Below are 57,208 nucleotides of genomic sequence, written 5' to 3' on the forward strand. Positions count from 1 at the left end.
TCCGGAAACGAATCCGGCTCGCCGGACGGGTCGGCATAGAGCCGCTCATGCACACCGTCGTCGGTGGTGATGGAGACGCGCGCGCCGAACGGATGGGTGCGGCCGATCTCGAGGCGATCGTCCTGCACCACGTCGAACTAGTCGGCCAGCGCATTGACGGCGGCGTCGCCGAGCCGCTCGTAATCGTCCCAGCCGAAGCGGCCCAGGTCGAGCGCCACCGCGCCGGTGAAGAACATCGAGAACAGGCCGCCGACGATCGAGGTCGGATGCCGCTTGGTGGCGGCGTCGCCGGTCAGCGTGATGCCGTTGCGGTGCAGGCCGATCTCGACGCGCTTGACCTGGTCCGGCGTCAAATTGTGCTCCCTGCGCATCGCGATGATGGCGTCGATCGCGGCGTGCGTATAGCGGCAGCTCGGATACGGCTTCACGCCGATTTTCATGGTCTCGTAGACCGAGCCGAGCCCGGCCACGGCCTTCTCGGGATGCGCGTCGTCGCTGTAGCCGACCAGCAGGCCGTGCTTGCCTTCGACCGATTCCGAGGCGCCGAGAAAATCGTTCTTCGCCAGTGTGGCGGCGACGACGCCGTTCATCGCGGCCGCGCCGACCTGGTAGCGCTTGTTCCACGCGCCGTTGACGAGGAACTGCAGCGAGCCGGCGGCCTGGCTGCCGGATACGCCGAACGCGGAGATCAACTGCTGCTGCGACAGGCCGAACAGCTTGCCGGCGGCGGCGGCGGCGCCATAGGTGCCGGCGGTGGCGGTTGGATGGAAGCCGCGGGCGTAATGCGAGGTCGGGTCGAGCGCGTTGCCTAGCCGGCAGCACACTTCATAGCCGGCGACGATCGCCGTCAGCACCTGTTTGCCGGACGCCCCCACCATCTCGCCGACGGCGAAGGCCGCGGGCACCACCGGGGCGCTCGGATGCAATGAGGAATCGGCGTGGGTATCGTCGAAATCGAGCGAATGGCCGAGCGCGCCGTTGAGCAGCGCCGCGATCGCCGGTGTCCAGGTCTTGCTGTCGCCGAATACGGTGGCGTCGCCACGGCCGTCGAGCGACAGCGCTTCCAGCATTTTCAGCAACGCCGGCGTCGATTCCGCCTCCTGGCGCGCCCGGATAGTGCTGCCGAGGTAATCCAGCGTCAAAACCTTGGCGCGCTCCAGTACCTCCTGCGGGATGTCGTCGAATTTGAGATTCGCGACATAGGTGGCGAGCGTTGCGGTTTCGTCGGCCATTGTGTTTCCTCACTTTTGTTGAAACAGCGTAAGCGGGCTGAATCGGCGTTTCAAGCCGGCAGCGTGTGCCGGCAGCCATGCCGGCGCGACGAAACTCGGACCGGGGCTGATGACCGCATTGCTGAAACGATTTTGGGGCGTTCTTGTCGCGCGCAAGGTCGAATTGGGGCTCGGCATCCGCGTCACCGTGGCGGCGATCAGCTCGCTGGTGATCGCGCTGGCCTGCGGCCTCAAGCTGCCGCTATGGGCAGTCCTGACCTCGATCATCGTCACCCAGGCCAGCGTCGGCCGCTCGCTGAAGACGACGCGGGATTATCTGGTCGGCACCATCGGCGGCGCGATCTATGGCGGCGCGGTGGCGATCCTGATCCCGCATACCGGCGAGGGCGCGCTGCTCGGCGTGCTGGTTCTGGCGGTGCTGCCGCTGGCCTTCATCGCGGCGATCAATCCCAGCCTCAATGTCGCAACGGTAACGGCGATCATCGTGCTGCTGCTGCCGACCATGAACCACGGCACGCCGCTGGAATCCGCCATCGACCGCGTGCTCGAAGTCGTGGTCGGCGCCATCACCGGCCTGCTGGTCTCATTTCTGGTGCTGCCGTCGCGGGCGCACAGCCACATCCGCGCCAGCGCGGCACGAACGCTCGAACTGATAGCCGCGGCGCTCGGCGAGTTGCTGGCGGCGCTGACGCGCGGCCGCGACAATGATGCGCTGCATCGCTTGCAGGACGGCATCGGCGCGGCAATGGTCGGGCTCGATGCCACCGGCGCCGAGGCCGAGCGCGAGCGCGCCGCGCATCTGTCCACGGGGCCGGATACCGGGCCGTTGCTGCGCACCATCCTGCGGTTGCGCCATGATCTGGTGATGATCGGTCGCGCCACCGTGGTGCCGCTGCCATCGGAATTGCAGAAGCGTCTCGCGGGTCCGCTGGCGCGCGTCAGCGATGCGATCGTCACCTATCTGCGCGCCATGGCGTCCGCCTTGCGGACCGGCGGCGGCGCCCCGGCGATCTGGCCGGTGCAGGTCGCCCTGCAGGCCTATAGCGGCGAAGTCGCCGCGTTGCGCAGCGAGGGTCTCATTCGCGGCATGCCCGGCGACGCCGCCGAACGCTTCTTTGCGATCGGCTTCTCGCTCGAACAGATGCGGCAGAATTTGAAGGATCTGGAGCGCTGCATCGTGGAATGGACCGAGGCGGTACCGGAATTGCCCAAGAAAGCGGAGCAGGACGGGACTAACGCGTCTTGAGGGCTTCCAGCGCGTGCAGTTGCAGGCGCTCGGGATCGCGTTCGCCGCGCGACGCCTGATCGAGAATGCTGCTGGAGAGCAGCTGCAGCGCGTCCGAGGGAATCCGCAGCGGCAGCACGTCGAGGCAGCGCTGCAGCGCCGCCGACATCGCCTTCACTGTTTCCGGCGTGAACGAATGGCCGCCTTCATCGTGCCAGGACGGCGCAAGGTCAGAGGACGGCTGCCTGCTTGGCTGTTCGCTCAGCCGCGCGGCGGCGCGGAGCACGCGCAGATAGATCAGCCCGTCTTCGCCCAGCGCATTCTCATCGGTCTGGCCGGATTTCGCCAACGTGACGATGCGCGACGCCAGACGGCGGCGGTTCTCGGCCGTGTCCGCGGCCTCGCCTTCGGCGGCGATAAAGGGCTGCCATGCCGCGTCGAAGGCGCGTGCCAGTGCAGCCTTGGATTCATCGCTGTTCGGATTGATTTCGGAAAATGTCACCTCCGGTAACAAGAACCGGCGGCGAAAGTTCCACGGGCGCCGCCGTGAAATCAGCCGGCGACCTGCCGTAGCATCGTCCGCACGATCAACCGGTGAAACGGCGTGATGATGGTGAGGTAGGCACGTCCGAGCAGGTTATGCGTCAGCACGACGGTTGTGGCGGTCACGCGCTGGCCGCGGCCGGCGGCAGCGACATCGACCACGACGCGGAAATCCAGATGGCTGTCGTTGAAGCCGGCGACGATGCGGTGTGGCGTGTCGCTGATCACCGGAAACATCCCGATCCGGTCGGCGGAGGATTGCTTCGCGGCCTTCGTGGTCGTCAGCCCGAACGGCTTCACCAGAAAGTCGCGTGCCGCCAGCAGCGCCTGCACCCATCCGGGCGAGCGGCCGAGCATACGGTCCGCAGCGGTGCGGGCGTCCAGCGCTGCCCCCTCGACGGTGACGCTGAAGGCGTCGATGAACTGCGCGCCGGCGAGCAGCGAGTCGGGATCGATCTCGGGTCGGACCATCGCGATATTCATGAGAAGTCTCCGCACGGCGTCAGACGCCAGCCGCAGTCTACCGCTTTGCAGCACAGATGTCCTTTGCGCGTTACGAGCAATGCTCCCTAAGATGGCAAAAAAAGCAGGGAGGTGCGCATGGCGGGTTTTCGGCTGAAAATGTTCTATGGGGCGGTGGTTGCGGCGCTGGCCTGGGTCATACCGGCTTCGGCGCAGGAGTATCCGACCCGCCCGATCACGCTGATCGTGCCGTTCGCCGCCGGCGGTAGTTCGGATGTCAATGCGCGGCTGATAGCCGAGCAGATGAGCCGTCATCTCGGCCAGCCGATCGTGATCGAGAACATCGGCGGCGCCGGTGGCGCGGTGGCGCTGGCCCGGGTCGCACAGGCGGCGCCCGACGGCTACACCATCGTGCAGGGCAACAGCGGCACCAACACCGCGGTCTACCTGTTCACCCCTGACGTGAAATTCTCGCCGTCCGACTTCGCGCCGATCGGCATGTTCAACAAGAGCTCGGCGGTGGTGGCGATCCGCAAGAATTTTCCGGCGGAGAATCTGTCGCAGTTCATTGCCCACGCCAAACAGAATCCCGGCACGCTGAACATCGGCCATTCCGGCGTTGGCTCGCAGAATTACCTGTTCTGCAAGGCCTTCATGCAGGCCGCCGGTATCGATGTGACGCTGGTCGGCTATCGCGGCGGCGGACCGGCACTGAACGACCTGATCGGCGGCCAGATCGACGGGCTGTGCGATTCATCGGCGTCGGTTACGCCGGCGATCCAGAGCGGGCTGGTGCGCGGCATCGCGCTGGGCTCGAAGACGCGACTGCCGCATCTGCCGGACATGCCGACCGCCGCCGAGGCCGGGCTGCCGCAATTCGAGATCGCTGGTTGGTACGCTCTGTTCGCGCCGAAGAACACGCCGCCCGGCATCATCATCCGGCTCAACGATGCGATGCGAGCGGCGGTCGCCAGCCCGGACTATCTGAAGCGGCTCGACGATCTCGGCTCGCAGCCTGCCGTCGATGCCGAAATGGCGCCGGCCTATCTGGCCCGCTTCGTGCCGCAGGAGATCGAGAAATTTCGCAAGATGCTCGGCGACGTCAAATGATGCGCGCTGCGTTTTTTGTGGCATAACGACGCTACATCCATGGGGAGATTGAATTTGTCCTTTGACCGTTCCACCGTCGAGGCGGTGATCCAGCATTATTTCGACGGCCTCTATGAGAGCGATGCCGACAAGCTTGCGGCGATCTTCCACCCCACGGCGGATCTGCGTTGGGTCAGCAAAGGCCAGTTGCAGGTGCTGACCGTGCCGGACTGGATGGCGCTGGTGCAAAAGCGCGCTTCGGCGAAGTCCGAAGGCAAGCCGCGCGAGGATTTCATCGTCACACTCGATCGTTCCGACGAGTCGACCGCCCTCGTCAAGGTGCGCTGCCAACTGCCGCCGCGCTACTTCACGGACTATCTGGTGGTGATGAAACTGAGCGACGGCTGGCAGATCGTCTCCAAGGCGTATCGCTGCGACGTCAGGGAATAGTCACGCGACGCTGCTGCGGCGGAAGCCGTTCCATACCGCAGTTGCGGCGCCGGAAGTGAGCACCGGAAGATATCGGGTGTCCTGATAATGCCCGTTCAGCGAAACGCGCGGCAGAGCGGTGAGGTTCTCGACATTGTCGGCGAAGATCACGCCGGGCCGCGTCGTCACCGCGGTGGTGAAGCCGGCCTGCCGCGCCAGCGCGAATTCGCGCGGGCCGGCGGCGTAGCGGTCGCCATAGGGATAGGCCAGATGCACGGCCGGGCGTTGCAGCGCGGCTTCGATCTGCGTTCTGCTACGGGTCAATTCCTGCAGCGCGTCGGCCTCGCTCTGCCGGGCAAGGTCGGGGTGGCTGACGGTGTGGGCGCCGATCGTCACCAGTGGATCGGCGGCGAATGATTTCAGCTCGTCCCATGACAGACAAAGTTCGCCGCTGATGGCGTCCTCGTCGATGGCGTGCGCGGCGCACAGAGCGGTCATTTCGCGGCGCAGTTCCGGATTGGACAGACCGCGCAGCCAGTCGTGCAGCCGGTCGAACGCGGCCTCCTTGCCGATCAAGGTGGAGGTGTCGAGCCGGACCATCGCGCCGTCGATCGGCGCGTTGATGGTGTCGGCGCGAGCGATCACCCGTTCCAGTGCGATCCACCACAGCCGGCCGGTGCCTGCGGCGAAGTCGCTGGTGACGTAGACCGCCAGCGGCGCGTCATATTCCTGCATCGCCGGCAGCGCGAAGTCGCGGTTGTCGCGATATCCGTCGTCGCAGGTGAAGCAGACGAAGCGCCGTGAGAAATCCTGTTCGGTCAGCCGCCGCTGTAATTCATCGGGTGTGACGATGTCGATGCCGGAGGCCCGGATATAGGCCAGGGTTGCGCGCAGGAAGTCAGGTGTAATCTCAAGGTGTCGATTGGGCTGGAACGGGCCTGAATGGGCGGGCCGGACGTGGTGCAGCATGAAAATGGTGCCGACGCCGCCAAATATCGGCCGCAACACCCGGTGTGCGCCGCTGAAATACAGCGCATCGAGGCCGGCGCGGATGATGGTGCTGCGTATCTGCTTCATCGTATGACCGAGCAATTGGTGTTACCCACAGAAACAATCAGAAACGGTTGAACAAAGCGTATACTCCAGCCCACCATACTACCGGCAACGCGCCCGTGAATACAGTTTGACAGCCTCGCAAGGGTTTGTTTTCACTCCATTTCCAGACCCCCCACAGGACTTCGAATGCACGGACTTTTCAGGTGGAGCAACAAATGGTGGCCTGGCCTCGTTCCCCTTGCCGTGCTGTGGGCCGCGGCAGCTTGGGTTAGCACAATTCCGCTGGAAGCCGACATCGCCGCGCGTAGTGCCGCGGCGCTGAAAAGCACCGTGCTCGACAAGACCCGGATCGCGGTAGCCGGCCGCGACGTTACTTTGGCCGCCGAGGCGTTTTCCGAAGACGGTCGACGCAGCGCGCTGGCTTCGGTTGAGGCGGCTCCCGGGGTACGGCTGGTCAATGACGACACCCGTCTTGTCCGGGAGGTCAAGCCGTTCGTCTGGGTTGCCGAGCGCGACAATGTTCGGGTGACGCTATGGGGTACCACGCCGCTGCCGGGCAGCAAGGCGCGCATTGCGGACGCCGCGCGCGCCGCGCTGAACGGTACTGAAGTGTCCGATCGCATGGGGCTGGCGCGCGGCGCGCCACCGCGCTTCGACGCCGCGGTGCTGCTGCTGGTCGACCAGATCGCCAAGCTCAGGGATGGCAAGATCGTGGTGTCCGACAGTGCGGTCAGCCTGTCCGGCATGGCGCGCGAACTCGGCGGCCGGGAGGCCATCGCCGCGGCGCTGAAGAACCTGCCGGAGGGTTTCACGATCGCGGCCAACGAGGTCAAGGCGCCGCCTTACATCTTCCAGGCCAACAAGGACCCGGTCGCGGTGACGCTGACGCTGAGCGGCTATGTGCCTGACAACAACGTCCATGCCACGCTGGCCGCGACTGCCGGCCGCAAGTTCGCCAACGAGAAGATCATCGACAACCTGAAGGCCAGCATCGGCGCGCCTTCCGGCTTCTCTGCCGCGGTGACCTCGGCTCTGGCCGCGTTGTCACGGCTTTCTACCGGCACGCTGGTCGTGTCCGACCGCGAGGTCCGGCTGTCCGGTGACGCGCTGTTCGAGGTCGCGGCCAGCCAGATTCGCTCTGGTCTCGCCAAGGAACTGCCGACGGGCTGGACCGCCAAGCCCGAAGTCTCGGTCAAGCCGGCCGCGTCGCCGGTCGATGCGACGGTGTGTCAGCAATTGTTTACGCAGAACCTGACCAAGGGCCGGATCCGGTTTGAAACCGCCAGCGCCAGCATCAATGCCGACTCTGCCGGCCTGCTCGATCGCCTGATCGAGGTTGCGATGCGCTGCCCCAATACAAATATCGACATCATCGGCCACACCGATGGCGACGGCGATCCCGCCTTCAACCAGACGCTGTCGGAAAAGCGCGCCGCGGCGGTCGAAAATTATCTCGTCCGCTCCGGCCTGCCGGCGGAGCGTTTCACCACGCAGGGCTACGGCTCAAGCCAGCCGATCGCGGCCAACAACACCGACGAGGGCAAATTGCAGAACCGCCGCATCGAATTCATGGTGAAGCAATAATGGCCGATCTGGCATTTTTTCTCTGGGGCTGGTTGCTCGGCGCCGCGGTGCTCGGCTTCTGCATGGGCTGGATCGCCGTCATCACGCGCAGCCGGCCGGTGCCGAAACGCTGGGTGCAGCGACTGGCGGTGCTGGCGGCGGTGATCGTCGGCGTCGCGCTGGCGAGGCTGGTTCCCGGTCGGTTCGGCTACTGGCTCGATCTCGGCCTGGCGCTGTTCACCTGCTACCTCGTCGGTTGCGCGATCGGCTCGTGGCTGCGCGACTGGGTGGTGTCACGGCAAAGTCCGGCGGCGTGACCTTATGTCCCGCCGCCAAACGGTCGGGATCAGGTCACGAAAGCCTCACGGTCACATGCGACGCCTCGCGGATGTCCGCTGGGCCGTCAATATGCCGCAGCGGCCTGCGCAAAGTCTGCTTCTGGTTTGTAAGGTCGGAGCTAATATATTGATGCTGCGCGTTTTTTGTTCACGTTCGACGAATTCCACTTTCCTGCAAAACAGGCTAGGACGGGTCGTCTGACAGCGACGGTGGCGACGCCGTGGTTGCCTGACGGCCAAGTCGCGTAACGTCCAAGTCGCCTGACGCCCCGGTCGTGGGATCGTATTCGAGGTTGAGATGCTGGAAGCAATACGCAGGGCGATCTCGTTTCTGCGCGACAAGCAGATCCTGCAGAAGCTCGGTGTCCTGTTCAGTGTCGCGATAATCGCGCTCGCCTGTTATATGCTCTACCACAAGCTGCGTAACATCAACGGCCACGCCGTCTATGAGGCGATGAAGGCGACGGAGCCGCGCCTGATCGGGCTGGCGGCGCTATCGGTGGCGGCCGGCTATTTCACCCTGACCTTCTACGACTGGTTCGCGGTGCGTGCGATCGGCCACCGCCATATTCCGTACCGCATCAATGCGCTTGCCGCCTTCACCAGCTATTCGATCGGCCACAATGTCGGCGCCAGCGTTTTTACCGGCGGTGCGGTGCGCTACCGCATCTATTCGGCCTGGCGGCTGAATGCTGCCGACGTCGCCAAGATCTGCTTTCTCGCAGGTTTGACGTTCTGGCTCGGCAATGCCGCCGTGCTCGGCATGGGCATCGCCTATCACCCGGAAGCGGCCTCGGCGATCGACCAGTTGCCGCCGTGGCTCAACCGGATTCTGGCCTTCGTGCTGCTTGGCGGTCTCGCCAGCTACGTGGCCTGGGTCTGGGTCAAGCCGCGCAGCGTTGGCCATGGGACGTGGTCCGTGGTGCTGCCGGGCGGGCCGCTGACGCTGCTGCAAATCGTGATCGGCATCGTCGATCTCGGCTTCTGTGCGCTGGCGATGTACATGCTGGTGCCGGACGAGCCCAATCTCGGTTTTGTCGTGGTGGCGGTGATCTTCGTTTCCGCGACCCTGCTCGGCTTCGCCAGCCATTCTCCGGGCGGATTGGGCGTGTTTGATGCCGCCATGCTGGTTGGGTTGTGGCAGATGGACAAGGAAGAGCTGCTCGCTGGCATGCTGCTGTTCCGCGTATTGTATTATCTCGCACCATTCTTCATTTCCGTCATCCTGCTGACGTCTCGGGAACTTATCCTTGGCGCGCGTTCGAAGCGGCTTGCGGCGATGGTCGCTGCCGTTGAACCCGAGAAGCAGGTGGCCGTCGGCCGCCCGCTCAAGGAACATGGCGGCTCCGGCGCCTGATTTTCAATCCGGAGCAGGAAGAGAACCCGCCAGATGGCTGTAGAAGCTTCCTCATCGACGCTGTTTTCGCCGTGGCCTGACCGGTTGCGGCGTGCTGCGATCATCCTGCTGGTGGCGGGGCTGGCGCTGGCTGCGCTGGTGCTGTTTGGCGAATTGTCGCTGCAGCGCGCCTTGATTGCGTTCATCTGCATCACCGGTGCGGCTTTGGTGCCGTGGCGGTTGCACCACGCGGTGACGTCGCGCGAGGAAGTGATTGGCGTCAATCCGGTCGAAGCGCCCGCGGTGCGTGCCATCATCGGCGGCATGCCCGACCCCGCCGTGCTGCTCGACCGCGCCGGGCGCGTGCTGCATTTCAATCCGGCGGCGGCACAACTGGCGCCGGCGCTGCGCAAGAACGAACTGGCGCAATTCGCGCTGCGTTCACCGGAGATCGTCACCGCTCTGCGCGAGGCGATAGCAACCACCGAACCGCGCCGCGCCACCTATCTCGACCACGTTCCGGTCGATCGCTGGATGGAGCTGATGATCACGCCGTTGCAGGTGCCGACGCATTTCGGTGGCACCGATACCTGCATGCTGATGACGTTCCATGACCAGACCCCGTTGCGCCGGGTCGAGGAAATGCGTGCCGACTTCGTCGCCAATGCCAGCCATGAATTGCGTACGCCGCTGGCCGCTTTGTCCGGCTTCATCGAGACGCTGCAAGGTCCGGCCCGCGACGACGCCAAGGCGCGCGAGCGCTTCCTCGGCATCATGCATACGCAGGCGAAGCGGATGGCGCGGTTGATCGACGACCTGTTGTCGCTGTCGCGGGTCGAGCTCACCGCGCACGTACGGCCCGATCTGCAGGTCGATATTCTGCCGATCATCCGTCAGGTTGGCGACGGGCTGGAGCCGCTGGCGGCCGAGCGCCAGGTCAAGATCGAGATGGAGTTGCCGGATGCGCCGGTGATGATCGCGGGCGACCGCGAGGAATTGCTGCGACTGTTCGAGAACCTGATCGAAAACGCCTTGAAATACGGGGCGTCGGGCGGCCGGGTGCTGGTCTCGCTGACCACGGAGGTCACCACCGAAGGCGTGCCGGAAGTGCGCGTCGCGGTGCGCGATTTCGGCCCCGGCATCGCGCCGGAGCATCTGCCGCGCCTGACCGAGCGTTTTTACCGCGTCGATGTTGGCGACAGCCGCGCACAGGGCGGCACCGGGCTCGGGCTTTCGCTCGTGAAACACATCCTCAACCGGCATCGTGGCCGGTTGCTGATCGAAAGCGTGCCGAAGAACGGCGCGACTTTCACGGCGGCATTTCCGCAGATCAAGCCGGCGCCTGTCGTTCAGGCGTAATCTGCTATTCGGGATAAAAAGCTGGCGCTGCGGATCACCGCAACGCCGTTGTCACCTCAGCGGATCGGCTTCGGCGCCTGGCGGCGGCGATCCGAGGCGGGCTGGTAGGCGATGCGCGAATGGTGGGCGCAATAGGGCAGGCTCTGCAGGGCCTTGCCGCCGCAGAAGTAGAATTCCGAGCTCGACGGATCGCCGATCGGCCAGTGGCAGGTCGCCTCGTTGAGTTCGACCAGCGTCAGCCGCTGGCTCATCGGCACCACGTTGTCATAGGTGACCGGATCCGGCTCCATCTCGACTTCGTAGTTATGCGCCAGAGCGGTATTTCCGCGCGCTACCGGGCGCGACATCCGCACCATCTGCTGGGCGACGGGACGTGTCTTGCGCGGGCGCGGGGCGGCCGAGGACGGGCTCTTGGCGCGGCCGGACAGGCCGAGACGGTGCACTTTGCCGATAACGGCGTTGCGCGTCACGTTGCCCAGTTCAGCCGCGATCTGGCTGGCGGAGAGGCCGCCTTCCCAGAGTTTCTTCAATTGCTCGACGCGATCGTCGGTCCATGTCATTACCGTCATCGCAAGTTCCCTTCGTGTCGCGCCGGCCGATGCTGCTCGGCGCTGCGACTCCAGATTCAAAAATCCCTGCTGCCAGAATCCCTTAGCGCTCGCCGGGCGCAATAAATGCGACCGGGCGTTTACGCCGCGCACAAGACTAAAGGATCAAACCGCCGCACGAGATGTCGTATCCGACAGTGCAAAAACTACAATATGCCGTGACTCACGCGCAAGAGTCAGGCACCGGGCGTCCACATGCTTCTGCTGACAAAGCAGCAAAATCGGCTTTTTCTGCGGCTTCTGACTGCCTCTGGGCACCACTGCCAGGTTGACAGTCATCATGGCACACATAGAATAATGCCTACGTGCCGCCTGCGAAAGGCGGCACGTTTCGTTTTTGGGGTCTGTTGTCCGTACCGGCGCCTCTGCCACCGGCCGCCCCTGAGTTTTTCGATCGGATTGGTTATGACCAACAGCGCGCCGTCTCATCTGCTTCCCGTCTTCGCCAGGGCGGACCTCGCCTTCGAGCGTGGCGAAGGCGCCTGGCTGATCTCGACCTCCGGCGAGCGCTATCTCGACTTCACCAGCGGCGTCGCGGTCAACGCGCTCGGCCATTGCCATCCGCATATGGTCGCCGCCCTGCAGGAGCAGGCGACGAAGCTGTGGCACATGTCGAACCTGTTCAAGAGCCCGGACGGCGAACGCCTCGCAGCTAGGCTCTGCGAGCAGAGCTTTGCCGACTACGTGTTCTTCGCCAATTCCGGCGCCGAGGCGATGGAATGCGCGCTGAAGGTGGTCAGGCACTATCACTTCTCCAAGGGCCATCCCGAGCGCAGCCGCATCATCACCTTCGAAGGTGCGTTCCACGGCCGTACGCTCGGCACGCTGGCCGCGACAGGTGCTGCAAAGTATCTCGAAGGCTACGGCACGCCGCTGGACGGCTTTGACCAGGTGCCGCTCGGCGACATCGAGGCCGCCAAGAAGGCCATCGGTCCGAACACGGCCGGCATTCTCATCGAGCCGCTGCAGGGTGAAGGCGGCGTGCGCGCGCCGTCGAATGCATTTTTTGGCGCGCTGCGCGATCTCTGCGACGAGCACGGCATCTTGCTGGTGTTCGACGAAGTTCAGACCGGTATGGGCCGCACCGGCGAATTGTTCGCCTATCAGCGCATCGGCGTGACCCCGGACGTGATGTCGCTGGCCAAGGCGCTCGGCGGCGGCTTTCCGATCGGCGCCTGCCTCGTCTCCGCGGAAGCGGCCGAGGGCATGGCGCCCGGCTCGCACGGCTCGACCTTCGGCGGCAATCCGCTGGCGATCGCGGCGGCCGGTGCCGTGCTCGACGTGATGCTGAAGCCCGGCTTCTTCGATCATGTGAAAAAGATGTCGCTGCTGCTGAAGCAGAAACTGGCGTCTTCCGTCGATCGCTTCCCCGGCGTGCTTTCTGAAGTGCGCGGCGAAGGCCTGTTGATCGGCCTCAAGGCGGTTGTGCCGGCCGGCGACCTGGTCGCCGCGTTGCGAGATGCCCGGCTGCTCAGTGTCGGCGCCGGCGATAATGTGGTGCGCTTCCTGCCGCCGCTGATCGTCACCGAGGCGGAGATCGAGGAGGCCGTGCAGCGGTTGGAGCTGGCCTGCATCGCGCTGTCGCCGGAACGCAAGCAGGGAGCCGCGTGATGACCAAAGCATTGCGCCACTTTCTCGACCTCAACACGTTGCCGACCGCTGAACTGCGTAAGATGCTCGACGCCGGCGTCGCCATGAAAAAGAAGCTGAAGGCCAATTCCAAGCCGGACAAGCCGCTGGAAAACAAGACCCTGGCGATGATCTTCGAGAAGCCCTCGACGCGCACGCGGGTGTCGTTCGAGGTCGGCATGCGCCAGCTTGGCGGCGAGGTCGTGATGCTGACCGGCGCCGAGATGCAGCTCGGACGCGGCGAGACGATTGCGGACACTGCGCGCGTGCTGTCGCGTTTCGTCGATGCGATCATGATCCGCATTCTCAACCACGACTCGCTGATGGAACTGGCTGCCAACGCCACCGTGCCTGTCATCAACGGCCTGACGCGGATTTCGCATCCGTGCCAGGTGATGGCCGATGTCATGACGTTCGAGGAGCATCGCGGGCCGATCAAGGGCCGCATCATCGCCTGGACCGGCGACGACAACAACGTGCTGATGTCGTGGGCACATGCCGCCGAACGCTTCCAGTTCAAGCTCAATGTCGCGACGCCGCCGGAGCTGGCGCCGAAGAAGTCGTTCCGTGACTGGATCAAGGCGACCAACGCGCCGATCGTGCTCGGCACCGATGTCGACGCCGCCGTGCGCGGCGCCGACTGTGTGGTCACCGACACATGGTTCTCGATGGGCGACAAGGACGGCGAGACCCGCCACAACCTGCTGAAGCCGTATCAGGTCAATGCCCGCTTGATGGATCTGGCGAAGCCTGACGCATTGTTCATGCACTGCCTGCCCGCGCATCGCGGCGACGAGGTCACCGACGAAGTGATCGACGGCCCGCAATCGGTGGTGTTCGACGAAGCCGAAAACCGTCTGCACGCGCAGAAGGGCATTCTGGCCTGGTGCCTCCACGCGGTGGAGTAGTCGGAGGACGATGTCGTCCCGGCAAGCGAGCCTGCGAGCGCAAGCCGGGACCCATAGCCTCGGTCCTCTTGTTGAACGAAGGTGGCGACCGCCTGCGGGTGAGCCACGAACCCGGAGGGTATGGATTCCGGGTCGGCATTCGCTTCGCGAACTCGTCCGGGATGACCGGGGGCACTTTTCCCGCCTCCCGGGGTTTCGATTTCCGCCTGCCGCCCCCAGATAGAGCGCCATGACCACACATTTCCCCGACCCCACCCTCCCGCCCGAAACCCCCATCCGCGCGCCTTCGGCCGTGCCGATTGATGACGCGGTGCTGCCGTTCGAGGTGTCGCCGCTCGATCTGCGTGGCCGGCTGACCCGGCTTGGCCCGGCGCTCGACGAACTGCTCGACAAGCACGATTACCCTGCGCCGGTCGCCAAACTGCTCGGCGAGGCGATCGTGCTGACGACGCTGCTCGGCTCGGCGCTGAAATTCGACGGCCGCTTCATTCTGCAGACCCTGACCGATGGTCCGGTGTCGCTGATGATCGTCGATTTCCAGGCGCCGGACCGGATGCGCGCCTATGCCCGCTTCGACGCGGCGAAGCTCGCGCCCGGCCTCACCACCGGCCAGCTGCTCGGCAAGGGCCATCTGGCGATGACCGTCGATCAGGGGCCCGACATGAGCCGCTATCAGGGGCTGGTGGCGCTGGAAGGCGGCACTCTCGAAGATGCCGCGCATGAATACTTCATGCGCTCCGAGCAGATCCCGACCCGCGTGCGTCTCGCCGTCGGCGAGGAATGGCGCACCACCGAGGACGGCCCGAAGCATCGCTGGCGCGCCGGCGGCATGCTGCTGCAGTTCCTGCCGAAGGCGCCGGAACGCGCGCGGCGTGACATTTCGGGAGGCGATTTGCCGGAGGGCGTCGAGCACGACGTGGCGCCAGAGGATGACGCCTGGCTCGAAGGTCAGTCGCTGATCGCCACGGTGGAGGACGTCGAGCTGATCGATCCCGATCTGTCCGGCGAGCGGCTGTTGTTCCGGCTGTTCAACGAACGCGGCGTCCGCGTGTTCTCGTCGCTGCCGCTGCGGGCAAAGTGTTCGTGCTCTCGTGAGGCTGTGTCGGGGATGCTGAACAATTTCGCCGCGCAGGATCGCGCCGACATGGTCAAGGACGGCAAGGTCGAAGTGACCTGCGAGTTCTGCAGTTCGGTCTACGAATTCACGCCGCAGGAAGCCGGCGTGGAATAGCAGCCCTGCTGTTTACTTTCGGAGCGTTTCCGCTTTTGCTCGTGGAAAAGCTCCGGAGGAAACATGACCAGCGCGCCATCCCACGAGGCGGAATTCGATTACATCATCGTCGGCGCGGGCTCCGCCGGCTGTGTGCTGGCCAATCGGCTGAGCGCATCGGGCCGGCATTCGGTGTTGCTGCTGGAGGCCGGGCCAAAGGATCGCAACATCTGGATCCATGTGCCGCTCGGCTACGGCAAGCTGTTCAAATCGAAGACCGTGAACTGGATGTACCAGACCGAGCCCGAACCGGGGCTCGATGGCCGCAGTATCTTCCAGCCGCGCGGCAAGACGCTGGGTGGCTCCAGCTCGATCAACGGCCTGTTGTATGTGCGCGGCCAGCACGAGGACTATGACCGTTGGCGCCAGCTCGGCAATACCGGCTGGGGCTTTGACGATGTGCTGCCCTACTTCAAGAAGGCCGAAGACCAGCAGCGCGGCGGCGACGACTATCACGGCGCCGGCGGCCCGCTGCCGGTGTCGGACACGCGGCATCCCGATCCGCTGTCGGACGCCTTCATCGCCGCGGCGGTGGAGACCGGCCTGCCGTTCAATCCGGATTTCAACGGCGCCACGCAAGAGGGCGTCGGCCTGTTCCAGACCACGACACGGCGCGGCCGCCGCGCGAGTACGGCGGTGGCCTATCTGCGCCCGGCGCTGCGCCGCGGCGGGGTGCGCGTTGAAACCGCCGCACTCGCGCAGCGTATTTTGTTCGAGGGCCGTCGCGCGATTGGCGTCGAATACAAACAGCACGGCGTCACGCATGCCGTGCACGCCCGCCGCGAAGTACTGGTGTGCAGCGGCGCCTTTAATTCACCGCAGCTGCTGCAGCTTTCCGGCGTCGGCCCCGCCGAACTGCTGAAGCAGCACGGCATCAATGTGGTGATGGACGCGCCCGGCGTCGGCCATGATCTGCAGGACCACATGCAGGTTCGCATGGTGATGCGCTGTGCGCAGAAAATCACGCTCAACGACATCGTCAATCATCCGCTCCGCAAGACGATTATGGCGCTGCGCTACGCGGCGTTCCGCACCGGCCCGCTGACGATCGCGGCGGGAACGGCTGGCGCATTCTTCAAGACCGATCCGCGGCTGGCGACGCCGGATATCCAGATCCACTTCCTGCCGTTCTCGACCGACAAGATGGGCGAGGCGCTACATTCCTATTCCGGCTTCTCGGCCTCGATATGCCAGCTACGTCCGGAAAGCCGTGGCTCGCTGCGTATCAAGAGCGCGGACGCTTCGGTGCCGCCGGAAATCCGCATCAACTATCTGGCGACGGAGACCGACCGCACCGCGAATGTCGAAGGCCTCAAGATGCTGCGCGCCATGCTGCACGCCCCGGCCTTGAAGCCGTTCGTCGTGGACGAAGTCGAGCCGGGCTTGCAGCTAACCAGCGATGCCGACTTGCTGGCCTATTGCCGGCAGCGCGGCAGCACGATCTATCACCCGACCTCGACCTGCCGGATGGGCAACGACGCGATGGCCGTGGTCGACCAGCGCCTGCGGGTACGGGGGATCGATGGTCTGCGGGTGATCGACGGTTCGATCATGCCGGACCTGGTGTCGGGCAATACCAATGCCCCGATCATCATGATCGCGGAAAAGGCGTCGGAGATGATTTTGCAGGACGCGAGGTAGGAGAGCGAGCGCGGCAAACGCCAGTCTCGTGCACCGGACGCGGTGCGGCATTCTTATGCCGCTCCGCAGATCCGAGACCTATCAAACCTCGGCGCTTGGGGCGGCCCCGGATCAGCAGCGCACTCCGCTGCCTGCGGCAGCGCATTGCACCGCATCCGGGGAACGAGCCGGAGTACGTGGCGGCGTCCAGTCTACGCTGGCACCTTCTTCACCCACACCTTGTTGTCGTGAAACGCGACGCCGCCGTAGGGCGCCACGGCTTCGCCGCCGGTCAGCATATTGATGCCGCGACCGCCGATGTGAGACTTGTTGGGGTGCACGGATTCGGCGATCAGCACGCCGTGGCGCAGGCCGGGGAAAATCCGCGCGGTCAGCGTGGTCTCGCCGCGCATGTTGCCGAGCGTCACGGCGTCGCCATCCGCAATCGACAATCGTGCGGCGTCGTCCGGATGCATCATCACGGTTGGTGCGCCTTCGCGCGCCTTCGAGGATGGCGTTTCGTTGAAGCTGGTGTTGAGAAAACTGCGCGACGGGCTGGTGGCGAGGCGAAACGGATGGGCGTCGTCGGCTTGCTCGATCACCGCCCAGTGGTCCGGGAATGACGGCATTGCGTCCCACGCGCCCATCAGCCCGGCATTGGCCATCGGCACCTCCGACCAGTCGGCCTTGAAGTGGAATTTACCGTCGGCGTGCGCGAAGCCGTCGAGGTAATGCGAGGTGCGGAAATCCGGCTGCAGGTCGCGCCACAATTCTTGCTGCAGCGCGTCGATGCCGCCGCGGCCGCTGCGTTGCAGCGTCTCGTCGATGATTTCGCGCGGCGTCATCTCGAAGCCGCGGTTGGAGGCGCCGAGCCGCGACGCCAGCCCCTGCAGCACTTCGTGGTTGGAGCGGCACTCGCCGGGCGCATCGATCAGCTTGGCGCCGACAGAAATATGCTGGTGGCCGCCGCCGTAATAGAGATCGTCGTGCTCTATGAACATCGTCGCCGGCAGCACAATGTCGGCCATGACAGCGGTCTCGGTCATGAACTGCTCATGCACCGCGACGAACAGGTCGTCGCGCGCAAAGCCTTCGCGCACCTTGGCCTGCTCCGGCGCCACCGCGATCGGGTTGGTGTTCTGGATCAGCATCGCCTTCACCGGCGGGCCGTGATGCAACGCCTCGGCGTCGCCTGTCAGTACGCGGCCGACCTTCGATTGGTCGAGCAGGCGGGTGGTGGGATCGATGGTGTCGAGCCCCTCGATCAGCGTCTTGTCGAATTTCCAGAGCGCGGCGTTATTGAAGAACGCGCCGCCGCCTTCCACCTGCCAGGCGCCGGTGACGGCGGGAATGCACAAAGCAGCGTGCATCTGTGCCGCGCCATTGCGGCTGCGGGTGAAGCCGTAGCCGAGCCGGAAGAACGTGGCCTTGGTCGTGCCGACCAGATGCGCAAACGCCTCGATCTCCGTAACCGACACGCCGCAGATGTCGGACGCCCACTCCGGCGTGCGGGTGGCGAGGTGCGCCTCCAGTTCGGGCGAGGCGTCGGTGTATTTTTCCAGATAGCCGCGGTCGGCCAAGCCATCGCGAAACAGCACATGCATCACGCCGCAGGCGAAGGCGCCGTCGGTGCCGGGCCGCAGCAGGATCTTGATATCAGCCTGCTTCATGGTGTCGTTGTCGTAGATATCGATCACGGCCAGCTTGGCGCCGCGTTCCTTGCGGGCCCGGGCCACGTGCGTCATCACATTGACCTGCGTGTTGACCGGGTTGGTGCCCCAGACCACGACCAGATCGGACCTTGCCATTTCGCGCGGATCGACGCCTGCGACCTTTCCGGTGCCGGCGGCGAAGCCGGCCCGGGCGATGGTCGAGCAGATCGTGCCGTAGAAGCGGGAATATTTTTTTACATTGGCGAGGCGGTTGATGCCGTCGCGCATCACCAGCCCCATCGTGCCGGCATAATAATACGGCCACACCGCTTCCGCGCCGAAGTCGCGTTCGGCGGCGTCGAACTTCGCCGCGATCTCGTCCAGCGCCTCGTCCCACGAAATCCGGGCGAACTGCCCGGAGCCCTTCGGCCCGGTGCGTCGCATCGGGTGCATCAGCCGCTCGGGGTGATGGATGCGCTCGGCATAGCGCGCCACTTTCGCGCAGACCACGCCGGCGGTGTAGCTCTGCTGCTTGGAACCGCGCACCCGTCCGATGGTGGCGCCGCCGATCACCTCGATGTCGAGGGCACAAGCGGAGGGGCAGTCATGCGGGCAGGTTGAATGCCTGATGTCGATCTTTGCGCCTACCTTGGCATCGGCCTTGGCGTCGATCTTGGTCTGGATGTTCATGCCGCCAGATTAGCACAGCAGAACGTCGGGGAAAGCCGTAGATTGGCGTATTCGCCAGGCATGCTGCCGCCCGCATGAGCATGCCGGCGGCCGAAAAAGCTATTTACCCAACGCGTCGCGCTGCGCGGTCAGTTTGTCGAGTTCCTCGTTCTGCTGGGCGAGCCGGTCGGCGGTGCGGGATTCGTTCTGCTCGCCGGAGGCAGCGGTGGCCTGTTCAATCAGTTGCCGGATGTTGTCGCGGAGCACGGCAATACGGTCGTCGAGTTCGGCGGCGGAAAGGGTGGCATCCATTGTCATGCTCCTGGCCCGATGCGGGCTTGGGCCGGAGTCTACCGCGCGGGACGGCACCTTCCTATCGAAAAGAGATGCAAGTCCATTCCTCGTTCAAATCGGGCGATGGAATTTGCCGCGTGACTTTCAATCAAAGGTGATGGCCGCCGACGGATGCGGAACGAGCATTGTGCTAATCGATTGCCACATGGCCATATGGGCCTCTGAAGGAATGTATTCGCGATGGCGAAAAAGGCGGTCGAAGGCGTCGAAGAGTATCCGGATGCGGCCGGGGGGTGGGGTGCACTCAGGGCAGTGGCCGCCGCAGTGCGTGGCCAGATGGCCGTGGTCAACGAGACCCAGAGCCTGCTGAAGACCAACCAGCCGCACGGTTTCGATTGTCCGGGCTGTGCCTGGCCCGATCCGAAACACACCTCGTCGTTCGAGTTTTGCGAGAACGGCGCCAAGGCGGTGTCGTGGGAGGCCACATCGAAGCGCACCACGCCGGAATTCTTTGCGGCGCACACCGTCAGCGAACTATGGGAGTGGCACGACCACGATCTCGAGAACGAAGGCCGCCTCACCCATCCGATGGCCTATGACAAGGCCAGCGATCGCTATCTACCCATTTCGTGGGGAGAGGCAATGGCGCGGATCGGCGCCGGGCTGCAGGCGCTGCCCGATCCCGATATGGCGGAGTTCTACACTTCCGGCCGCTGCTCCAACGAGGCCGCCTTCCTGTACCAGTTGTTCGTGCGTGAGTTTGGCACCAACAATTTTCCCGACTGCTCCAACATGTGCCACGAGGCGACCAGCGTCGGCCTGCCGCAGTCGATCGGTGTCGGCAAGGGCACCGTGACGCTGGAAGATTTCGACCACGCGGATGCGATCTTCTGCATCGGCCATAACCCCGGTACCAACCACCCGCGCATGCTCGGGACCTTGCGGGAATGTGCCAAGCGCGGCGCGGCCATCGTTTCCATCAACCCGCTGCGCGAGCGCGGGCTGGAGCGCTTTACTTCGCCGCAAAGCCCGGCGGAGATGCTGACGGGCGCATCGACACAGCTCTCGTCGGCCTATTTTCAGGTCAAGGTCGGCGGCGACGTCGCTTTGCTCAAGGGCATGATGAAGACGGTGGTGGCCCTTGATGCCGCGAGCGTCGCCGAAGGCGGCCCCGGCGTACTCGATCGCGCCTTCATCGCGGAGCACACCGACGGCATCGACGCCCTGCTTGCCGATCTCGACGTCACCACATGGGAGGCCATCGAAAGGTCCGCGGGCATCACGCGCGCCGAGATCGAGCAACTCGGCGCCATCTATGCGAAGGCCGAGCGCGTCATCATCAACTACGGCATGGGCATCACCCAGCATCGCCACGGTACCGGCAATGTGCAGCAGATCGCCAATCTGCTGATGCTGCGCGGAAATATCGGCCGGCCGGGCGCCGGCATCTCGCCGCTGCGCGGCCATTCCAATGTGCAGGGCGATCGCACCGTCGGCATCACCGAGCTGCCGAACCAGGAGTTGCTGGACGGCATCAAGCGCGTGTTCGGCTTCGATGCGCCGACGCAGCACGGCCACAACGCCGTCGCCGCCGTGCGCGCGATCCGCGACGGCCGGTCGAAGGCGCTGATCTGTCTCGGCGGCAATCTCGCGGTGGCGATGTCCGATCCCGAGGCGACCTATCCGGCGATGCGCGGCCTCGATCTCGCGGTGCATATCGCGACCAAGTTGAACCGCTCGCATCTGCTGATCGCGAAAGAGTCGATCATTCTGCCGTGCCTGGGGCGGACCGAGATCGACGTGCAGGCGAGCGGACCGCAGCTGGTCACGGTGGAGGATTCCATGTCGATGGTGCACGGCTCGCGCGGCGGGCTGAAGCCGGCGTCCGAACATCTGAAGTCGGAGATCATGATCGTTGCCGAGATGGCGCTGGCGACATTGCCTGCGACCGAGGTGAACTGGATGGAACTGGTCGCCGATTACAGCAGGATACGCGACGCGATCGAAGGCGTGTTTCCGGCGTTCAAGGATTACAATGAGCGCATCAAGACGCCCGGCGGCTTCCGGCTGCGCAATGCGGCCTCCGAGCGGGAATGGCTGACGCCGGGCAAGAAGGCGAACTTCCTCACCTTCCCCGGCCTTTATGAAGACGGCGCCGACGATGACGCGGTGCTGACGCTGACCACGATCCGCAGCCACGACCAGTACAATACCACGATCTACGGCATGAACGACCGCTACCGCGGCATCACCGGCCGCCGCGACGTCGTCTTCGTCAACGAGTTGGATCTCGCCAGCCGTGGCTTGCAGCACGGCGACCTGATCGATCTCGCGGTCGCCACCCCCGGCAACGGAGCTCGTGTGATGCGCCGCATGACCGCGGTGTCCTACAAGATCGCGCAGGGCTCGGTTGCGGCGTACTACCCCGAAGCCAACATGCTGGTGGCGCTTGACCAGCACGACGCCAGGTCGGGCACGCCGGCCTACAAGTCGATCCCGATCGTGATCACCGCGTCGGCGGCGTGATGGCATATCGCCAAGCCGCCCCACACTCCGCTGTCGTCGCCCGGCTTGACCGGGAAACCTCGTAAACGCAGGCATCCATAATAGATCCGCGCCGCCGTCGTTTACTGGTTCCCCCGCTTTCACGGGGGACGACAGTGGAGTTTGCCGAGGCCGCGTCGGTACGTCGGCGGCGTGCATCTCGCGACAGATCGCCTTGCCGTTCCGGCTATTTCGTCGTACCCGAGCGCGCATGAACAGTGCGATCGAACCGTTACCCGCCCCAACCGAAACCACCGCACCGCGCGTCGGCGTCGCACTGATGGCAGCGATGGTCGTTCTCACTTGCGGGCACGTGCTTTCCAACCTGCTGCGCACCACGCCGGCGGTGGCGATCGACGTGATGGCGGTCGATCTGCATTCCACCGCACAGAAATTGGCGGCGCTGACGGCGGCCTATCATTTCTCCTTTGCCATGTGCCAGATTCCGATCGGCGTGGCGCTCGATCGCTACAGCATCCGCAACGTGTCGCTGGTGCTGTTCGCGGGAACGCTGGTCGGCGCGTGCATGGCCGCGCTGTCGCAGGGATCTGCGAGTTTCCTGCTGGCGCAGATCATCATGGGCATGGCGACTTCGGGCATGCTGCTGTGCCCGATGGCGCTGGCGGCGAAGCGGCTGACGCCGGCGCAGTTCGGGCTGTGGTCCGGGCTGATCCTGTCGCTCGGCAATGGCGGCCTGCTGCTGTCGTCGGCGCCGCTGGCCTTCGTGGTCGAGCACTGGGGCTGGCGCAGCGGCTTCTGGCTGAGCGGCGTCGCGGCCTGCGCCGTGGCGCTTCTGGTGCTGCTGATCGTGCCGAACGACAAGCCGCCGGCATCGACGCGCCGCGCGCTGCTGACGGAGATGACCACCGTGCTGCGGCTCGGTGTGTCGCCCGCGTTGCGCGGCATCGTCATCCTGGCTTTCGTCTCGCTTGCCGTGCAGATCGTGTTGCGTGGATTGTGGGCGGGGCCGTGGCTGATGAATCTCAAGGCGCTGTCGCGCATCGAGGCCGGCAATGTGCTGCTGCTGTTCACCATCGCGCTGGTGCTGGCGCCGACGCTGAGTGGCGTTGTCGATCGCAGGCTGGGTCATCGCCGCCTTCTGCTGCTGGGGTCGCAACTGCTGGCTGCTGCGCTGTTCGTCGCGATGGCATTGGGCGGGCCGGGGCAACCGCTATCCGTCCTGTTTGGCGTGGCGATCATGCCGGTGCCGTTCGACATCGGCGTGCTGGTCCTGATCGGCTTTCTGATCTGTGTGCAGCCGCTGATCTATGCGATGACGCGGCAGGTCGTGCCGGCCGAACATGTCGGCAAGGCGCTGTCGGCGGTCAATCTGTCGTTCTTCCTGGGCACTGCCGTGATGCAATCCGCGACCAGCCCGATCGCCGCGGCCTTTGGCCTGCCGGCGGTGCTGATCGCGATGGCCGCCATGCTGGCGACCGGGGCTGTCGCCTTCTACATTCTGACCAGTCCGGCGAAATCGCGCGTAAGCGCATGATAATACCCACGAAAACACTCACCTAAACACTCGGGCAAGTTACTGGAATTGCGCGCGGTCCTATGATCTGATGCAGGTCACGATGCGGCGAACACGTCGCGCGCGTTCTTGCAGGGAGGTCGTCGAATGCCTTTTCTCGTCAAGGGGACCGATACGTCGGGAATGATATCGCTCCGCCGCGACAGCGCCGAAGCGGCGCTCAAGAAAGCCCGGGAACTCACCGAAGACGGCTGCTGGGATGTTGAGATAACCGGCCCGGACGGGCAGGCGCAGAACGCCGCCGCCTTTGAAGCGCATTACGCTGTCACCGCCGAGCGCGCTGTGTGAACTTGACGCGATGCTGCACTGCGAACGCATGGGTCGCATTCGCGATTGCCGGCACAGCAGTTTGACGGCGCTGCCTTAACCCGGCTAACTCGGTTCGGGGCGTTACGTCGCACCTCGCAGATATTCACATATCTGCGTCGTCGCTGCGGTTGAACCACCAAAACAACAAACAATAAGCGATGTGTCGCCTGGCGATGCCGTCGCAACGTAGGAGTCGATATGGCCATCACCCGTCGCACATTCGGCATCGGCGCGTCAGCGCTGCTGGCCGGACCGATTGCTGCCCCCTTCATCCGCAAGGCCGGCGCGGCCGAGCCGGCGATCCGCATCGGCGTGGTGAATTCGATGAGTGGCGGCCTTGCCGCCTACGCGCAGGAAGGCCAGCCGGCGTTCGAATATATCATCAAGAAGATCAACGCCGAGGGCGGCATCAAGAGCAAGGGCGGCGCCAGGATCGAACTGGTAATGGCGGACGATACCAGCCAGCCCGCCCGCACCGCCGCCGAAGCCCGTCGTCTGATTACCGAAGAGAAGATTCATCTGCTCACCGGCACCATCCTCAGTGCGCAGATGCTGGCGCTGACGCCGGTGGTCGACGAAGCCAAGATGCCTACGCTGTCGGTCTGGGCCGGTGGCTCGCAGTCGAGCTACATGTTTACGCTGGGTTACCCCTATGATCGCGGCTATGCGCAATCGATGCACGACTTCGTTATCTCATTGCGCGACGACAGCAAGTTCGCGATCAAGACCGCGGTGATGGGCTATTCCAACTACGAAGCCGGCCAGCAGTCCAACAAGTTCCTGGTAGAGAAACTGAAGGCCAGCGGCATCCAGATCATCGGAGAGGCCGCGCTCGACATTCGCGCGCAGGACCAGACCTCGGCGATGGTCCGCATCCGCTCGCTGAAGCCCGACGTCGTGGTCGGCCTGGTGACGCCGCGCGATGGCATCCTGCTGCACCAGGCGCGCTATAATCTGAATTATCATGGCAGCATTTTCTGCGGTGGCACCGGCGGCTATTCGGATTTGTCGTTGTGGAAGGATCTCGGCCCCGAAATTGGTAAGGCAGTGTTGACGAAGAACCTGTTCGGCATGACCGGCTTCAGCGAAGGCGCAAAAATCCCGTCGATGCAGGCGATCGTCAAGGAACTGCGCGATGTCGCCAAGCTCGACAAGATCGGCCAGGGCGCCATTCAATATGCCCAGGCAGCGCGCGTGATGCAGCAGGCACTGGAAAATGCCAAGTCGCTGCGGTCCGACGATCTGCTGGAGGCCCTGAAGAACGTCAATATCCCCTATGGCGATCCCAACCTCTACGTTTCCAAGCCGAAGGGCCTGCAATTCGACGAAGACCGGTTGCTGAAAGACGGCTCGGCGATGTTCATCCAATGGACCCCGGAGATGGAGCAGCAGGTGGTGTTTCCCAGGGAATTCGCCCAGGTGCCGCCGCGGCCGAAATCCTGAGGCGACGACGTGGCATTTCTGAAGGTCGCCAACGTCACCAAGAAGTTCGGCGGGCTGGTCGCGCTCAACGCGATCAGCTTTGAAGTCCAGCAGGGCGAGATCGTCGGCATCATTGGCCCGAATGGCGCCGGCAAGACCACGTTGTTCGGCGTGATCTCCGGCTTCATTGAGCCCAGTCAGGGCGACGTGCAGTTCGATGGCGCCAGCATCATCGGTGTCTCGCCGGACCGGCTGGTGCGTCGCGGGCTGATGCGCAGCTTCCAGATCGTGCAGAGCTTCGCCGATATGACGACGCTCGACGTCGTCACCACCGCCGCGTTGACGCGCCGGCCGATGCGCGAGGCGATCGACTATGCTGCGCAAGCGTTGCTGCGCGTCGGACTCGGCGGCAAGGAAAACAAGACCCCACTGACGCTGTCGCTGCAGGACAAGAAGCTGCTGGAACTGGCAAAGTGCATCGCCACCGACCCGCGCTGCATCCTGCTCGACGAAGTGATGGCCGGCCTGACCATGGCCGAGACCGCGGCGCCGATCGCGATCATCGAGGAGTTGAACCAGCAGGGCGTCACCATCGTGATGGTCGAGCACGTGATGCCGGTGATCATGCGGCTGGCGAAGCGCATGGTGGTGATCAATTTCGGCGAGAAGATCGCGCAGGGCACGCCCGACGAAATTCTCAAGGACCAGCGCGTCATCGATGCCTATTTCGGAGACCACATCGATGCTTGAGATCGACAATCTTGTCGCCGGCTATGGCGGCGTCGCCGTGCTGCGCGACGTTAACGTCAGGATGGCCGCCGGCGAGATCGTCGGCCTGCTCGGCGCTAACAATGCCGGCAAGACCACGCTGATCAACTCGCTGTCCGGCATGGTGAAGCCGATGTCCGGCCGTATCCTGTTTCTCGGCGAGGACATTTCGAAGCTGACGCCGCAGGCACGCGTCGAACTCGGCATCGTGCAGGTGCCGGAAGGCCGGCTGGTATTCCCGGATATGAGCATCCGCGAGAATCTGCTGCTAGGCGGCATCAATGCGCATGCCCGCAAGAACCGCCCGCAGCAGATGGAGAAGGTGCTCGCATTGTTTCCGCGGCTCGGAGAACGGTTGACGCAGAGCGCCGGTTCGCTGTCCGGCGGCGAGCAGCAGATGCTGGCAATCGGCCGCGGGCTGATGGCTGAAGCCAAGCTGTTGATGCTCGACGAGCCCTCACTCGGCCTGTCGCCTCTGTTCGTGCAGTACATTTTCGAGATTATCGACAAATTGCACGCCGATGGCCTGACCATTCTCCTGGTCGAACAGAATTTGAACCTGACGCTGCGTCACGCCAAGCGTTGCTACGTGCTGGAGCGCGGACAGGTGGCGGTGGAGGGCGATGCGGAGACCGTGAAGAACGATCCGCGCACCCGCAGCGCCTACCTCGGACTGTGATCGGAGAGTGATGTGAGCGAACTTTACCAGGCTCTCGCGCAGGGTCTTCTGATCGGAAGCACCTACGGCTTGCTCGCGCTCGGCATGGGTCTCGTCTACGGCGTGTCAGGCGTCGTCAATTTCTCACACGGCGATTTCATCTCGCTCGGCATGTTCATGTGCCTGGCGCTGTTTTCCGCCTTCGCGCTCGACCCCTACGTCTCGGTGCTGATCACCGTGCCGGTGATGACCGCGATCGGCGCACTGGTCTACATTTTCCTGATCCGGCCGATGGTCGGGCACCAGTTCCTGATGGTGGTGCAGTTGACCCTGGGTCTCAGCCTGGTGCTGCAGAACGGCATCCTGATGATTTTCGGCGGCGAACCGGCGCGTACGCCTTCGATCGTGGAATCCAAACTGGTCATTCTCGGTGACGTCGTGCTGCGTGTGCCGCATATCATTGCCTTCGTGGTGTCGTTCGCGCTGGCGATAGGCCTCTACATCATGCTGCGATCGACCGACTTCGGCCGCTCGATCCGCGCCGTGCACCAGAACGCGCATGCCGCGTCGCTGATGGGTATCAATGTCGGCCGCGTCCAGGTGCTGACCTTCGCGCTCGGCATCGGCATCCTCGCGCTTGCCGCCGCTTTGCTGCTGCCGGGCACGCCGATCCAGCCGACGCAAGGTTTGCGTTACACCGTCATTACGCTGCTCGTCGTCGTACTCGGCGGCATGACCAACTTCGTCGGCATCATGCTCGGCGGGTTGATCATAGGCATCGCCGAAGCCTTCGGCACCATCTACCTCGACGGCCCGCTCGGACTGCTGATGCCCTACATCATCTTCGTCGCGATCATGCTGTTCCGGCCGCAAGGCCTGACCTGGAGCGCTTCGCGATGAGAGAGGAATTCTACAACACGCTGAAGTCGCCGATCTGGTGGGGCGCGCTGGCGCTTGTCGCGCTGCTGCCGCTCTTCGTACCGAGCTATTACCTGCACATTCTGACGCTGGCGCTGGTCTATGTCGCTCTGGCCTCGTCGTGGAACATCGTCGGCGGCATGGCCGGGCAGATATCGCTGGCGCACAGCCTGTTCATCGGCTGTGGCGCGATGCTCTCCAGTGCGCTGCTGCTCAAGCTCGGCATCAACATGTGGCTGGGATTGTTGATCTCGGCGTTCATCGCCGGCGTGCTCGGAGCCGTGATTGCCTGGATCGATTTCCGTTTCCAGCTCGGCCATCTCTCCTTCGTGCTGATCACCCTGGCCTTTGCCGAAATGGGCAGCATCATCGTCGAAGGCTGGGATTTCCTCGGCGGCGCTTCCGGGCTGTTGCTGCCCAAGGACACCGGCGATTTTCTGGCGTTCCAGTTCGGCGGCGGGCAGGGCGCGTTCTGGGTGATGCTGGCGCTGGCGGCCATCTGTGTGCTGGCGAGTGTCGCGATCCTCAATGCGCCGCTCGGCTATTACCTGCGCACCATTCGCGACAACGAGAAGGCGGCGCAGGCGATCGGCGTCAACATCCTGCGCTACAAGATCATCGCTATGGTGATTTCCGCCGTGCTGGCCTCTGTCGTTGGCACCGCCTATGTGCGCTATCTTACCTTCGCGGATCCCTATCTGCTGGTGTCGCCGGTGATTACCATCGAGATCGTGCTGTTCGCCACCGTCGGCGGCCTCGGCCGGGCCTATGGCCCGGCGCTCGGTGCGCTGCTGCTGGTGCCGCTCGGCGAAATACTGCGCGGCAAGCTGGGCACTACGCTGCCCGGCCTGCATTACTTCATCTACGGCATTGTCGTGATCGCGGTGATCCTGATCACCCCGCGCGGGTTATTGCCGCTGTTCGAACGCTGGTGGAGTCGCTTGAGAAAGACGACCTGACGGACCGGCTTCGGCGAAAATCGCGGCTCCCCGGCTTGGCGGACGCCGCGCCCGGCGCTATTTTCGTGCAGGGCGGCGCGGGGCGGTGGTGAAGGATGGCATCATGATAGAGCTTCAGGGGATCGCTGACTCTATCGAAGGCGCCGTCGGCGGGACTCTCATTGTGCTTGCGCTGAAATGACCCGCTTCGACGCCATCATCGTCGGCGCCGGACAGGCCGGCCCGCCGCTGGCGGGACGCCTGACCGCTGCCGGCATGTCCGTTGCCGTCATCGAACGAAAACTGTTCGGCGGCACCTGCGTCAACACCGGCTGCATGCCGACCAAGACGTTGGTCGCCAGCGCCTATGCCGCGCACCTCGCCCGTCGTGGCGCCGACTTCGGCATCAGGATCGGCGATATCAGCATCGACATGCCGCGCGTCGCCGCGCGCGCGCATCAGGTGACGCTGAATGCGCGCAGCGGCGTCGAGCGTTGGTTGCGCGGCATGAAGAACTGCACCGTGATCGAAGGACACGCGCGCTTCGAATCCGCCGACACGATTCGCGTCGGCAACGAACTCCTGACCGCGCCAAAGATCTTTCTCAATGTCGGCGGCCGCGCCGCGGTGCCCGAGATGCCGGGCATCCACGATATCAGCTACCTCACCAACACCACGATCCTGCAGCTCGACCGCGTGCCGAAGCACCTGGTGGTGATCGGCGGCAGCTATATCGGGCTGGAATTCGCCCAGATGTATCGCCGCTTCGGCTCCGAGGTGACCGTGGTTGAGAAGAGCGCGCATCTGGTGTCGCGCGAGGACGAGGAGATCTCCGAAGCGATCCGCGAGATTTTGCTCGCGGAGGGCATTCACATTCGCACCAGCGCGGAATGCATCAGCTTCCACCCGCATTCCGATGGCATCGGCGTCGGCGTCGATTGCAGCGAAGGCGATCCGGAGATTCTTGGCTCCGACGTGCTGCTCGCGGTCGGCCGCCGGCCCAACACCGACGACCTCGCACTCGACAGAGCCGGCGTCGCTACGGACGCCCGCGGCTATATCACCGTCGATGACGGTCTTTCGACCAACGTGCCCGGCATCTTCGCGATGGGTGACTGCAACGGCCGCGGCGCGTTCACGCACACCGCCTACAATGATTTTGAGATCATCGCCGCCAATCTGCTGGATGGCGCAAGCCGCAAGGTCAGTGACCGCGTGTCCGGCTATGCGCTGTACATCGATCCGCCGCTCGGTCGCGTCGGCATGACGCTGGCGCAGGCGCGCAACACCGGCAAGAAATTGTTGGTCGGGCGCCGTCCGATGACCCGCGTCGGCCGCGCCGTGGAGAAGGGGGAGACGCTGGGGATGATGCAGGTAGTGGTCGACGCCGACACCAGGCAGATTCTCGGCGCAGCTATCCTCGGTACATCAGGCGACGAGGCGGTCCACGGCATTCTCGACGTCATGAATGTCGGTGCGGATTACACAAAGCTGCAATGGGCGGTGCCGATTCATCCGACCGTGTCGGAGCTGATCCCGACGCTGCTCAACGAGATGCAGCCGGAATGACGTTCAGAATTTCTTTGCGATCATCAGCGCCAGCAGGATCGTTGCGCAGGTTGCCATCACCACCGCCATGTTGACGAGGTTGCGCCCCGCGACCGAGGCCGCCGACGTCGGATACACCGCTTGCGTGGCTTTGGCCTTGTTGCGTGATCCGGATCGCTTCCTGGTGGTCATGATGTCTCCAAAGAGGAGGGCCAGACCGCTGTGCGGCCCGGCCCTGACGCCTTCCCTGCCGGGGTATATCCCCGATCAATGACCACACCATCGCATGAACGGCAGCTGAATTGCTTAAGCGAAATGGTGAATCGAATCCGACCGGATTCGATAGTTTACGAAATTCTTCCGTTCAGATCGTGCGTCCGCCATCGACCGGCAAAATCACGCCGGTGAGGAACTCGGATTCCGGGCCAGCCAGGTAGACGCAGGCATTGGCGATATCCGCGGGGCGTGACATCCGCCCGAGCGGGATGGTGGCGATGAATTTCGCGCGGTTCTCCGGCGTGTCCGGCACGCCCATGAAGGATTCCAGCAGGCCGGTCTCGCCGATCACCGGCGCAATGCAGTTGACGCGGATGCCGTCCGGCGCAAGCTCCACGGCCATCGACTTCGACATCAGGTTCACCGCGCCCTTGGTGGCGTTGTACCAGGTCAGGCCCGGCCGCGGCCGCACGCCCGCGGTGGAGCCGATATTGATGATGCGGCCGCTGTTTTGTTTCTTCATCACCGGCACGCAGGCATTGGTCATCAGGAAGATCGACTTGACGTTGATCGCGAAGGCCCGGTCGAACTCTTCCTCGGTGACCTCGAGCAGCGGCTTGTTGCGAAACGTCCAGCCGGCATTGTTGACGACGACATCAAGGCTGCCGAAAGTCCCGACCGCGAGGTTCACCGCTGCGTCGACATCGGCCTTTTTCGTCACATCGCCGCCGAGCGCCACCGCGCCGTCGCCGATGTCGTCGGCCACCTGTCTGGCGCCGTCGGCGTTGAGGTCGAGGATCACAACGCGCGCGCCCTCGCGCACAAAGGCTCGCGCGATCCCCGCGCCGAATCCCGATGCGCCCCCGGTGACGATGGCGGACAATCCTTGCAATCGCATGTCGCTCTCCCTGGTCGCGCCTCTGACGGGCGCTGGACCGGGCCAGGTTAGACCGTGCCGCGGCGCCTGAGAAGCCAGCCTAAACGGTCGGGTGCTACCGCCGCCTGCGTGCAGCGCCGATGCGTTATGGCCACGTTAACTGCGCCGTCCTCTATCGCCCTGGCGGACATGCGTCTTTGTTGCCGGCCGCTTATAGTCGGCAAATGCCGATCTCGTATCCGATACAAAGTTCCATCCGTGCAACCGCGCGCACGCACGACGAATGGTCGCTGCAGCAACTGATCCGCGCCGATCAGATACTGGCCGTTCGCCGCACCGTGCTGATGTCGATCCCTGTCAACGTCCTGCTCGGCATCGCCTCCGTGCTGGTGGCGTGGAATGCCGGGGTCGTCGCCGAGGGCGCCGTCTGGTTCGCTGCGTCCAGCGCGGTGAACCTGCTGCGCTTCTTGCTGGTCCGGATGCCCCTGGCGACGGCAACCGACCCGCGCGGCTGGACGAGCGAACAGCAGTTGCAGGCGCATTGCGTGATAGCGTTGCTGTCGGGCGTGGTGTGGGCCTTCATCCCGGTGTTGTGCGACGGCTACACGTCGCCGCAAACCCTGTTCTATATCGCCATCCAGTGCGGCATCACTGCCGGCGCCGTCACCCACGGCTTTGCCTATTCGCGGATTCCGATCTGCTTCATCACGCCGCCGCTGCTGGCCGCGATCGGTTGTCTGATCTATGTCGGCGGCTTCGATCGCAACTGCCTGGCCGCCGCCATGTTGTTGTACCTGCTCGCTCTGATCCGCTCGTCGCATGGCAGTGAGGTCGCTTTTCGCGAAAACAGCCGGCTGAAGAACGAGGCCACGGCAATGTCGCACTCGCTGGAGATAGCTAACGACGATGCGAGGAAAGTTGCCGAGGAGATGCGCTACCGCGCCTCGCACGACGCTTTGACAGGATTACTCAACCGCAGCGGATTCCTCGATGAAGCGCGGCGCCGTATTCGCGGCGATGCATCGGGTTTCTGCCTGATGTTGCTCGATCTCGACGGGTTCAAGTCGATCAACGACGCCTTCGGCCACAGTGCTGGCGACAAGCTCCTGGTTGAGGTCGCAATCCGGTTGCGCGAGGAACTTCCTGAACGCTTCACGGTTGCGCGGATCGGTGGCGACGAATTCGGTGTGCTGTTCGCCGTCGTGGATCCACGCGAACCCGAGGCGCTGGCGATGCGGCTGATCGCGTCGATCGGGGCACCGTTTTCTGCGGTCGAGAGGGGCGGTGTCGGCGTCAGCATCGGCATTTGCCGGTCATCGCGTGTCGATATCGACGAACTTCTCGTTTGCGCCGACGTCGCGCTCTACGCGGCGAAGGACGGCGGGCGCAATCGCTATCATGTGTTCGATGACCGTCTCCGCGCGCGGCTGGAAATGCGTCGCGATGTCGAACGCGACCTCGGCAAGGCGCTGGCGGACGACGAGCTTGAAGTCTGGTATCAGCCGATTCTAGGCGAAGGCGGGCTCAGCCTCAACAGCCTGGAGGCGCTGCTTCGCTGGAACCACCCGAGGCTCGGCTGGATTCCGCCGCAAGAGCTGGTCGCGGTGGCTTCACTGGCCGGCCTCTCGGAGGCGTTGATGCGGTTCCTCCTCAACGATGTCTGCAGCATGATGCAGACGTTGCAGGCGATGGGGCTGCCGCAGGTCCGGGTGGCGGTGAATGTCTCGCCCCGCGAAATGACCCAACTGCCGATCGACGAACTGATTCTGGCGAAGCTGAAGAAGCATGATCTGCCGCCGGCGATGCTGGAGATCGAGATCACCGAAGAAGTCGCGATGAACTTGCAGGCCGTTCAGGGCAAGCTGATGGCTCTGTCCGGTGCCGGGGTTCAGATCGCGATCGACGATTTTGGCGTTGGCTATTCCTCGCTCGGCGTGTTGCGACAGCTGCACGTCAACCGCGTCAAGATCGATCGCGGCTTCGTCACCGGCATTGCCGGTTCGCCCGAACACCAGGCGCTGGTACTGGCGGTGCTGAATCTGGCGCAGTCGTTCAAGTTCGAGGTGGTGGCCGAGGGCGTTGAAACCGCAGCAGATCTCTACAAGTTGCTGGATTTGGGGTGCCCCGCGATGCAGGGCTATTTTCTCGGCCGTCCGAAGCCGCAGCACGCAATGATCGAATGGATCGGCCAGTTGCATCCGGCGAAAGCGATCGCCTCGCATCGGCCAAGGCTCCCCGGCCTGCCGCTGGCGCCCGATGCGATCATCCCTGCCGAGCCGACGCTGCAATAATTACGACGCCTCCATCGCGCTGCCGCGGCGCCGACGATCTGCATCCCCTTTGGTACCTCGTTGCAAAGGAAAGCCGACTTTGCCTCGGCCCAGTCCGCCTTGCCGCCGAGATGCGTGGCGATGCCGACGCTCGGCGTCCAGCCACCTGATACGCCGAGCGTATCGGCGGCGATGGCGTGCGTGCCGCCGCTACAGTCGATCACTGTCACGGACTTCAACCGGCGATACCCCGCGGCAACCGCAACACCGGCCTGGCTAAGATCGAACGCGCTGCGCCAGCCATCGTTCGAGGTCGTGAAGATCGCGACGCGCTGCCCGGCGCTGACGGCGAAACGATGCAGATAGGTGTGCAACGCCGAGGCCTGCATGGTGCCGGGTCGGTCGTTGCCGGGAAAACCAGCAGCCGTTCCTGCGCGCCGGACGGCGCTGCCAATCCCCATGCGATGCAGGCCGCGATTCGTGCGCTGGAAAAATCCGTGGTGCTGATCGAGGCGCTGGGCGCGCTGGTGCCCGCTTACATCAAGCACCAGCAACAGCAATGGGACGATCACGCCCGACATCCGTCGGAATGGGGACGCGACAACACGCTGGACTGCTGATTCGGGAGCTCGCGTTTTTTCGCGGGCGCATCTGTGGGCGGAGAGGAAATCTTAATCTCTCGGCGGTCTCAAAATACCGTCCCCTGTTCGTTCCAGGAGAACAAACGAGCACTGGGGCTCAATGCTTATGGCGGCGATTGATCCGCCGGCCTCCCCCGTCATTGCGATGAGCCAACGGGTCAGGCTTCGCCGGCCCGATGATAAACTCCGCGACGCGGCAATCCAGAAGGTCGCAAGCGAAGGACTGGATTGCTCCGTCGCAAGAACCCCTCGCAATGACGGGGGAGAGGGAAAAGTGCGCCTAGTTCAGGGTGCGTTTGTTGTCCGGGCCATCCAGCGAAAACGCGGGCACGTCGATGTCGAACGGTTCGCCGCTGTCGGTGACCATCTGGTAGCTGCCTTCCATGAAGCCGGAGGCGGTCGGCAAGGGGACACCGGAGGTATATTCAAAGCGTTCGCCCGGCGCGAGCACCGGCTGTTCGCCGACCACGCCCTCGCCGCGAAATTCCTGCAAGCGGCCGGAGGCGTCAGTGATCAGCCAGTGCCGGGTCTTGAGCTGCACGGTCTCGGCGCCGGCATTGGTGATTACCACGGTGTAGGACCAGAAAAACTGGCGCTTCTCCAGCGACGAACGTTCCGGCAGGAAGTTCGGCTCGACGGTGACTTCGATCTGGCGGGTTACGGCGCGGTACATGACCCTGTCATCGTTCAAATTGTCGCTGGATGATAGCTAAAATCACCGGCTGCGCCAAATCGATGGAAAGCGCGGCGGATCGTTGTTTCAACATAGTTCCAGCATACCGTCTCGCCGTGGTGTGACGCCGCGGCATCGGTCTGCAGGAAGCATTTGGCTTGCAACTTACGGGCCGATCATTTCTTTCATGACCAAGCATACTGCGAGTCGATCACGTTGAGCGCTGCCCGATGACCTCCGTTGCCGAACCGATTGCCGCGGAGCCGACCCCGCCTGCTGTGCCGGCGAAGCCGCGTGCCGATGCGGTGACATTGCCCGTAGTGGGCGAGCGCGAGTTGCGGCTCGACCTGTTCCGCGGGCTGGCGCTGTGGCTGATCTTCATCGACCACCTGCCGCCGAACATCCTGACCTGGTTCACGATCCGCAATTACGGCTTCAGCGACGCCACCGAAATATTCATCTTCATCTCCGGCTATACCGCCGCCTTCGTCTATGGCCGCGCGATGCTGGAGCAGGGCACGGTAGTGGCCTCGGCCCGAATCTTCAAACGGGTCTGGCAGATTTATGTCGCCCACGTCTTCCTGTTCACGATCTTTCTGGCGGAAATCTCCTATGTCGCCACCAGCTTCGAGAACCCGCTTTATTCAGAAGAAATGGGCATCCTGGATTTCCTCAAGCAGCCCGATGTGACCATCGTTCAGGCGCTGTTGCTGAAATTTCGCCCGGTGAACATGGACGTGTTGCCGCTATATATCGTGCTGATGTTGTTCCTGCCGCCCATTCTCTGGTTAATGCGGCGCCGGGCGGACCTGACGCTGGCGCTGTCGGTGGCGCTGTATGCGCTGACCTGGGAATTCGACCTGTACCTCCCGGCCTATCCTAACGGGGTCTGGGCGTTCAATCCGTTTGCCTGGCAGTTGCTGTTCGTGTTTGGCGCCTGGTGTGCGCTCGGCGGCGCCCGGCGGATGTCCAGAATTCTTTCTTCGCAGGTAACACTGTGGATCTGCGTCGCCTATTTGCTGGCGGCGTTCTGGGTGACGCTGACCTGGTACATCCCGCAGATCCACCATCTGTTGCCCCGCTTCATCGAGCAGTGGATGTATCCGATCAACAAGACCGATCTCGACGTATTGCGTTTCGCGCATTTCCTGGCGCTGGCGGCAATTACCGTCCGGTTCCTCAAGAAGGACTGGCCGGGGCTGAAATCGCCCTGGCTACGGCCGATGGTGTTATGTGGCCAGCATTCGCTCGAAATTTTCTGCATCGGCGTGTTCCTAGCTTTCGCCGGCCATTTCGTGCTGGCGGAGGTGGCCGGCGGTCCCTGGATGCACCTGATTGTCAGCATCTTCGGGATCTTCATCATGTCGGCAGCGGCTTGGGTGTTTTCGTGGTACAAGCGCGTCGCGGCCAAGGGCGGAACGCGCGCGAAAAGCGCCGACGCCAATGCCGATTTCGCGGGAGGGGGAGCATGAGGGCAATCTGGCTCACGATGCTGGCCGGGCTTTTGGTCACGACACCCGTGCGCGCTGAAGACGCCGCCGTTCCGGTCTGCGAGGTTCCGGCCTACCTTTTGACCTCCGAAAGCCGGCTTCCCAAGGTTGCCGGCGTGGTGAAGCCGGGCGGCAAGCTCAATATCCTCGTGATAGGCAGCCGTTCCTCGGTGATCGGCGCGTCCGACAGTTCCGCGGCCTATCCGGGCCGCTTGCAGGCCGTGCTGCGCGAGAAGCTTCCGGGCGTCGAGACCAATGTGACACTGGAGATGTACCCCAAGAAGACCGCCGAGGAACTGGCGCCGACGCTGGGAAAGCTCGTCGAGGAGCGCAAGCCGGATCTGGTGATCTGGCAGACCGGAACCTATGACGCGATGCGGTCCGTGGATGCCGACGATTTCCGCAATGCCCTCGATGAGGGCGTGGCAGCCATGAAATCGGCGGGAACCGACGTTGTTTTAATGAATCTTCAGTACAGTCCGCGCACTGAAACGATGATTTCCGGCTCGGCGTACCTAGATAACATGCGTGTGGTGGCGCAGCAGCACGACGCTCCGTTGTTCGATCGCTTTGCCATCATGCGGCAATGGAATGAGGCCGGTGATTTCGATCTGTTCAGCGCATCGCCCGGCCTCGAGCTTGCCAAGCGGGTTCACGATTGCCTCGCACGCGCGCTATCGACGTTTCTGATCGATGCGGCACACGTCAATCCAGCGGAGTTGAGGATTCAGCGTTAATGTTTGAGTTAAGCTTTTTGTCCCGTCGCGCGATGTTCCCTTTGGTCATATCCGCTCTGATGCTAACCACCCAGCTATCGCCCGTCCTCGCGCAGGGCGTGGTGATGACCGTGGCAACCAATGAACTGGACGTGCCGCAGAAGGGCGTGGCCGGCAAGACGATCGACAAGGTCAAGGAAGTTGCCAAGTCCGCCGCCGATATCTTCAGCCGGGTGCCGTGCCGCTCGCCGAAAGCCGGTGCGCACGCGATGGGTACGCTGTCGCGCGTGGCCGGCAAGCTCGCCGCCGGCGAGCCGGTCGTGATCATCGCCTTCGGGTCGTCCTCGACGGAGGGCTTCGGTTCGTCGGCGCCGGAGTTTACTTATCCCAACAGGCTGGCGGCGCAATTGCATCGCGCCTATCCGACCGCCAACATTACCGTGCTCAATCGTGGCAAGGGCGGTGAGGATGCGCCGGAAATGATGGCGCGGCTGCAGAACGAGGTCATCAATGCGAAGCCGGATCTGGTGATCTGGCAGGTCGGCACCAACGCCGTGCTGCGCAACCTCGATCCCGGCGATACCGCCAACATGGTCGAAGACGGCATCGGGAGAATCCAGGCGGCCGGCACCGATCTGGTGCTGGTCGATCCGCAATATTCGCCGGCGGTGAATCAGAAGCCAGAAAGCGCCAGCAAGATGATCGCGATGCTCAACAAGGTCGCGGCGCTGCGCCATGTCGGCATCTTCCCGCGCTTCGAAGTGATGCGGGAATGGCACGAGGGTCAGCAGATGGCATTCGACAGCTTTGTCATAGCCGACGGCCTGCACATGAACGACTGGGGCTACGCCTGCTTCGCGCAGTTGCTTGGCGACAACATCATCAAGTCGGTCGGCCAGATCAAGTACGGCGTCAACGTGCCGTCGAGTGTGCACGCGCAGAAGCCGATGTAGCGCCACGGGGGGCGTCCCGGACAAGTGAGCGCAAGCGAACGCTGATCCGGGACCCACAAACACCGAGCTTGTGATAACGAAGATTGTAGCCACAGCCTTAGCTTCCATCGAGGAGACGGAGGCTATGGATCCCGGCGCTGCGCTCGCTCTGCTCGCTTGGCCGGGATGACAGCGGTGTGTAGTGGCTGCCTCACGCCTTTTTCAGCGCGGCTTCCATATCCTCGAGCAGGTCGTCCTTGTGCTCGAGCCCGGCGGAGAACCGTACGAAACCTTCGCTGATGCCCAGTTCCGCGCGGACATCGATCGGCAGCCGCTGATGTGTGGTAGTGGCCGGATGCGTGATCAGGCTCTTGGAGTCGCCAAGGTTGTTGGAGATTCGCGTCAGCTTGAGTTCGTTGAGGAAGCGGAACGCCGCCGCCTTGCCGCCGTCGATCTCGAAGCCGATCAGCGTCGAGCCGGCGCGCATCTGCTTCTTCACCAGAGCCGCCTGCGGATGATCGGCGCGGCCGGGATAGATCAGCCGCGTGACCTTTGGATGCGAGGCCAGTGCATCGGCCAGCGCGCCCGCGGTCTCGGTCTGCTGCTTGACGCGGATCGCCAGCGTTTCCAGCCCCTTCACCAGCACCCAGGCGTTGAACGGCGAGATCGCCGGCCCGGTCTGGCGCAGGTAGTTGTGGATGTGCTCGGCGATGAAATCCTTCGAGCCGAGGATAATGCCGCCGAGGCATCTTCCCTGGCCGTCGATGTGCTTGGTCGCCGAATACACCACGACGTCGGCGCCGAGCGTAAGCGGGCTCTGCCAGATCGGCGTCGCAAACACGTTGTCGACAATCAGCCTGGAGCCGCCGGCATGCGCGATTGCGGCGATCGCCGGTATGTCGAGCACGTCGAGCGTGGGATTGGTCGGGCTTTCAAGGAAGCAGGTCTTGGTATTGGGGCGCATCGCCTTCTGCCACGCGTCGAGATCGAGGCCGTCGACCAGCGTGAATTCGATGCCGTAGCGCGGCAGCAGATCCTCGATGACGTAGCGGCACGAGCCGAACAACTGTTTGGACGCGACCACGTGATCGCCAATCCGCAGCGGCGCCAGGATCGCTGCGGTCACGGCCGCCATGCCGGTGGCGGTGGCGCGGCCGGCCTCGGCGCCTTCGAGGTCGATCATGCGGCTTTCAAACATCGAGGTGTTCGGATTGGAAAACCGCGAATAGATGAAGCCGGGGTCCTCGCCTTTGAAGCGCGCTTCGCACAATTCGGCGGTCTCGTAGACGAAGCCTTGGGTCAGGAACAACGCTTCGGAAGTCTCGCCGAATTGCGAGCGCAGCATGCCGGCATGGACGAGCCGGGTTTCGGGGCGGTAAGCGGCGGCGGACTTCTCAGACATGTGACCTCCATCGTGGCTGCGAAAGCCACAAAAAAACCGGCCAGGACAAACGTCCAACGGCCGGGATCACACGTGTCCCCGGCCTGTTTAGCGACTTGTTTAACGTGGCTGCAAGCCGGCCGGCTCAAATCACCACGGGATAAGTCATGTGCATATTCCCGGTCGCCCTTTCCGTCAAGCCGGGGGTGCGATAACCGATGAAATCGCGTTTGATCTGGACGCGACGAGGATCAACCTGTGCCGTTCACCCTGCCGCCCGACGCCGATGGTATTTTGCCCGACCGCATGATTGCGGCGATGGCCGATGCCGGCCTGATCCTGCCGGCCTATCCCTTTGTCGAAAGCCAGATCCAGCCGGCCAGCCTCGATCTGCGGCTCGGCGACATCGCCTACCGCGTCCGCGCCAGCTTCCTGCCGGGCCCGAACACGACGGTGGCCGAGCGCATCGACGAGCTGAAGCTGCATGAGATCGATCTGTCGGACGGTGCAGTGCTGGAAACCAACTGCGTCTATATCGTGCCGTTGATCGAGAGCCTGGCGCTGCCGCCGAATATCTTCGCCTCGGCCAATCCGAAAAGCTCCACCGGCCGCCTCGACGTCTTCACCCGGGTAATCGCCGACGGCACGCGGCGCTTCGACGTGATCGGCGCCGGCTATCACGGCCCGCTCTATGCCGAGATCAGCCCGAAGACATTTCCTGTCTTGCTGCGCGAAGGCTCGCGGCTGTCGCAGGTGCGTTTCCGCGTCGGCGACGCCATCCTCGACAACGAGGCGCTGGAAGACCTGCATGCGCTGGAGCCGCTGGTCGACAGCGACGAGGCCGATCTCAACAACGGCGTGGCGCTGTCGGTTGACCTGTCCGGCGACAACGAAACCGGCTTCGTGGGCTACCGCGCCAAGCGCCATACCGGTGTCGTCGATATCGACCGCCGCTCGGGCTACGCGGTCAATGAGTTCTGGGAGCCGATCGTGGCGCGCCGGGACGGCACGCTGATCCTCGATCCCGGCGAGTTCTATATTCTGGCGTCCAAGGAAGCCGTTCAGGTGCCGCCGGACTATGCCGCCGAAATGGTGCCGTTTGATCCCCTCGTCGGCGAATTCCGGGTGCACTACGCCGGCTTCTTCGACCCCGGCTTCGGCCATGACGGCGCCGGCGGCCGCGGTTCGCGCGCCGTGCTCGAAGTCCGCTCCCGCGAGGTGCCGTTCATTCTCGAGCACGGCCAGATCGTCGGCCGCCTCGTCTACGAGAGAATGCTGTCCCGCCCCGACGCGCTCTACGGCCAGCGCATCGGCTCGAACTATCAGGGCCAGAGCCTGAAACTGTCGAAGCATTTCAAGGTTTAGGGACCGGGGGTCCCTAATTCGGGTCTTGGCCCACTTGAAGGGCGCAATGTTCCCTGCCAATCGAACCGGAACGGGCCTCGCGCGTTATATGCGCCCGTCCCGAGCAAGGAATTCGACATGACCGGCATCGCAGGCATCAAAGAACATATGGAAGTTATCGGCGCCGACGGCGTTCACGTTGGCACCGTCGATCACTTCGAGGGCGGCCGCATCAAGCTGACCAAGAAGGACAGCGGCGAAGGCCACCACAAGGGCCATCACCACTTCATCGACGGCAGCCTCGTCGCGGAAGTCGAAGGCAACAAGGTCCGGCTGTCCGCCAATGCGGATGTCGCCGTGACCATGGAAGAGGAAAAGTAGCTTTTAGCGATTTAGTGAGACCCGAGCGGCGGACCGAGAAGGTCCGCCGCGTTTTGCGTGGATGGGCTTGCCCATTTCACCGGTCATTTCGGGTCTGCCCTCCGGCCGGCTGCGCCGACCGCAGTACATCCCGGGATGACAGTTTGATGGTTACTTGCCTTCGCCCGACTGCCACAGCGCCGTGAGTCCATCGCGGTAATTCGGGAACGCCAGTTCGATGCCCATTTCGCGCTTCATGCGGGCATTCGAGACCCGGTTGCTGGTGGCGTAGAAGCTGCGCGCCATCGGACTCATCTCGGTATCGTCGAAGGATTGTTCGGGCGGCGCTGACATTCCCATCAGCGTCGCAGCGTAAGCAATCACATCCTGCGGCGGTCCCGGCTCGTCATCGCACACATTCCAGATGCCGGCCCGGTCAAAGGCAAATGCCTTGTCGATCGCACGCGCGACGTCCTCGACATGGATGCGGTTGAACACCTGGTCGGGCTTGACGATCCGCCGCGCCGTACCGGCCCGGAGATTTCGCAGCGCATTGCGGCCGGGACCGTAGATGCCGGCCAGCCGCAGCACCGAGGTGCGTTTCCCGGGCGCGGCCAGCCACGCAGCCTCGGCGTCGATGCGCTGCTTGCGGCGCCCGTCGCCGGACATCGCCGCACTCTCGTCGATCCAGTTGCCGCCGTGATCGGCATAGACGCCGATGGTCGAGAGATAAACGATCCGCCGCACGCCGCTCGCCGCGATCTGCGCGTCGAACGCCGCCAGCACCGGGTCGCCGGAGGCGCCGGGCGGCACCGAGACCAGCAGCAAGTCGGCACGGGCGATGTGTTCGGCGATCGCCGGATCGGAATGGTCCGCGCCAAACAGTAACGGCATGCAGCGCGAACCTCGCAGCGCGTGCTGCTTCTCCGCCGTCCGAACCGTGCCCGAGATCGCCGTGAAACGCTCCGCATGGTGATCGATGAAGCGACGTACGCTGTAGCCAAGCCCGAACACGAATAGACGCACGCCAACTCCTGTGTGAACTTCCCGAACTCTCAATCATTTCAGGCGAAGACGATACCAACCTTATTCGCGCGGCGTGTCGATCCTGAACGCACGCCCGGTGATATCGTGTCAGTCATAAGGCAATTTCTCGGGAAATCGCTCGATCGCGATGTCGGTCTCGCCCGAAGCGCGGTCACGGCCATAGCTGTAACCGGCTTCCTTCGCGGCCTCGAGCTTGCGATCAAGGTCGGGTTCGTCCAGACGATGCGCGCAGCACGGCAGCCTGCCGGTTCGCCCAAGCGTAGAGGTCGTCCTCGTCGAGGACAGTCTTCCCCGGCACGACGGACGGTGGTGTGGACATCACGGACACGGACTCCCGTTGCCGCTACGGCACCCCGGTGAGCGAAGCTACCACGAAACGGGAGAAGCTGTCGTCCGCCGTTCCATGAAGAGGCCCCCGGAATCCGGAGGCCTCTTGTCGCTTGCAACAATCGCTTACCGTGCCGACACCGCGGCGGCGCCTGACGGCGTGACGCGCCAGACCATGTTGCCGACGTCGTCGGCGACCAGCAGCGCGCCCTTGCTGTCGATCCTGACGCCGACCGGACGGCCCTGCGCGTCGCCATTGTCATTGAGGAAGCCGGTCAGCACGTCCTGCGGCGGGCCGCTGGGCTTGCCCATTTTGAACGGCACGAAGATCACCTTGTAGCCGCTGCGCGGTGTCCGGTTCCATGAGCCGTGCTGGCCGACGAAAGCGCCGTTCTTCATCTCGGCCGGGAACAGGTCGCCGGTGTTGAAGGTCAGGCCCAGCGAAGCGGTATGCGCGCCGAGCGCGTAATCCGGCACGATCGCCTTGGCCACAAGGTCCGGCCGCTGCGGGTCGACGCGGACGTCGACGTGCTGGCCGTACCAGCTATAGGGCCAGCCATAGAAGCCGCCGTCCTTCACCGAGGTCATGTAGTCCGGCACCAGGTCGCTGCCGATCTCGTCGCGCTCGTTGACCGTGACCCACAATGCACCGCTTTGCGGCTGCCACGACGGGCCGTTCGGATTGCGCAGCCCGGAGGCGAAGACGTGGGATTTTCCGGTCGCCCGGTCGATTTCCAGAATGCCGGCGCGGTCCTTCTCGGCCTCGATGCCGTTCTCGGCGACGTTGCTGTTAGAGCCGACGGTAGCGTACAGCTTCGTGCCGTCCGGGCTGGCGGTAAGGTCCTTGGTCCAGTGATGATTGATGGTGCCGCCGGGCAGGTCGGCGACCTTCACTGCTGCGGCGGTGATCTTGGTGTCGCCGGTCTTGTAAGGAAATTTCACCACGGCGTCGGAATTGGCGACGAAGAACTCGTTACCAACCAGCACCATGCCGAACGGCGAGTTCAGCCCTTCGAGAAACGCCGTCTTGGTCTCCGCCACGCCATCGCCATCGGCGTCGCGCAGCAGCGAGATGCGGTTGGCGCTGGGCACGCCGGCGCCGGCGCGGCCCATCACCATCTTCGTCACCCAGCCCTTGATGCCCTTGCTGTCATCCGGCCTTGGCGGCGCGTTGGTCTCTGCCACCAGCACGTCGCCGTTCGGCAGCACGTAGAGCGTGCGGGGATGGTCGAGCCCGCTGGCAAAGGCGTTGACGGCGATGCCGCTCGCGGCCACCGGCTTGACGCCCTGTGGCCAGCCGGTGGGAGTGGCGATGTTGACGGTGGGGATGAGCGAGTGGACGGGATCGACCAGCGTCGGCGAGCCGCCGAAATCCTGCCCGGAGGTCTGGGTGGCTTGCTCGCCGCAGGCGGCTAATGGAGCCGCCAAAGCGACGAGACAGGCGGATAGAAGAAAATTATTACGCATCGATCTTCCTCTGATTGCCCGGATCAAATGCGGCAGATGCGAGATCGTTCAGATCACGCCCATGACTTCGACGTGAAGCTCTTCGGCGTGAAGCCCTTCGGTGTGAACACGGCGCGATACGCGTCAGACTGTACCGCGTTGCGGGATGCGCGATTGCCGCGGGCCCATGCGTGGGCGGGCATGGCGTCGCCGCGGATCGATGCTAGGAACGGCACGTGCCCGGCTATCATGATCGGGCCGCGCGAGGAAACGCATGTCCGAAATCACCGTCGCCGGGTTGGCCGTGCCCGACGCCGAAATGCAGCCGCTGCCGGACCTGGCCGCTCCTGCAAAGAACGCGCTGCTCGATCACGCAATTCTGCCGACGCTGCTGCGGCTGACGTGGCCGAACGTCGTGGCGTTGTCCGCCGGCACGCTCGTGGTGATCGCGGAGACCTCTTATATCGGCCGGCTCGGCACTGAATCGCTGGCGGCGATGGCGCTGGTGTTTCCGTTCGTGATCCTGACCATGACGATGTCCGGCGGCGCGATGGGCGGCGGCGTGTCCTCAGCGATCGCGCGCGCGCTCGGTGCCGGTGACCACGATCGCGCCTCGACGCTGGCGGCGCACGCGCTGATGATCGGCATCTGCCTCGGTCTGGTTTTTACGATCGGCATGCTGGCGTTCGGGCCATTCCTGCTGCAAGCGCTGGGCGGGCGCGGCAGCGTGCTGTCGCAGGCGACGGGCTATATCGCGATCTTCTTCGCCGGTGGCGTCATTCCCTGGCTGATGAACACCTTCGCCTCGATCCTGCGCGGCACCGGCAACATGAAGCTGCCGTCAGCCATCACGCTGAATTCGGCGGTGCTGCAGATCATCCTCGGCGGCGTACTCGGCCTCGGCCTCGGCCCGGTGCCGCAATTCGGCATGCCGGGGGTCGCTGCGGGCTCGCTGATCGCCTACAGCATCGGCGCCGCGATCATGGGCTGGTACGTGTTCTCCGGCCGCGCCCGGGTGCGGCCGATGCCGCGCAGCTTTCGTATCCAGCGCGGTATGTTCTTCGACATCCTCAAGGTCGGCGCCATCGCCTGTTTTTCGCCGCTGCAATCGGTGCTGACCATCACGATCTTCACCCACATGCTGGCGCAATACGGCACCGAAGTGCTGGCCGGCTACGGCATCGGCGCGCGGCTGGAGTTCCTGCTGACGACGCTGGCTTTCGCGGTCGGCGTCGCCTCGGTGCCGATGATCGGTATGGCGATCGGCGCCGGCCGCGTGGCGCGCGCGCGCCGCATCGCCTGGACCGCTGCTTCGATGTCGTTCGTGGTGGTCGGCCTGCTCGGCACGCTGATCGCGATCTATCCGGATCTGTGGGTTAACCTGTTCACCGGGGATGCTGCCGTCCGCACGGCCAGCCAGCAATATCTCGCCGTCGCGGCCCCGATGTACGCCTTCCTTGGCCTGTCGACGGCGACCTATTTCTCGTCGCAGGGCGCAGCCAGGGTTCTCGGCCCGGTGCTGGCGCAAACCGCCCGGCTGGTCTTCATCGGCATCGGCGGCTGGTATCTGTTGTCGATCGATGCCGGCAGCCGCAGCCTGTTCTGGCTCGCGGCGGCGTCGATGGTGGTGCTTGGCGGCCTCTCCGCGCTCAGCGTGCTGCTGACGCCGTGGGGCTCGAAGTCCGGCCCGGTGCCCAAGGTGCGGCCGGTGTTGTCGTAAAGCGGCTAGCCCTGTGCCTGCGGTGGCGCCGCGGACAGCAGCGCGTCGAACAAGGTCGGCCGGCGGTCGTCCAGCGCGCCCTCGATCCCGAGCAGCCGGGCCCGGGTGACGATGCCGGCATTGCCGGCAAAGCCGCTGGTGTGGCCGGCGGTTACCAGCGTGCGATGGCACGGCACCAAAATGGCGAAGGGATTTCGATTGATCGCCTGGCCGACCGCATGCACCGCGCCGCTGGTGCCGAGGCGGGCAGCCAATTCGGCATGGGTGCGGGTCTGGCCATAGGGGATCAACCTCACGGTGTCGTAGACACGGCGGTGGAACGGCGCCACGCCGGCCAGGTCGAGCGGCACGTCGGAGAGGTCGCAGGGTGCGCCGCGCAGTAACGCGACGATGCCCTCGATGGCCAGCTCGATATCGACCGGCGGGGTGACCTCGCGGGCCTCGGGAAACTGCAGCAGCAGGCGCCGCCGCGTCTCGATCTCGCGGGCTTCCGGCAGCCGCACGCCCACAATTCCGCTTCGGCCCCATGCGATTCCGCATCGGCCCACCGACGTGTCAAAAAATGTGTACTCACGCGCTGCCATTCCGGCGCGATGATAACAGCCCAAGCCGGGGCGTCATCCGGAATCTGCCCGCCGCCAGATATTTTGCCGCGACGATCCGTCCTTAATCGGCTTTTCATCCATCGGCTTTTTGATCAAGGAGCTTTTTCATCAAGCGGCTTTTCCAGAAGCGGCTTGGCGTATCGACCAGTCTCGGCTAGATGATGGCACTGTGACGATGCGGGCGTAGTTCAATGGTAGAACGGCAGCTTCCCAAGCTGCATACGAGGGTTCGATTCCCTCCGCCCGCTCCACAGCGCGCATCCGCAGTTCATTTTCCGTACGCTTGAACTACGCCAGCACCTGCGGACCCTCGCGATCACGCCGTGCAGTTGCCCGCATTCGGCGACCGGATCGAGATATCACCTTCTGTCCGGCATCGCCGGCCGCTTCGGCGCCGGACCGTGCGCGCTCTGTCTCGCGGGTCAATTCCACAAGCCACGTCTGTCGGTTCGCTGCGGAAAACAAGATCGCGAAGCAATCCTGTCAAATTTCCTCGCCGCTTTGTTCGGCAGGCGTCGTTGAATGTCCCGGGTTGACTGTGTTTTCAGTTCACCTTAACTGGCGGCGTCGTGGTTCTGCGGGCTCGTTTGGCCCGGAGCTAAGAGGGAAGCCGGTGCGCTGCAGCTTAAAGCAGTCATTCCGGCGCTGCCCCCGCAACTGTAAGCGGTGAGCCGCTGTCCATTCATGTCACTGACGCGCAAGCGTTGGGAAGACGGACAGCAGCGTTGACCCGTGAGCCAGGAGACCTGCCTCGACAAAATGTACGTCCACGGGCGGGGTGTCCCGGTGGTGCGGTTGCGACTCTGACGGCATAAATCCGTCTGGAGTCCAGACGTGTCACCTTGGCCTTTTGCCCCCAAACTTCGGGGTTAAGCCATGTTGAATTCCACTTCCTCAATAGCCGTTGCAACACTCGGTACGCCGCGGATCGGTCCGCGCCGTGAACTCAAGACCGCGCTGGAAAGTTACTGGTCGGGCAGGTCCGACGAGAAGGCGCTGATGGCCACGGCTGCCGAGCTTCGTGCCGCCAACTGGGCACGCCAGAGGGTGCTCGGCGTGACAGTCATACCGTCGAATGATTTTTCACTCTACGACCAGGTTCTCGATACCAGCGTTCTGGTCGGGGCTATTCCCTCGATCTATGGCTGGGACGGCGGACCGGTGCCGCTCGCGACCTACTTTGCGATGGCGCGCGGGGCTGAGGCGGGCGTGTCAGACCCGGCCTGCGCGCATGCGCACGGGCATGGAAATGGCGTGCCGGCGCAGGAAATGACGAAGTGGTTCGACACCAACTATCATTACATGGTGCCGGAATTCTCTCAGGGGCAAAAGTTCGCCCTGTCTTCGTCAAAGCCGGTGGATGAGTATCGCGAGGCTCTGGCGCTTGGTCATCGCACCCGGCCCGTACTGCTCGGCCCTGTCACCTTTCTGAAGCTGGGCAAGAGCAAGGATGCGTCGCTGGACCCGCTCTCGCTGCTGTCGGATCTGCTGCCGGTCTATACCGAACTGCTCGGCCGGCTCGCTGCGGAAGGCGCCGACTGGGTCCAGTTGGACGAACCATGCCTGGTGCTGGATCTCGACGAGGCTGCGCTCGATGCGTTGCGCGTCGCATATGCGACCTTTGCGAAGAACGTGCCGCAACTGAAAATCATGCTGACCACCTATTTCGGCGGTCTCGGCGACAACCTGGCGACGGCGCTGTCCCTGCCGGTTGCCGGGCTCCATGTCGATCTGCTCCGTGCGCCCGATCAACTGCACGACGTTCTGACAACTGCCCCGGAGGGACTCGTCCTGTCGCTGGGGGCGATCGACGGGCGCAACATCTGGAGGGCGAACCTGCCTTCTGTTGTCAGTCGTCTCGAAGCGGCCGTGGCCGCGCGCGGCGCCGGCAACATCCAGATCGCGCCGTCGTGCTCCCTGCTGCATGTTCCTATAGACCTCGACCGTGAGACCGCGCTCGATCCGGAGCTCCGGACATGGCTCGCCTTCTCGCTTCAGAAAATGAGCGAGCTTGCGACGCTCGGCAAGGCCCTGTCCGGAGATCACGCTTCGGTCAAGGACGCCCTGACGGCCTCGGCCGCTGCCGCTGCTGCGCGGAAAGCCTCGCCGAAAGTGCACGATGCCGTGGTGGCAAAGCGGGTTGCCGCGCTCACGACGGATATGGAGCGGCGCGAGGCTGCATTTGGCGAACGCGCTAAGGTACAGCGTGCCGGCTTTAACCTTCCGGCATTCCCGACCACGACGATCGGTTCATTCCCGCAGACGCCCGAGGTTCGAAAGGCACGCGCTTCCCATGCCAAGGGGCTCCTGAGCGATGCGGATTACAACGCGTTTCTGTATGAAGAGACGGCACGTGCAGTGCGCTGGCAGGAAGAGATTGGTCTCGATGTTCTCGTTCACGGTGAATTCGAGCGTAACGACATGGTGCAGTACTTCGGCGAGCAACTGGCGGGATTTGCTTTCACCGAGAACGGCTGGGTGCAGAGCTACGGTTCGCGCTGCGTCCGCCCGCCGATCCTGTTCGGCGACGTGTCGCGCCCGAAGCCGATGACGGTCGAATGGTGGAAATACGCGCAGTCTCTGACAACGAAGCCGATGAAGGGCATGCTGACCGGCCCGGTGACGATCCTCAACTGGTCGTTCGTGCGGGACGATATGCCACGAAGCGCGTCCTGCCTGCAGATAGCGCTGGCGATACGGGACGAGGTTGCGGATCTGGAGAAGGCCGGCGCAAGGATGATTCAGATCGACGAGGCGGCGCTACGCGAAGGACTACCCCTGCGTCGCGTGGAGTGGAAAGGTTATCTCGATTGGGCCGTTGCGAGCTTCCGGATCTGTTCGTCGGGCGCGCGCAGCGAAACGCAGATTCATACCCACATGTGCTACTCCGAGTTCAACGACATCATCGACGCGATCGGAGCGATGGATGCCGACGTCATTTCGATCGAAACATCGCGCTCCAAGATGGAATTGCTCGACGCCTTCAAGACCTACAAATATCCCAATGAGATTGGTCCGGGTGTTTACGATATCCACTCTCCGCGGGTACCCGAGGTCGTTGAGATGACAGACCTTCTCCAACTGGCGCGGCAGCGGCTCGCCGATGACCAGCTTTGGATCAATCCGGATTGCGGATTGAAAACCCGGAAATGGGAGGAGGTTGCGCCGGCTCTTGTGAACATGGTGGCCGCCGCCCGCCTGATTCGCGCCATGCCGCGCTGAATGTAGCAGGGCGGGGCTGGTTTCGGCCCCGGGGAAACGTCGACACGCTCGCGCCAGCTGGTGCGAGCGTGTGCCGGCCACCGCGCGCCCCGGCTTCGTGCTTCAGCGCCAATATCGTTGATGCAGCTCAGAAAGTTGGCGGAGCATTTTTCGTCAAAGGCGCGCACCCATACTGTTGCTTCAACCCACCGCCTTCGCCGCCGACCGCCCCGCCTGGCGGCCGGTGAACAGGCAGCCGCCAAGAAACGTGCCTTCCAGCGAGCGGTAGCCGTGCATGCCGCCGCCGCCGAAGCCCGAGGCTTCGCCGGCTGCATAAAGTCCCGGCATGATCTCGCCGTGCTGGCCGAACACGCGGCCGTCGAGATCGGTCTCGAAACCGCCGAGCGTCTTGCGCGTGAGGATGTTGAGGCGCACCGCGATTAAGGGGCCGTGCGCGGGGTCGAGAATGCGGTGCGGCTTCGCGGTGCGGATCAGGCGGTCGCCGATATATTTGCGCGCGTTGTGGATGTTCATCACCTGCGTATCCTTGACGTAGGGATTACTGATGGCGCGGTCGCGCGCCTCGATCTGCGTGCGTATCTGCGCGACATCCAGCAGGTGGTCGCCGCTCAGCGCGTTCATCGCGACGACGAGGTCGTCGAGATTGTCGCGCACGATGAAATCGACGCCGTTATCCTTGAAGGCCTCAACCGGCGCCGGCGCGCCCTTGTTGGTGGCGCGGCGTGCGGTCATCAGCCAGCTCTTGCCGGTGAGGTCGGGATTTTGCTCCGAGCCGGACAGCGCAAACTCCTTCTTGATGATCGCTTGCGTCAGCACGAACCACGAATAGTCGTGGCCGGTGGACTGGATGTATTGCAACTGGCCGAGCGTGTCGGAGCCGGGGAATAGCGGCGAGGGCAGTCGCTTGCCGGTGGCATCGAACCACATCGAGGACGGCCCGGGCAGGATGCGGATGCCATGCATCGGCCAGATCGGATTCCAGTTCTGGATGCCCTCGACATAGTGCCACATCCGGTCCCTGTTGATCAGCCGCGCGCCGGCGGCCTCCGTGATGCCGATCATGCGGGCGTCGACATGTTCGGGCACGCCGGAGATCATCCGCTTCGGCGGCGCGCCCAGCCGCTGCGGCCAGTTCTGCCGCACCATCGCATGGTTGCCGCCGATGCCGCCGGAGGCGACGATCACTGCGGACGCCCGCAGCGTGAAGTCGCCGATGACCTCGCGCGAAGAACTGACGCCGCGCGCCACGTCGGTCGGCTCCAGGATCGCGCCGCTGACGCCGTCGACAATGCCGCGGGTGACGCTGAGTGCATCGACGCGGTGACGGAACTTGAACGTCAGCAACCCCCTCTGCTCGGCCTCGCGCGCGCGGCGCACGAAGGGTTCGAGCACGCCGGGGCCGGTGCCCCAAGTGACGTGGAAGCGCGGCACCGAATTGCCGTGGCTCATCGCGTCATAGCCGCCGCGTTCGGCCCAGCCGATCACCGGGAAGATGCGGTGTCCCATCGCGCGCAGCCAATCGCGCTTTTCGCCGGCGGCGAAGCCGACATAGGCTTCGGCCCAGCGTCGCGGCCAGTGATCGTCATCGCGGTCGAAGCCGGCCGAGCCGATCCAGTCCTGCATCGCCAGATCGTAGGAATCCTTGATGCCGAGCCGGCGCTGCTCTGGCGAATCCACCAGGAACAATCCGCCGAACGACCAGAAGGCCTGACCGCCCAGATTCTGTTCGGCTTCCTGATCGAGCACGATGACGCGCCGGCCGGCGTCGGCGATTTCCGTCGCGGCGACCAGGCCGGCGAGCCCGCCGCCGACCACGATCACATCAGCATCCCCAGCCATTTCGTCTCCCCCATTTGTTAATGGAGATTGAAGCGCGCGGCGCTCTCCACCGTCAAATGGAATTGCGCGCGATAATGTGATGTTCCCGTCCGGGACCTCGTGGGCGCATGTGCATCTTGCGTGCAACACTCGATTTGAATTGCGCGGCGGGCCCCCCGGCCATCTGGACAAAGAACCGATCTGGCAACACGCTGACAGTGTCTTGCATCGCAACGCAGGCAGACACGGATCAGGTTGTCGAATCGGGGCTGGTCATGAAGTTCGTTACGGGATTGCTCGCGGCCATGGTGCTGTTCGCTGGCGTTGGCGCCAGCCACGCGGTGGTCCGGATTTCCGACGATCGCGGCGGACGGATCGGGACCTATGTCGACAAATATCAGGACCTGCGCAGCTCCGGCGAGACCGTGGTGATCGACGGGCTGTGCGCCTCCGCCTGCACCATCGTGCTCGGCGCCGTGCCGCATGACCGGATCTGCGTGACCTCGAACGCCAATCTCGGCTTTCACGCCGCCTGGGATTTCGGCCGCAATGGCCGCGCCGTCACCAACCGCGAAGCGACGCAGATGCTCTATGCGATGTACCCCACCGCTGTCAGGCGCTGGATCGCCCATCGCGGCGGCTTGACGCCGAACATGATCTTCCTGCGCGGCCGCCAGCTGACCGGCATGTACAAGCCCTGTTACCTGAACGCGCAGGCGTCCGCCTCGCGCTGAACGCGTCCGGTTCAGCATGACGTGATCCATCACGTTATCCCTGCGGCACCTTCGGTGCTTGCTCGTTTGCGCATCTGGCCCTATCTGACGGGGGCAGGCGGCACGGGGCTGACCGGGAACATTTCATGACGGATCGTATGACTCGGCCGCTGGTCCTGATTGCGGCATTTGCCGGCAGCCTCGCGGCGGGATTGCTGGTGGTGCTGTGGCTGGCCGGCGGCTTCGGCGGCGTCACCGCGGCGGCTTCGATCGGCGGCGCGTTCCAGTTGACCGACCAGTCCGGCCAGACCGTCACCGAGAAGAATCTGAAGGGCAAGCCGACGCTGATCTTCTTCGGTTTCACGCATTGCCCGGACGTTTGCCCGACTTCGCTGTTCGAAATTTCCGAAGTGCTGCGCGCGATGGGCAAAGACGCCGACAGCGTCAACGCCTGGTTCGTTTCCGTCGACCCCGAGCGCGATACCGCCGCGGCGATGAAGGACTATCTGTCGAGCTTCGATCCGCACCTCAAGGGCCTCACCGGTGACGAGGCCGCGGTCGCCAAGGTGATCTCGAGCTTCCGCGTCTACGCCAAGAAGGTGCCGCTCAAGGATGGCGACTACACGATGGACCACACCGCGCTGATCTACCTGATGGACCGCGACGGCAAGTTCGTCTCGCCGTTCAATTTGAAGCGCAAGCCGGAAGAAGCGGCGTTGGATCTAAAGCGCTATATGTGAGATCTGCGGGCGGGGCGCCCGCGAGAAACGGCGGCGGCATTGCGCCGCTTCGCCACACCGTGCTCGGTCTTCTCCCAGTGATAGGGATTCCAGACATAGTGCAGGACGGCGCGCCACGCCGCGATTGACAGGCAACTCCAGTACAAGGGCGTCAGCACAAGAATCCACGCTTCGCGCAGACGGTGGCGGCGGCTCAGGCCCATCAGTCCGACTGTGATGGTTGAAGCGCAGGCGGTGGTGATGGCCGTGAAGTGCAGCCACGGCCATGCGGTCGTCTTCTCCGACAATGCGTCGGTCAGCAGCAGGTAGAACAGCAACGGGCAGGCCATTGCAGTCAGCAGATTGCCGCCGGCTACGAGGTTGATGGCGACGAAACCACCTGGACCGAGATCGCGCCACAACTTGCGGGGGCGGCGCATATGGACGCACCAGGTTTGCAGCCAGCCCTTCATCCAGCGCGAGCGTTGCCGCAGCCAGCTGCCGAAGCGGATCGGCGCCTCCTCGAAGGTCGTGGAGGAAAAGGTCACGGAGCGGTATCCGCGGCGGGCGAGGCGAAAGCCCAGATCCGCATCTTCGGTGACGTTATAGGCGTCCCAGCCACCGACTTCGCGCAGCACATGCGTGCGAAAATGGTTCGACGATCCTCCGAGCGGCAAGGGCAATTGCATTGCGCTCAAGCCGGGTAGCACGACATCGAACTGCCCGGCATATTCGGTGGCGAACATTCGCGACAACCAGGAATGCGTCTCGTTGTCGATGCACAGGCTGGCCTGCGCGCAGGCGATCTTTTCGCCTCCATCACGAAAGTTATCGAGCGCGGCACGTAACTGGCCGGGCTCGGGGCGATCTTCCGCGTCGAACACCGCGACGAAGCTGCCGCGCACGAAGGGAAGCGCCCAGTTCAGCGCCTTCGGTTTGGTCTGCGGGCCACGCGCTGGCGCGACCAGAAGCTGCACGTGCGGCATCGGTCCCAGTCGGGCGATGGCTGCGCGGGTCGCAAGATCGTCAGGCTCGACCACCAAGAGCACGTCGAGTTTTTCGCGGGGGTAGTCGAGTGCCTCGATCGCCTGCATCAATGGCGCGACCGAACTGGCCTCGCGATACAGCGCCGCAATGATGGAATAGGTCGGCAGCCACCTGTCGGGGGCCATTGGGCGCTGCCGGAGCCTGGGTCGGTGCCACACGGCACCGGCAAAGCGCAGTGACGCGAAGCCGATAAACCAGAGGGCCAGCAGGCTGGTGAAAACGTCAGGCATGACGATCGGCGGCAACGCCGCAGCAGCGGCCACAGCGCCCCCGCGGCGGAGACGCCCCTGCCATGGTCCGCCGCGCCGGATGGCGGGTGCCGCGGACATCATGGGACAGGCGTCGTGAAGGCCGAGTGCAGCTATCCGGCCCAGCGCTGCTCCGCTCTGCCGGGTCAGGAATTGCAGCATGGAAGCCGCGGGGGCCATACGGATATTTGGCGTCACATCAGGATGCTCGGCCGCCAGCCGGCTTATCGCGCGCGCGGTCAGCCCGCGCGGGGCAATCGCCCAGATCAGCCGGCCGTTGTCGCGCATCGGGATGATCCCGGTGATGGCGGCATAGGGAATCTGGTCGTCCCGCAGCGGCACGTGCTGGCGGTCCAAAAAAGACAGGTCATCGAGCGCGATGCCGGTGTGGTGCGACAGGTGCTGCAGATAGCTCGCCTCGTCGATCACACCTTGTCGGATCAGAACCTGGTCCGCTCCAATCCCCAGCTCGCGCGCGCGGGTTTCGGCTGCCTTGAGTAATTCCGGCGCCAGCGTGCGGCGCAGGCAATCCAGTTCATCGGCCGGGCCGTGGTCGAGGAAATGGCTGTGGTTGTCGTTGCTGGAGAAGGCATGAGGCGTGGCTGCGAGAAATGCCGGCAATTGACGGGATGGCGCAGGCTCTGCTGCCCGCGGCCGGCCCTGGCGTATTCCCGCCTCTGCAACATGGTCCGGTTGGGCCACGCAACGCCCCCTAACGCAAACGGCACTCGCCTCCGGCACCGGATGGTCTATAAGACCGGCAATCGGAATGCGGTGTCATGCAACCACAGATAGTGAGCGCCATCAAGATGAGGCTGGTCAGGCCGTTCCGCGCCGCGTTGCCGCTGGCCGGCCTGATGCTGGCGGCGTGCCTGGCGTCGATGATGCCGGCTCCCGCGCGGGCGCAGACCGCAGCGCCGGTAGTGCAGCCGGGGCCGCAGGCGGTGCCGGGGTTCTGGGATCCGCGGCGGCGTCCCGACCGGCCAGACCTGTCGCGCATCACCGTGATCCGCTTCCTCACCGAGACCGATTACCCGCCGTTCAATTTCACCGGCCCTGACGGCAATCCGGCCGGCTTCAACGTCGATCTGGCGCGGTTGCTGTGCGAGGAGATCAAAATCACCTGCACGGTGCAGATGCGGCGCTTCGAAACGCTGCTCGACGCCATCTCCAGCAACCGCGGCGACGCCATCATCGCCTCCATCGCGGTGACGCCGCAGATCCGCGCCCGGGTTGATTTCACCGACCCCTATTACCGCGCGCCGGCGCGTTTCGTGTCGCGCAAGAATGCCGGCATGGCGGAAATCCGGCCGGAATATCTCGAGGGCAGGAAGGTCGGCGCCATCGCCGGCTCCTCGCACGAGGCCTTTCTCAAGGCGATGTTCACCGATGCCGTGCTGACGTCGTATCCGAATGACGACGCGCTGCGCCAGGCCCTGAAGCGCAGCGAGGTCGACTTCATCTTTGGCGACGCGATCTCGCTGGCGTTCTGGATCAACGGCACGGATTCGACCGATTGCTGCGCCTTCAGCGGCGGCCCCTTCGTCGAAAGCCGCTATTTCGGCGAGGGCATCGGCATCGCCGTCCGCAAGGGCAATGACACGCTGCGCCAGGCGCTGAACTGGGCGCTGTTCCGGGTCTGGGAAAAAGGCCGCTACACCGACCTGTGGCTGCGGTATTTTTCCGTCAGCCCGTTCTGAAATCACTTACCGGCGGTTTGGCATTTGGTTGCGGAGCCGCTAGAGCATGGTCCCGAAAAGTGGGTGCCGGTTTTCGGACAAGACCATGCTCAGACTAAGAAAATGCCGCGGCCCGGAGGCCCATTGATGTCCACGACTGATCTACCCAGCGCCAGCGACCTGCGCGCGCTTGCCGAAACTTCCAACGCCTGGCCGTTCGAACAGGCGAAGGCGCTTGTGGCGCGGCTGAAAAAGAAGCCGAAAGACGAAGTACTGTTCGAGACCGGCTACGGCCCCTCGGGTCTGCCGCATATCGGTACCTTTGGCGAGGTGGCGCGCACCACGATGGTTCGCCATGCCTTTCGCGTGCTCACCGACGACAAGATCAAGACCCGCCTGATCGCGTTCTCCGACGACATGGACGGGTTGCGCAAGGTGCCGGACAACGTGCCGAACAAGGAGATGCTGACCGCGTATCTGGGCAAGCCGCTGTCGCGCGTGCCGGACCCCTTTGGCAGCGAGCACGGGTCGTTCGGCGCCGCGAACAATGCGCGGCTGCGCGCGTTTCTGGATCATTTCGGCTTCGATTACGAATTCGCCTCGTCCACCGACTACTACACATCTGGCCGTTTCGACGCCACGCTGCTGAAGATGCTCGCGGTCTATGACAAGGTCATGGACGTGATCCTGCCGACGCTGGGCCCGGATCGCCGCGCCACCTATTCGCCGTTTCTGCCGATCAGCAAGACCACCGGCGTGGTGCTGCAAGTGCCGATGATCCGCCGCGACGTCGGCGCCGGCACCATCACCTATGTCGATCCCGACACCCATGAAGAGGTCGAGACGCCGGTCACCGGCGGCCATGTGAAGTGCCAGTGGAAGGCCGACTGGGCGATGCGCTGGGCCGCGCTCGGCATCGACTATGAAATGGCCGGCAAGGATCTGATCGACTCGGTGAAGCTGTCCAGCAAGATCTGCTCGGCACTCGGTGGCACGCCGCCGGAAAGCTTCATCTATGAGCTTTTCCTCGACGACAAGGGCGGCAAGATTTCCAAGTCGAAGGGCAACGGCCTGACCATCGACGAATGGCTGCGCTATGCCTCGCCGGAATCGCTGTCGCTGTTCATGTACCGCGAGCCGAAGGCGGCCAAGCGCCTGTTCTTCGACGTGATCCCGCGCAATGTCGACGAGTACCAGCAGTTCGTCGAAGGCTATGCCCGGCAGGACGGCAAGCAGCAGCTGTCGAATCCGGCCTGGCACATCCATGCCGGCGCGCCACCCGTGGCGGAAATGCCGGTCACGTTCCAGTTGCTGCTGACGCTGGTGTCGTCGTCCAATGCCGAGAATGCCGAGACGCTGTGGGGCTTCATTCGCCGCTACCGGCCGGGCGTGTCGGCGCAAACCCATCCGCGTCTCGATGCGATGGTCGGCTATGCCATCAACTACTATCGCGACTTCGTCGCACCGACCAAGACGTTCCGCGAACCGACCGAGGTCGAGCGCGTGGCGCTGCAGGACCTGCGCGACGCGCTGTCGCAACTGCCAGCGGAAGCGACGCCGGAAGACATCCAGAATGCGGTCTACGAGATCGGCCGCCGCGATCCCTTCCTCGACCACAAGAAACTGGCCAAGGACGGCCGGCCCGGTGTCGCGCTCGACTGGTTCAACATGCTGTACCAGGTGCTGCTCGGCCAGGAAAAAGGCCCGCGCTTCGGCTCGTTCGTCGCGGTCTATGGCGTGAACAATGCGATCGGCATGATCGACGGCGCGCTGGCCCGAAGCGCGTAGTTTCTTTC

Annotated in this window: 48 protein-coding genes, 1 tRNA gene, 1 pseudogene and 2 riboswitches; of the genes and pseudogenes, 33 read left to right on the forward strand and 17 right to left on the reverse strand. The window is 64.1% G+C overall.

Annotated elements, in window-relative coordinates; all coding sequences use genetic code 11:
• Positions 1-1,232 (reverse strand): annotated as a pseudogene (locus JWQ24_RS08820) (MmgE/PrpD family protein); the annotation flags it as partial.
• 109 nt (positions 1,233-1,341) lie between these two features.
• Here JWQ24_RS08820 and JWQ24_RS08825 point away from each other — a divergent pair.
• Entirely contained in the window at positions 1,342-2,478 is a 1,137-nt protein-coding gene (locus JWQ24_RS08825; protein WP_299806736.1) for an FUSC family protein, read from the forward strand.
• Here JWQ24_RS08825 and JWQ24_RS08830 read toward each other — a convergent pair.
• Together JWQ24_RS08830 and JWQ24_RS08835 are read right to left on the reverse strand one after the other, a co-directional pair.
• Complete coding sequence (locus JWQ24_RS08830; protein WP_299806738.1) at positions 2,465-2,959, reverse strand: hypothetical protein; 495 nt, start codon at positions 2,957-2,959, stop codon at positions 2,465-2,467. The genes JWQ24_RS08825 and JWQ24_RS08830 overlap by 14 nt on opposite strands.
• Before the next feature lie 50 nt (positions 2,960-3,009).
• Positions 3,010-3,483, reverse strand: coding sequence for a DUF2867 domain-containing protein (locus tag JWQ24_RS08835; protein ID WP_299806740.1), 474 nt, complete (start codon positions 3,481-3,483; stop codon positions 3,010-3,012).
• Positions 3,484-3,600: 117 nt separating this feature from the next.
• Here JWQ24_RS08835 and JWQ24_RS08840 point away from each other — a divergent pair, with 117 nt between their 5' ends.
• Both JWQ24_RS08840 and JWQ24_RS08845 read left to right on the forward strand, forming a co-directional pair.
• Positions 3,601-4,572, forward strand: coding sequence for a tripartite tricarboxylate transporter substrate-binding protein (locus JWQ24_RS08840; protein WP_299806742.1), 972 nt, complete (start codon positions 3,601-3,603; stop codon positions 4,570-4,572).
• A gap of 54 nt (positions 4,573-4,626) precedes the next feature.
• Positions 4,627-5,001: a nuclear transport factor 2 family protein gene (locus JWQ24_RS08845; RefSeq protein WP_299806743.1), complete on the forward strand. Its 375-nt coding sequence runs from the start codon at positions 4,627-4,629 to the stop codon at positions 4,999-5,001.
• Here the strand turns inward: JWQ24_RS08845 and JWQ24_RS08850 are convergent, their stop codons facing one another.
• Positions 5,002-6,057 carry a polysaccharide deacetylase family protein gene (locus JWQ24_RS08850; RefSeq protein WP_299806745.1) on the reverse strand — a complete coding sequence of 352 codons (1,056 nt, stop codon included), beginning with the start codon at positions 6,055-6,057 and terminating at the stop codon, positions 5,002-5,004.
• A 165-nt stretch (positions 6,058-6,222) separates the two neighbouring features.
• Between JWQ24_RS08850 and JWQ24_RS08855 the strand changes: the two genes are divergently transcribed.
• From JWQ24_RS08855 to JWQ24_RS08870, 4 genes are all read left to right on the forward strand, one after another.
• Complete coding sequence (locus tag JWQ24_RS08855) at positions 6,223-7,620, forward strand: OmpA family protein (protein ID WP_299806747.1); 1,398 nt, start codon at positions 6,223-6,225, stop codon at positions 7,618-7,620.
• Positions 7,620-7,916 carry a hypothetical protein gene (locus JWQ24_RS08860; RefSeq protein ID WP_299806749.1) on the forward strand — a complete coding sequence of 99 codons (297 nt, stop codon included), beginning with the start codon at positions 7,620-7,622 and terminating at the stop codon, positions 7,914-7,916. The genes JWQ24_RS08855 and JWQ24_RS08860 overlap by 1 nt, the downstream gene beginning before the upstream one ends.
• A gap of 319 nt (positions 7,917-8,235) precedes the next feature.
• Positions 8,236-9,294, forward strand: coding sequence for a UPF0104 family protein (locus JWQ24_RS08865; RefSeq protein WP_299806751.1), 1,059 nt, complete (start codon positions 8,236-8,238; stop codon positions 9,292-9,294).
• 33 nt (positions 9,295-9,327) lie between these two features.
• Positions 9,328-10,632, forward strand: a complete 1,305-nt coding sequence (locus JWQ24_RS08870; RefSeq protein WP_299806753.1) for an ATP-binding protein — start codon at positions 9,328-9,330, stop codon at positions 10,630-10,632.
• A 56-nt stretch (positions 10,633-10,688) separates the two neighbouring features.
• Here the strand turns inward: JWQ24_RS08870 and JWQ24_RS08875 are convergent, their stop codons facing one another.
• On the reverse strand, positions 10,689-11,201 hold the full coding sequence (locus tag JWQ24_RS08875; protein ID WP_299806755.1) for a GcrA family cell cycle regulator: 513 nt from the start codon (positions 11,199-11,201) through the stop codon (positions 10,689-10,691).
• A gap of 444 nt (positions 11,202-11,645) precedes the next feature.
• On the opposite strand from JWQ24_RS08875, the gene JWQ24_RS08880 reads away from it, so the two are divergent.
• The 4 genes from JWQ24_RS08880 (at position 11,646) to JWQ24_RS08895 (ending at position 16,688) form a co-directional block, all read left to right on the forward strand.
• A complete protein-coding gene (locus tag JWQ24_RS08880) occupies positions 11,646-12,851 on the forward strand; it encodes an aspartate aminotransferase family protein (RefSeq protein WP_299806757.1) in 1,206 nt (401 codons plus the stop codon).
• Entirely contained in the window at positions 12,851-13,777 is a 927-nt protein-coding gene (gene argF, locus JWQ24_RS08885; protein ID WP_299806759.1) for an ornithine carbamoyltransferase, read from the forward strand. The genes JWQ24_RS08880 and argF overlap by 1 nt, the downstream gene beginning before the upstream one ends.
• Positions 13,778-14,006: 229 nt before the next feature.
• Positions 14,007-15,008, forward strand: coding sequence for an Hsp33 family molecular chaperone (locus JWQ24_RS08890; protein WP_299806761.1), 1,002 nt, complete (start codon positions 14,007-14,009; stop codon positions 15,006-15,008).
• A 63-nt stretch (positions 15,009-15,071) separates the two neighbouring features.
• The gene (locus tag JWQ24_RS08895) at positions 15,072-16,688 is read left to right on the forward strand and encodes a choline dehydrogenase (RefSeq protein WP_299806763.1); all 1,617 of its coding nucleotides are present in this window, start codon (positions 15,072-15,074) and stop codon (positions 16,686-16,688) included.
• Positions 16,689-16,879: 191 nt separating this feature from the next.
• Here the strand turns inward: JWQ24_RS08895 and JWQ24_RS08900 are convergent, their stop codons facing one another.
• The gene (locus JWQ24_RS08900; protein WP_299806765.1) at positions 16,880-19,009 is read right to left on the reverse strand and encodes a molybdopterin-dependent oxidoreductase; all 2,130 of its coding nucleotides are present in this window, start codon (positions 19,007-19,009) and stop codon (positions 16,880-16,882) included.
• A gap of 99 nt (positions 19,010-19,108) precedes the next feature.
• Positions 19,109-19,306, reverse strand: a complete 198-nt coding sequence (locus JWQ24_RS08905; protein ID WP_299806767.1) for a hypothetical protein — start codon at positions 19,304-19,306, stop codon at positions 19,109-19,111.
• A 216-nt stretch (positions 19,307-19,522) separates the two neighbouring features.
• Here JWQ24_RS08905 and JWQ24_RS08910 point away from each other — a divergent pair, with 216 nt between their 5' ends.
• The 9 genes from JWQ24_RS08910 to JWQ24_RS08950 all read left to right on the forward strand — a co-directional run bounded on the left by JWQ24_RS08910 (position 19,523) and on the right by JWQ24_RS08950 (position 29,942).
• On the forward strand, positions 19,523-21,808 hold the full coding sequence (locus JWQ24_RS08910) for an FdhF/YdeP family oxidoreductase (protein WP_299806768.1): 2,286 nt from the start codon (positions 19,523-19,525) through the stop codon (positions 21,806-21,808).
• A 229-nt stretch (positions 21,809-22,037) separates the two neighbouring features.
• The gene (locus JWQ24_RS08915; protein ID WP_299806769.1) at positions 22,038-23,321 is read left to right on the forward strand and encodes an MFS transporter; all 1,284 of its coding nucleotides are present in this window, start codon (positions 22,038-22,040) and stop codon (positions 23,319-23,321) included.
• Between the two features lie 126 nt (positions 23,322-23,447).
• Positions 23,448-23,648, forward strand: coding sequence for a hypothetical protein (locus JWQ24_RS08920; RefSeq protein WP_299806771.1), 201 nt, complete (start codon positions 23,448-23,450; stop codon positions 23,646-23,648).
• Positions 23,649-23,867: 219 nt separating this feature from the next.
• The gene (locus tag JWQ24_RS08925) at positions 23,868-25,112 is read left to right on the forward strand and encodes an ABC transporter substrate-binding protein (protein WP_299806773.1); all 1,245 of its coding nucleotides are present in this window, start codon (positions 23,868-23,870) and stop codon (positions 25,110-25,112) included.
• A 9-nt stretch (positions 25,113-25,121) separates the two neighbouring features.
• Positions 25,122-25,841, forward strand: coding sequence for an ABC transporter ATP-binding protein (locus JWQ24_RS08930; protein ID WP_299806775.1), 720 nt, complete (start codon positions 25,122-25,124; stop codon positions 25,839-25,841).
• Entirely contained in the window at positions 25,834-26,538 is a 705-nt protein-coding gene (locus JWQ24_RS08935; protein WP_299806777.1) for an ABC transporter ATP-binding protein, read from the forward strand. Before JWQ24_RS08930 ends, JWQ24_RS08935 begins: the two co-directional genes overlap by 8 nt.
• Before the next feature lie 12 nt (positions 26,539-26,550).
• Positions 26,551-27,417 (forward strand): branched-chain amino acid ABC transporter permease, encoded by an 867-nt coding sequence (locus JWQ24_RS08940; RefSeq protein ID WP_299806779.1) that lies wholly within the window; start codon positions 26,551-26,553, stop codon positions 27,415-27,417.
• Positions 27,414-28,394, forward strand: coding sequence for a branched-chain amino acid ABC transporter permease (locus tag JWQ24_RS08945; protein ID WP_299806781.1), 981 nt, complete (start codon positions 27,414-27,416; stop codon positions 28,392-28,394). Before JWQ24_RS08940 ends, JWQ24_RS08945 begins: the two co-directional genes overlap by 4 nt.
• 177 nt (positions 28,395-28,571) lie before the next feature.
• On the forward strand, positions 28,572-29,942 hold the full coding sequence (locus JWQ24_RS08950) for an FAD-containing oxidoreductase (protein WP_299806783.1): 1,371 nt from the start codon (positions 28,572-28,574) through the stop codon (positions 29,940-29,942).
• Between the two features lie 3 nt (positions 29,943-29,945).
• On the opposite strand, the gene JWQ24_RS08955 is transcribed toward JWQ24_RS08950, so the two are convergent.
• Together JWQ24_RS08955 and JWQ24_RS08960 are read right to left on the reverse strand one after the other, a co-directional pair.
• Positions 29,946-30,113 (reverse strand): hypothetical protein, encoded by a 168-nt coding sequence (locus tag JWQ24_RS08955; RefSeq protein WP_299806785.1) that lies wholly within the window; start codon positions 30,111-30,113, stop codon positions 29,946-29,948.
• A 172-nt stretch (positions 30,114-30,285) separates the two neighbouring features.
• Complete coding sequence (locus JWQ24_RS08960; RefSeq protein ID WP_299806787.1) at positions 30,286-31,035, reverse strand: SDR family oxidoreductase; 750 nt, start codon at positions 31,033-31,035, stop codon at positions 30,286-30,288.
• Between the two features lie 203 nt (positions 31,036-31,238).
• Between JWQ24_RS08960 and JWQ24_RS08965 the strand changes: the two genes are divergently transcribed.
• Positions 31,239-33,305 (forward strand): EAL domain-containing protein, encoded by a 2,067-nt coding sequence (locus JWQ24_RS08965; RefSeq protein ID WP_299806789.1) that lies wholly within the window; start codon positions 31,239-31,241, stop codon positions 33,303-33,305.
• Positions 33,306-34,205: 900 nt separating this feature from the next.
• Here the strand turns inward: JWQ24_RS08965 and apaG are convergent.
• A complete protein-coding gene (apaG, locus tag JWQ24_RS08970; RefSeq protein ID WP_299806791.1) occupies positions 34,206-34,598 on the reverse strand; it encodes a Co2+/Mg2+ efflux protein ApaG in 393 nt (130 codons plus the stop codon).
• A 230-nt stretch (positions 34,599-34,828) separates the two neighbouring features.
• Between apaG and JWQ24_RS08975 the strand changes: the two genes are divergently transcribed.
• The 3 genes from JWQ24_RS08975 to JWQ24_RS08985 all read left to right on the forward strand — a co-directional run bounded on the left by JWQ24_RS08975 (position 34,829) and on the right by JWQ24_RS08985 (position 37,757).
• The gene (locus JWQ24_RS08975; RefSeq protein ID WP_299806793.1) at positions 34,829-36,070 is read left to right on the forward strand and encodes an OpgC domain-containing protein; all 1,242 of its coding nucleotides are present in this window, start codon (positions 34,829-34,831) and stop codon (positions 36,068-36,070) included.
• Positions 36,067-36,825: an SGNH/GDSL hydrolase family protein gene (locus JWQ24_RS08980; RefSeq protein ID WP_299806795.1), complete on the forward strand. Its 759-nt coding sequence runs from the start codon at positions 36,067-36,069 to the stop codon at positions 36,823-36,825. The genes JWQ24_RS08975 and JWQ24_RS08980 overlap by 4 nt, the downstream gene beginning before the upstream one ends.
• 104 nt (positions 36,826-36,929) lie before the next feature.
• The gene (locus JWQ24_RS08985; protein WP_299806797.1) at positions 36,930-37,757 is read left to right on the forward strand and encodes an SGNH/GDSL hydrolase family protein; all 828 of its coding nucleotides are present in this window, start codon (positions 36,930-36,932) and stop codon (positions 37,755-37,757) included.
• A 190-nt stretch (positions 37,758-37,947) separates the two neighbouring features.
• Here JWQ24_RS08985 and JWQ24_RS08990 read toward each other — a convergent pair whose 3' ends face one another.
• Positions 37,948-39,138: an O-succinylhomoserine sulfhydrylase gene (locus JWQ24_RS08990; RefSeq protein WP_299806799.1), complete on the reverse strand. Its 1,191-nt coding sequence runs from the start codon at positions 39,136-39,138 to the stop codon at positions 37,948-37,950.
• 66 nt (positions 39,139-39,204) lie between these two features.
• A riboswitch (SAM riboswitch) is annotated at positions 39,205-39,284 on the reverse strand.
• A 91-nt stretch (positions 39,285-39,375) separates the two neighbouring features.
• On the opposite strand from JWQ24_RS08990, the gene JWQ24_RS08995 reads away from it, so the two are divergent.
• Together JWQ24_RS08995 and JWQ24_RS09000 are read left to right on the forward strand one after the other, a co-directional pair.
• Positions 39,376-40,482 (forward strand): 2'-deoxycytidine 5'-triphosphate deaminase, encoded by a 1,107-nt coding sequence (locus JWQ24_RS08995; RefSeq protein ID WP_299806801.1) that lies wholly within the window; start codon positions 39,376-39,378, stop codon positions 40,480-40,482.
• Positions 40,483-40,599: 117 nt separating this feature from the next.
• Positions 40,600-40,842 carry a DUF2171 domain-containing protein gene (locus tag JWQ24_RS09000; protein ID WP_299806803.1) on the forward strand — a complete coding sequence of 81 codons (243 nt, stop codon included), beginning with the start codon at positions 40,600-40,602 and terminating at the stop codon, positions 40,840-40,842.
• 150 nt (positions 40,843-40,992) lie between these two features.
• Here JWQ24_RS09000 and JWQ24_RS09005 read toward each other — a convergent pair whose 3' ends face one another.
• The 3 genes from JWQ24_RS09005 to JWQ24_RS09015 all read right to left on the reverse strand — a co-directional run bounded on the left by JWQ24_RS09005 (position 40,993) and on the right by JWQ24_RS09015 (position 43,844).
• The gene (locus JWQ24_RS09005; protein ID WP_299806805.1) at positions 40,993-41,847 is read right to left on the reverse strand and encodes an SDR family oxidoreductase; all 855 of its coding nucleotides are present in this window, start codon (positions 41,845-41,847) and stop codon (positions 40,993-40,995) included.
• A gap of 474 nt (positions 41,848-42,321) precedes the next feature.
• The gene (locus JWQ24_RS09010) at positions 42,322-43,662 is read right to left on the reverse strand and encodes a sorbosone dehydrogenase family protein (RefSeq protein ID WP_299806807.1); all 1,341 of its coding nucleotides are present in this window, start codon (positions 43,660-43,662) and stop codon (positions 42,322-42,324) included.
• Positions 43,663-43,715: 53 nt separating this feature from the next.
• Entirely contained in the window at positions 43,716-43,844 is a 129-nt protein-coding gene (locus JWQ24_RS09015; protein ID WP_299806809.1) for a hypothetical protein, read from the reverse strand.
• 71 nt (positions 43,845-43,915) lie between these two features.
• Here JWQ24_RS09015 and JWQ24_RS09020 point away from each other — a divergent pair, with 71 nt between their 5' ends.
• The gene (locus JWQ24_RS09020) at positions 43,916-45,361 is read left to right on the forward strand and encodes an MATE family efflux transporter (RefSeq protein WP_299806810.1); all 1,446 of its coding nucleotides are present in this window, start codon (positions 43,916-43,918) and stop codon (positions 45,359-45,361) included.
• A gap of 5 nt (positions 45,362-45,366) precedes the next feature.
• Here JWQ24_RS09020 and JWQ24_RS09025 read toward each other — a convergent pair whose 3' ends face one another.
• Positions 45,367-45,945, reverse strand: a complete 579-nt coding sequence (locus JWQ24_RS09025; protein WP_299806811.1) for a methylated-DNA--[protein]-cysteine S-methyltransferase — start codon at positions 45,943-45,945, stop codon at positions 45,367-45,369.
• Between the two features lie 198 nt (positions 45,946-46,143).
• Here JWQ24_RS09025 and JWQ24_RS09030 point away from each other — a divergent pair.
• Both JWQ24_RS09030 and metE read left to right on the forward strand, forming a co-directional pair.
• A tRNA-Gly gene (locus JWQ24_RS09030) sits at positions 46,144-46,217 on the forward strand.
• A 302-nt stretch (positions 46,218-46,519) separates the two neighbouring features.
• A riboswitch (cobalamin riboswitch) is annotated at positions 46,520-46,735 on the forward strand.
• A 107-nt stretch (positions 46,736-46,842) separates the two neighbouring features.
• Positions 46,843-49,188, forward strand: coding sequence for a 5-methyltetrahydropteroyltriglutamate--homocysteine S-methyltransferase (gene metE, locus JWQ24_RS09035; protein WP_299806812.1), 2,346 nt, complete (start codon positions 46,843-46,845; stop codon positions 49,186-49,188).
• Between the two features lie 180 nt (positions 49,189-49,368).
• Here the strand turns inward: metE and JWQ24_RS09040 are convergent, their stop codons facing one another.
• Positions 49,369-51,027: an FAD-binding dehydrogenase gene (locus tag JWQ24_RS09040; RefSeq protein ID WP_299806813.1), complete on the reverse strand. Its 1,659-nt coding sequence runs from the start codon at positions 51,025-51,027 to the stop codon at positions 49,369-49,371.
• A 254-nt stretch (positions 51,028-51,281) separates the two neighbouring features.
• Here JWQ24_RS09040 and JWQ24_RS09045 point away from each other — a divergent pair, with 254 nt between their 5' ends.
• Together JWQ24_RS09045 and JWQ24_RS09050 are read left to right on the forward strand one after the other, a co-directional pair.
• Positions 51,282-51,740 (forward strand): hypothetical protein, encoded by a 459-nt coding sequence (locus JWQ24_RS09045; RefSeq protein ID WP_299806815.1) that lies wholly within the window; start codon positions 51,282-51,284, stop codon positions 51,738-51,740.
• Positions 51,741-51,865: 125 nt separating this feature from the next.
• Entirely contained in the window at positions 51,866-52,459 is a 594-nt protein-coding gene (locus JWQ24_RS09050) for an SCO family protein (RefSeq protein ID WP_299806816.1), read from the forward strand.
• Here JWQ24_RS09050 and JWQ24_RS09055 read toward each other — a convergent pair.
• A complete protein-coding gene (locus JWQ24_RS09055) occupies positions 52,450-54,474 on the reverse strand; it encodes a glycosyltransferase family 2 protein (RefSeq protein WP_299806817.1) in 2,025 nt (674 codons plus the stop codon). The two genes, JWQ24_RS09050 and JWQ24_RS09055, sit on opposite strands and share 10 nt — an antisense overlap.
• Positions 54,475-54,512: 38 nt before the next feature.
• Here JWQ24_RS09055 and JWQ24_RS09060 point away from each other — a divergent pair, with 38 nt between their 5' ends.
• Together JWQ24_RS09060 and JWQ24_RS09065 are read left to right on the forward strand one after the other, a co-directional pair.
• Positions 54,513-55,433 (forward strand): transporter substrate-binding domain-containing protein, encoded by a 921-nt coding sequence (locus tag JWQ24_RS09060; RefSeq protein WP_299806818.1) that lies wholly within the window; start codon positions 54,513-54,515, stop codon positions 55,431-55,433.
• Positions 55,434-55,559: 126 nt separating this feature from the next.
• Positions 55,560-57,200, forward strand: a complete 1,641-nt coding sequence (locus JWQ24_RS09065) for a lysine--tRNA ligase (protein ID WP_299806820.1) — start codon at positions 55,560-55,562, stop codon at positions 57,198-57,200.
• The last annotated feature ends 8 nt before the right edge of the window (positions 57,201-57,208 follow it).

The organism is Tardiphaga sp., from assembly GCF_028290495.1.
Lineage (GTDB): Bacteria > Pseudomonadota > Alphaproteobacteria > Rhizobiales > Xanthobacteraceae > Tardiphaga.

Bases quoted from the DNA above. Each gene is read 5' to 3' on its own strand.
- JWQ24_RS08825 (WP_299806736.1), top strand. From the start codon at position 1,342: ATGACCGCATTGCTGAAACGATTTTGGGGCGTTCTTGTCGCGCGCAAG.
- JWQ24_RS08835 (WP_299806740.1), bottom strand. From the start codon at position 3,483: ATGAATATCGCGATGGTCCGACCCGAGATCGATCCCGACTCGCTGCTC.
- JWQ24_RS08840 (WP_299806742.1), top strand. From the start codon at position 3,601: ATGGCGGGTTTTCGGCTGAAAATGTTCTATGGGGCGGTGGTTGCGGCG.
- JWQ24_RS08850 (WP_299806745.1), bottom strand. From the start codon at position 6,057: ATGAAGCAGATACGCAGCACCATCATCCGCGCCGGCCTCGATGCGCTG.
- JWQ24_RS08855 (WP_299806747.1), top strand. From the start codon at position 6,223: ATGCACGGACTTTTCAGGTGGAGCAACAAATGGTGGCCTGGCCTCGTT.
- JWQ24_RS08860 (WP_299806749.1), top strand. From the start codon at position 7,620: ATGGCCGATCTGGCATTTTTTCTCTGGGGCTGGTTGCTCGGCGCCGCG.
- JWQ24_RS08865 (WP_299806751.1), top strand. From the start codon at position 8,236: ATGCTGGAAGCAATACGCAGGGCGATCTCGTTTCTGCGCGACAAGCAG.
- JWQ24_RS08870 (WP_299806753.1), top strand. From the start codon at position 9,328: ATGGCTGTAGAAGCTTCCTCATCGACGCTGTTTTCGCCGTGGCCTGAC.
- JWQ24_RS08875 (WP_299806755.1), bottom strand. From the start codon at position 11,201: ATGACGGTAATGACATGGACCGACGATCGCGTCGAGCAATTGAAGAAA.
- JWQ24_RS08880 (WP_299806757.1), top strand. From the start codon at position 11,646: ATGACCAACAGCGCGCCGTCTCATCTGCTTCCCGTCTTCGCCAGGGCG.
- argF (WP_299806759.1), top strand. From the start codon at position 12,851: ATGACCAAAGCATTGCGCCACTTTCTCGACCTCAACACGTTGCCGACC.
- JWQ24_RS08890 (WP_299806761.1), top strand. From the start codon at position 14,007: ATGACCACACATTTCCCCGACCCCACCCTCCCGCCCGAAACCCCCATC.
- JWQ24_RS08895 (WP_299806763.1), top strand. From the start codon at position 15,072: ATGACCAGCGCGCCATCCCACGAGGCGGAATTCGATTACATCATCGTC.
- JWQ24_RS08900 (WP_299806765.1), bottom strand. From the start codon at position 19,009: ATGAACATCCAGACCAAGATCGACGCCAAGGCCGATGCCAAGGTAGGC.
- JWQ24_RS08905 (WP_299806767.1), bottom strand. From the start codon at position 19,306: ATGACAATGGATGCCACCCTTTCCGCCGCCGAACTCGACGACCGTATT.
- JWQ24_RS08910 (WP_299806768.1), top strand. From the start codon at position 19,523: ATGGCGAAAAAGGCGGTCGAAGGCGTCGAAGAGTATCCGGATGCGGCC.
- JWQ24_RS08915 (WP_299806769.1), top strand. From the start codon at position 22,038: ATGAACAGTGCGATCGAACCGTTACCCGCCCCAACCGAAACCACCGCA.
- JWQ24_RS08920 (WP_299806771.1), top strand. From the start codon at position 23,448: ATGCCTTTTCTCGTCAAGGGGACCGATACGTCGGGAATGATATCGCTC.
- JWQ24_RS08925 (WP_299806773.1), top strand. From the start codon at position 23,868: ATGGCCATCACCCGTCGCACATTCGGCATCGGCGCGTCAGCGCTGCTG.
- JWQ24_RS08935 (WP_299806777.1), top strand. From the start codon at position 25,834: ATGCTTGAGATCGACAATCTTGTCGCCGGCTATGGCGGCGTCGCCGTG.
- JWQ24_RS08945 (WP_299806781.1), top strand. From the start codon at position 27,414: ATGAGAGAGGAATTCTACAACACGCTGAAGTCGCCGATCTGGTGGGGC.
- JWQ24_RS08950 (WP_299806783.1), top strand. From the start codon at position 28,572: ATGACCCGCTTCGACGCCATCATCGTCGGCGCCGGACAGGCCGGCCCG.
- JWQ24_RS08955 (WP_299806785.1), bottom strand. From the start codon at position 30,113: ATGACCACCAGGAAGCGATCCGGATCACGCAACAAGGCCAAAGCCACG.
- JWQ24_RS08960 (WP_299806787.1), bottom strand. From the start codon at position 31,035: ATGCGATTGCAAGGATTGTCCGCCATCGTCACCGGGGGCGCATCGGGA.
- JWQ24_RS08965 (WP_299806789.1), top strand. From the start codon at position 31,239: ATGCCGATCTCGTATCCGATACAAAGTTCCATCCGTGCAACCGCGCGC.
- apaG (WP_299806791.1), bottom strand. From the start codon at position 34,598: ATGTACCGCGCCGTAACCCGCCAGATCGAAGTCACCGTCGAGCCGAAC.
- JWQ24_RS08975 (WP_299806793.1), top strand. From the start codon at position 34,829: ATGACCTCCGTTGCCGAACCGATTGCCGCGGAGCCGACCCCGCCTGCT.
- JWQ24_RS08980 (WP_299806795.1), top strand. From the start codon at position 36,067: ATGAGGGCAATCTGGCTCACGATGCTGGCCGGGCTTTTGGTCACGACA.
- JWQ24_RS08985 (WP_299806797.1), top strand. From the start codon at position 36,930: ATGACCGTGGCAACCAATGAACTGGACGTGCCGCAGAAGGGCGTGGCC.
- JWQ24_RS08990 (WP_299806799.1), bottom strand. From the start codon at position 39,138: ATGTCTGAGAAGTCCGCCGCCGCTTACCGCCCCGAAACCCGGCTCGTC.
- JWQ24_RS09000 (WP_299806803.1), top strand. From the start codon at position 40,600: ATGACCGGCATCGCAGGCATCAAAGAACATATGGAAGTTATCGGCGCC.
- JWQ24_RS09010 (WP_299806807.1), bottom strand. From the start codon at position 43,662: ATGCGTAATAATTTTCTTCTATCCGCCTGTCTCGTCGCTTTGGCGGCT.
- JWQ24_RS09015 (WP_299806809.1), bottom strand. From the start codon at position 43,844: ATGCCCGCCCACGCATGGGCCCGCGGCAATCGCGCATCCCGCAACGCG.
- JWQ24_RS09020 (WP_299806810.1), top strand. From the start codon at position 43,916: ATGTCCGAAATCACCGTCGCCGGGTTGGCCGTGCCCGACGCCGAAATG.
- JWQ24_RS09025 (WP_299806811.1), bottom strand. From the start codon at position 45,945: ATGGCAGCGCGTGAGTACACATTTTTTGACACGTCGGTGGGCCGATGC.
- metE (WP_299806812.1), top strand. From the start codon at position 46,843: ATGTTGAATTCCACTTCCTCAATAGCCGTTGCAACACTCGGTACGCCG.
- JWQ24_RS09040 (WP_299806813.1), bottom strand. From the start codon at position 51,027: ATGGCTGGGGATGCTGATGTGATCGTGGTCGGCGGCGGGCTCGCCGGC.
- JWQ24_RS09045 (WP_299806815.1), top strand. From the start codon at position 51,282: ATGAAGTTCGTTACGGGATTGCTCGCGGCCATGGTGCTGTTCGCTGGC.
- JWQ24_RS09050 (WP_299806816.1), top strand. From the start codon at position 51,866: ATGACGGATCGTATGACTCGGCCGCTGGTCCTGATTGCGGCATTTGCC.
- JWQ24_RS09060 (WP_299806818.1), top strand. From the start codon at position 54,513: ATGCAACCACAGATAGTGAGCGCCATCAAGATGAGGCTGGTCAGGCCG.
- JWQ24_RS09065 (WP_299806820.1), top strand. From the start codon at position 55,560: ATGTCCACGACTGATCTACCCAGCGCCAGCGACCTGCGCGCGCTTGCC.